The 57,233-nt window shown below is 62.6% G+C and carries 51 protein-coding genes, 1 tRNA gene, 1 pseudogene and 1 riboswitch; of the genes and pseudogenes, 32 read left to right on the plus strand and 21 right to left on the minus strand.

Annotated elements, in window-relative coordinates; translation table 11 throughout:
* Positions 1–554 precede the first annotated feature (554 nt).
* The 6 genes from RVAN_RS00005 (at position 555) to RVAN_RS00030 (ending at position 8,634) form a co-directional block, all read left to right on the plus strand.
* Positions 555–899, plus strand: coding sequence for a hypothetical protein (locus RVAN_RS00005; protein WP_041787113.1), 345 nt, complete (start codon positions 555–557; stop codon positions 897–899).
* A 74-nt stretch (positions 900–973) separates the two neighbouring features.
* Positions 974–2,467, plus strand: coding sequence for a chromosomal replication initiator protein DnaA (gene dnaA / locus RVAN_RS00010; protein WP_013417700.1), 1,494 nt, complete (start codon positions 974–976; stop codon positions 2,465–2,467).
* A 93-nt stretch (positions 2,468–2,560) separates the two neighbouring features.
* Positions 2,561–3,682 (plus strand): DNA polymerase III subunit beta, encoded by a 1,122-nt coding sequence (gene dnaN / locus RVAN_RS00015; RefSeq protein WP_013417701.1) that lies wholly within the window; start codon positions 2,561–2,563, stop codon positions 3,680–3,682.
* A gap of 480 nt (positions 3,683–4,162) precedes the next feature.
* Complete coding sequence (gene recF, locus RVAN_RS00020) at positions 4,163–5,365, plus strand: DNA replication/repair protein RecF (protein WP_013417702.1); 1,203 nt, start codon at positions 4,163–4,165, stop codon at positions 5,363–5,365.
* Between the two features lie 49 nt (positions 5,366–5,414).
* A complete protein-coding gene (gene gyrB, locus RVAN_RS00025; protein WP_013417703.1) occupies positions 5,415–7,850 on the plus strand; it encodes a DNA topoisomerase (ATP-hydrolyzing) subunit B in 2,436 nt (811 codons plus the stop codon).
* 130 nt (positions 7,851–7,980) lie between these two features.
* Complete coding sequence (locus RVAN_RS00030; RefSeq protein WP_013417704.1) at positions 7,981–8,634, plus strand: hypothetical protein; 654 nt, start codon at positions 7,981–7,983, stop codon at positions 8,632–8,634.
* A 286-nt stretch (positions 8,635–8,920) separates the two neighbouring features.
* Here the strand turns inward: RVAN_RS00030 and rpe are convergent, their stop codons facing one another.
* From rpe to RVAN_RS00065, 7 genes are all read right to left on the minus strand, one after another.
* Positions 8,921–9,586: a ribulose-phosphate 3-epimerase gene (gene rpe / locus RVAN_RS00035; protein ID WP_013417705.1), complete on the minus strand. Its 666-nt coding sequence runs from the start codon at positions 9,584–9,586 to the stop codon at positions 8,921–8,923.
* A gap of 20 nt (positions 9,587–9,606) precedes the next feature.
* The gene (gene cbbX / locus RVAN_RS00040; protein WP_049779147.1) at positions 9,607–10,545 is read right to left on the minus strand and encodes a CbbX protein; all 939 of its coding nucleotides are present in this window, start codon (positions 10,543–10,545) and stop codon (positions 9,607–9,609) included.
* 149 nt (positions 10,546–10,694) lie between these two features.
* Entirely contained in the window at positions 10,695–11,117 is a 423-nt protein-coding gene (locus RVAN_RS00045; RefSeq protein WP_013417707.1) for a ribulose bisphosphate carboxylase small subunit, read from the minus strand.
* Between the two features lie 92 nt (positions 11,118–11,209).
* Positions 11,210–12,667: a form I ribulose bisphosphate carboxylase large subunit gene (locus RVAN_RS00050; protein WP_013417708.1), complete on the minus strand. Its 1,458-nt coding sequence runs from the start codon at positions 12,665–12,667 to the stop codon at positions 11,210–11,212.
* A gap of 63 nt (positions 12,668–12,730) precedes the next feature.
* Positions 12,731–14,725 (minus strand): transketolase, encoded by a 1,995-nt coding sequence (gene tkt, locus RVAN_RS00055; RefSeq protein ID WP_013417709.1) that lies wholly within the window; start codon positions 14,723–14,725, stop codon positions 12,731–12,733.
* 35 nt (positions 14,726–14,760) lie between these two features.
* A complete protein-coding gene (locus RVAN_RS00060; protein WP_013417710.1) occupies positions 14,761–15,642 on the minus strand; it encodes a phosphoribulokinase in 882 nt (293 codons plus the stop codon).
* Between the two features lie 9 nt (positions 15,643–15,651).
* On the minus strand, positions 15,652–16,686 hold the full coding sequence (locus RVAN_RS00065; RefSeq protein WP_013417711.1) for a class 1 fructose-bisphosphatase: 1,035 nt from the start codon (positions 16,684–16,686) through the stop codon (positions 15,652–15,654).
* Between the two features lie 173 nt (positions 16,687–16,859).
* Here RVAN_RS00065 and RVAN_RS00070 point away from each other — a divergent pair, with 173 nt between their 5' ends.
* The 8 genes from RVAN_RS00070 to RVAN_RS00105 all read left to right on the plus strand — a co-directional run bounded on the left by RVAN_RS00070 (position 16,860) and on the right by RVAN_RS00105 (position 25,846).
* A complete protein-coding gene (locus tag RVAN_RS00070; RefSeq protein WP_013417712.1) occupies positions 16,860–17,789 on the plus strand; it encodes a LysR family transcriptional regulator in 930 nt (309 codons plus the stop codon).
* A gap of 71 nt (positions 17,790–17,860) precedes the next feature.
* The gene (gene ada, locus RVAN_RS00075) at positions 17,861–18,928 is read left to right on the plus strand and encodes a bifunctional DNA-binding transcriptional regulator/O6-methylguanine-DNA methyltransferase Ada (RefSeq protein ID WP_013417713.1); all 1,068 of its coding nucleotides are present in this window, start codon (positions 17,861–17,863) and stop codon (positions 18,926–18,928) included.
* Between the two features lie 93 nt (positions 18,929–19,021).
* Complete coding sequence (locus RVAN_RS00080) at positions 19,022–20,053, plus strand: aminotransferase class I/II-fold pyridoxal phosphate-dependent enzyme (protein ID WP_013417714.1); 1,032 nt, start codon at positions 19,022–19,024, stop codon at positions 20,051–20,053.
* A gap of 137 nt (positions 20,054–20,190) precedes the next feature.
* A complete protein-coding gene (locus RVAN_RS00085) occupies positions 20,191–21,174 on the plus strand; it encodes an ArsR/SmtB family transcription factor (RefSeq protein WP_013417715.1) in 984 nt (327 codons plus the stop codon).
* Positions 21,171–22,079, plus strand: coding sequence for a methylenetetrahydrofolate reductase [NAD(P)H] (gene metF / locus RVAN_RS00090; RefSeq protein WP_013417716.1), 909 nt, complete (start codon positions 21,171–21,173; stop codon positions 22,077–22,079). The genes RVAN_RS00085 and metF overlap by 4 nt, the downstream gene beginning before the upstream one ends.
* Positions 22,080–22,088: 9 nt before the next feature.
* Positions 22,089–23,150 (plus strand): homocysteine S-methyltransferase family protein, encoded by a 1,062-nt coding sequence (locus RVAN_RS00095; protein ID WP_013417717.1) that lies wholly within the window; start codon positions 22,089–22,091, stop codon positions 23,148–23,150.
* Positions 23,151–23,333: 183 nt separating this feature from the next.
* Positions 23,334–24,815 carry a circularly permuted type 2 ATP-grasp protein gene (locus tag RVAN_RS00100; protein ID WP_013417718.1) on the plus strand — a complete coding sequence of 494 codons (1,482 nt, stop codon included), beginning with the start codon at positions 23,334–23,336 and terminating at the stop codon, positions 24,813–24,815.
* Positions 24,812–25,846: an alpha-E domain-containing protein gene (locus RVAN_RS00105; protein ID WP_013417719.1), complete on the plus strand. Its 1,035-nt coding sequence runs from the start codon at positions 24,812–24,814 to the stop codon at positions 25,844–25,846. Before RVAN_RS00100 ends, RVAN_RS00105 begins: the two co-directional genes overlap by 4 nt.
* 213 nt (positions 25,847–26,059) lie before the next feature.
* Here RVAN_RS00105 and phbB read toward each other — a convergent pair whose 3' ends face one another.
* Together phbB and RVAN_RS00115 are read right to left on the minus strand one after the other, a co-directional pair.
* Positions 26,060–26,782, minus strand: a complete 723-nt coding sequence (phbB, locus tag RVAN_RS00110; protein WP_013417720.1) for an acetoacetyl-CoA reductase — start codon at positions 26,780–26,782, stop codon at positions 26,060–26,062.
* Between the two features lie 267 nt (positions 26,783–27,049).
* Entirely contained in the window at positions 27,050–28,240 is a 1,191-nt protein-coding gene (locus RVAN_RS00115; protein ID WP_013417721.1) for an acetyl-CoA C-acetyltransferase, read from the minus strand.
* Between the two features lie 215 nt (positions 28,241–28,455).
* Here RVAN_RS00115 and phaR point away from each other — a divergent pair, with 215 nt between their 5' ends.
* The 6 genes and pseudogenes from phaR to RVAN_RS00145 all read left to right on the plus strand — a co-directional run bounded on the left by phaR (position 28,456) and on the right by RVAN_RS00145 (position 34,291).
* Complete coding sequence (gene phaR / locus RVAN_RS00120; protein WP_013417722.1) at positions 28,456–29,169, plus strand: polyhydroxyalkanoate synthesis repressor PhaR; 714 nt, start codon at positions 28,456–28,458, stop codon at positions 29,167–29,169.
* A 412-nt stretch (positions 29,170–29,581) separates the two neighbouring features.
* Positions 29,582–29,842, plus strand: coding sequence for a hypothetical protein (locus tag RVAN_RS00125; protein ID WP_041787122.1), 261 nt, complete (start codon positions 29,582–29,584; stop codon positions 29,840–29,842).
* Positions 29,824–30,051 (plus strand): TonB-dependent receptor, encoded by a 228-nt coding sequence (locus RVAN_RS21080; RefSeq protein ID WP_425337411.1) that lies wholly within the window; start codon positions 29,824–29,826, stop codon positions 30,049–30,051. Before RVAN_RS00125 ends, RVAN_RS21080 begins: the two co-directional genes overlap by 19 nt.
* A 504-nt stretch (positions 30,052–30,555) precedes the next feature.
* Positions 30,556–31,566: an NAD-dependent epimerase/dehydratase family protein gene (locus tag RVAN_RS00135; RefSeq protein WP_013417724.1), complete on the plus strand. Its 1,011-nt coding sequence runs from the start codon at positions 30,556–30,558 to the stop codon at positions 31,564–31,566.
* Positions 31,567–31,622: 56 nt separating this feature from the next.
* Positions 31,623–32,695 (plus strand): annotated as a pseudogene (locus tag RVAN_RS00140) (IS630 family transposase).
* 159 nt (positions 32,696–32,854) lie between these two features.
* On the plus strand, positions 32,855–34,291 hold the full coding sequence (locus RVAN_RS00145; RefSeq protein WP_013417726.1) for a glycosyltransferase family 4 protein: 1,437 nt from the start codon (positions 32,855–32,857) through the stop codon (positions 34,289–34,291).
* Between the two features lie 254 nt (positions 34,292–34,545).
* On the opposite strand, the gene gcvPB is transcribed toward RVAN_RS00145, so the two are convergent.
* The 4 genes from gcvPB to gcvT are packed head-to-tail and all read right to left on the minus strand — an operon-like array spanning position 34,546 to position 38,982.
* Positions 34,546–36,099, minus strand: a complete 1,554-nt coding sequence (gene gcvPB, locus RVAN_RS00150; protein WP_013417727.1) for an aminomethyl-transferring glycine dehydrogenase subunit GcvPB — start codon at positions 36,097–36,099, stop codon at positions 34,546–34,548.
* A complete protein-coding gene (gene gcvPA, locus RVAN_RS00155) occupies positions 36,092–37,435 on the minus strand; it encodes an aminomethyl-transferring glycine dehydrogenase subunit GcvPA (RefSeq protein WP_013417728.1) in 1,344 nt (447 codons plus the stop codon). Before gcvPA ends, gcvPB begins: the two co-directional genes overlap by 8 nt.
* Positions 37,435–37,812 carry a glycine cleavage system protein GcvH gene (gene gcvH, locus RVAN_RS00160; RefSeq protein ID WP_013417729.1) on the minus strand — a complete coding sequence of 126 codons (378 nt, stop codon included), beginning with the start codon at positions 37,810–37,812 and terminating at the stop codon, positions 37,435–37,437. The genes gcvPA and gcvH overlap by 1 nt, the downstream gene beginning before the upstream one ends.
* Positions 37,813–37,830: 18 nt before the next feature.
* Positions 37,831–38,982, minus strand: a complete 1,152-nt coding sequence (gcvT, locus tag RVAN_RS00165; RefSeq protein WP_013417730.1) for a glycine cleavage system aminomethyltransferase GcvT — start codon at positions 38,980–38,982, stop codon at positions 37,831–37,833.
* 157 nt (positions 38,983–39,139) lie between these two features.
* A riboswitch (glycine riboswitch) is annotated at positions 39,140–39,228 on the minus strand.
* Positions 39,229–39,520: 292 nt separating this feature from the next.
* Between gcvT and had the strand changes: the two genes are divergently transcribed.
* Genes had through fabG form a run of 8 tightly spaced genes read left to right on the plus strand, consistent with a single transcriptional unit; the run spans position 39,521 to position 47,877 of the window.
* Positions 39,521–40,588: a 6-hydroxycyclohex-1-ene-1-carbonyl-CoA dehydrogenase gene (gene had, locus RVAN_RS00170; protein ID WP_013417731.1), complete on the plus strand. Its 1,068-nt coding sequence runs from the start codon at positions 39,521–39,523 to the stop codon at positions 40,586–40,588.
* A gap of 38 nt (positions 40,589–40,626) precedes the next feature.
* Positions 40,627–41,763 carry a 6-oxocyclohex-1-ene-1-carbonyl-CoA hydratase gene (gene oah / locus RVAN_RS00175; RefSeq protein WP_013417732.1) on the plus strand — a complete coding sequence of 379 codons (1,137 nt, stop codon included), beginning with the start codon at positions 40,627–40,629 and terminating at the stop codon, positions 41,761–41,763.
* Complete coding sequence (locus RVAN_RS00180) at positions 41,760–42,530, plus strand: cyclohexa-1,5-dienecarbonyl-CoA hydratase (protein ID WP_013417733.1); 771 nt, start codon at positions 41,760–41,762, stop codon at positions 42,528–42,530. The genes oah and RVAN_RS00180 overlap by 4 nt, the downstream gene beginning before the upstream one ends.
* A gap of 2 nt (positions 42,531–42,532) precedes the next feature.
* On the plus strand, positions 42,533–43,696 hold the full coding sequence (gene bcrC, locus RVAN_RS00185; protein WP_013417734.1) for a benzoyl-CoA reductase subunit C: 1,164 nt from the start codon (positions 42,533–42,535) through the stop codon (positions 43,694–43,696).
* 3 nt (positions 43,697–43,699) lie between these two features.
* The gene (gene bcrB / locus RVAN_RS00190; RefSeq protein WP_013417735.1) at positions 43,700–44,983 is read left to right on the plus strand and encodes a benzoyl-CoA reductase subunit B; all 1,284 of its coding nucleotides are present in this window, start codon (positions 43,700–43,702) and stop codon (positions 44,981–44,983) included.
* Between the two features lie 14 nt (positions 44,984–44,997).
* A complete protein-coding gene (gene bcrA, locus RVAN_RS00195; protein ID WP_013417736.1) occupies positions 44,998–46,290 on the plus strand; it encodes a benzoyl-CoA reductase subunit A in 1,293 nt (430 codons plus the stop codon).
* A gap of 21 nt (positions 46,291–46,311) precedes the next feature.
* A complete protein-coding gene (gene bcrD, locus RVAN_RS00200; protein WP_013417737.1) occupies positions 46,312–47,154 on the plus strand; it encodes a benzoyl-CoA reductase subunit D in 843 nt (280 codons plus the stop codon).
* Positions 47,155–47,160: 6 nt separating this feature from the next.
* The gene (gene fabG, locus RVAN_RS00205) at positions 47,161–47,877 is read left to right on the plus strand and encodes a 3-oxoacyl-ACP reductase FabG (protein ID WP_013417738.1); all 717 of its coding nucleotides are present in this window, start codon (positions 47,161–47,163) and stop codon (positions 47,875–47,877) included.
* A 69-nt stretch (positions 47,878–47,946) separates the two neighbouring features.
* On the opposite strand, the gene RVAN_RS00210 is transcribed toward fabG, so the two are convergent.
* Positions 47,947–48,396 (minus strand): Rrf2 family transcriptional regulator, encoded by a 450-nt coding sequence (locus tag RVAN_RS00210; protein WP_013417739.1) that lies wholly within the window; start codon positions 48,394–48,396, stop codon positions 47,947–47,949.
* A complete protein-coding gene (locus RVAN_RS00215; RefSeq protein WP_013417740.1) occupies positions 48,393–48,845 on the minus strand; it encodes a GNAT family N-acetyltransferase in 453 nt (150 codons plus the stop codon). Before RVAN_RS00215 ends, RVAN_RS00210 begins: the two co-directional genes overlap by 4 nt.
* A gap of 225 nt (positions 48,846–49,070) precedes the next feature.
* Here RVAN_RS00215 and RVAN_RS00220 point away from each other — a divergent pair, with 225 nt between their 5' ends.
* Positions 49,071–50,636, plus strand: coding sequence for a benzoate-CoA ligase family protein (locus tag RVAN_RS00220; protein ID WP_013417741.1), 1,566 nt, complete (start codon positions 49,071–49,073; stop codon positions 50,634–50,636).
* 3 nt (positions 50,637–50,639) lie between these two features.
* On the plus strand, positions 50,640–51,839 hold the full coding sequence (locus tag RVAN_RS00225) for an acetyl-CoA C-acyltransferase (RefSeq protein WP_013417742.1): 1,200 nt from the start codon (positions 50,640–50,642) through the stop codon (positions 51,837–51,839).
* A gap of 76 nt (positions 51,840–51,915) precedes the next feature.
* Here the strand turns inward: RVAN_RS00225 and RVAN_RS00230 are convergent, their stop codons facing one another.
* The 5 genes from RVAN_RS00230 to RVAN_RS00250 form a co-directional block, all read right to left on the minus strand.
* A complete protein-coding gene (locus RVAN_RS00230) occupies positions 51,916–52,581 on the minus strand; it encodes an energy-coupling factor ABC transporter ATP-binding protein (protein ID WP_013417743.1) in 666 nt (221 codons plus the stop codon).
* 164 nt (positions 52,582–52,745) lie between these two features.
* On the minus strand, positions 52,746–53,558 hold the full coding sequence (gene cbiQ / locus RVAN_RS00235; RefSeq protein ID WP_013417744.1) for a cobalt ECF transporter T component CbiQ: 813 nt from the start codon (positions 53,556–53,558) through the stop codon (positions 52,746–52,748).
* Positions 53,555–54,193 (minus strand): hypothetical protein, encoded by a 639-nt coding sequence (locus tag RVAN_RS00240; protein ID WP_013417745.1) that lies wholly within the window; start codon positions 54,191–54,193, stop codon positions 53,555–53,557. The genes cbiQ and RVAN_RS00240 overlap by 4 nt, the downstream gene beginning before the upstream one ends.
* Before the next feature lie 12 nt (positions 54,194–54,205).
* Positions 54,206–54,817, minus strand: a complete 612-nt coding sequence (gene cbiM / locus RVAN_RS00245) for a cobalt transporter CbiM (protein WP_013417746.1) — start codon at positions 54,815–54,817, stop codon at positions 54,206–54,208.
* Between the two features lie 54 nt (positions 54,818–54,871).
* Positions 54,872–55,639 carry a DUF4198 domain-containing protein gene (locus RVAN_RS00250; RefSeq protein ID WP_013417747.1) on the minus strand — a complete coding sequence of 256 codons (768 nt, stop codon included), beginning with the start codon at positions 55,637–55,639 and terminating at the stop codon, positions 54,872–54,874.
* 166 nt (positions 55,640–55,805) lie between these two features.
* Between RVAN_RS00250 and nikR the strand changes: the two genes are divergently transcribed.
* Positions 55,806–56,231: a nickel-responsive transcriptional regulator NikR gene (gene nikR / locus RVAN_RS00255; RefSeq protein ID WP_013417748.1), complete on the plus strand. Its 426-nt coding sequence runs from the start codon at positions 55,806–55,808 to the stop codon at positions 56,229–56,231.
* 42 nt (positions 56,232–56,273) lie between these two features.
* Here nikR and RVAN_RS00260 read toward each other — a convergent pair.
* Positions 56,274–56,347, minus strand: a tRNA-Cys gene (locus RVAN_RS00260).
* Between the two features lie 130 nt (positions 56,348–56,477).
* Between RVAN_RS00260 and RVAN_RS00265 the strand changes: the two genes are divergently transcribed.
* The gene (locus RVAN_RS00265) at positions 56,478–57,146 is read left to right on the plus strand and encodes a protein-L-isoaspartate O-methyltransferase family protein (protein WP_013417749.1); all 669 of its coding nucleotides are present in this window, start codon (positions 56,478–56,480) and stop codon (positions 57,144–57,146) included.
* Positions 57,147–57,233 lie beyond the last annotated feature (87 nt).

Genomic DNA, 57,233 nt, shown 5'->3' on the forward strand with positions numbered 1-57,233 from the left:
TAATGATTTCAAATGCTTAGCACTTAGCGTGCGAAAGCACCCGTCGCGCTGGGCTGAATGCGCTTATGCGATCGACGAAAATCAGCAACCAATGCGGGAGCCGCCAACAGGCAGCCCCGCATTTTTTGTGTCGACGCAGAAGTAAACGAATCGTTAACGATTCCAGTCGCTTGCGAGCCATTTTGCGCTTGGACGGGGCGCTCCAAATGCAACCTTGGCGTGTGCATTTGGAGCTTGGGCAGAGGGGGAGCCCACTTGCGCCGGAGCGCCAGCCTTTGTATTGTTGGATCTCCGAACGGGGGTTGTTCCCCTCCTGAAAGTGTAACCTTGTAATGCGTACCGAGCTTAGCCAGGTGGAGTGGCCTCCACGGGTGAAGCGCGATGTCCATGATCAGGCAATGGATAGTCGGTGCGCGCCGGATTCTGTCCGGATTCGTGTTCACCTTCTGTCCGCAAGGCATTGGGCGGGAGGAAGACGTATGCGAAGTGAATGCATCGCGGCACTGCCGCAATCGGTATGTGTATATGCGTGGAAATTGCCGGTGACGCGCCATATGCGACCGGTTCTCTCGGATCATGCGCACGGACTCGTGTCGCGGCCTCGCAGCCGCCACCGCGTCGAAGCCTTGAAGGCCGAGCACCCTTCCCTTCCCTGGAAGGCCTATGTTGCGTCGAGGGAGTTTCAAAACCTGGCTTCCGATCTTGCCGACGCGGTCTTTGCGCCCGCGATGGCCAGCCATCCTTCCCAGCATAAGCCGGATCGTCCTTCCAGCCTGATCTCACGACGGCGCCCCGGAAAAGCGGCGAGGCCGCATCGTTTTCTGACACCGGTCACTTCCGGCCGTCAGGACGCTTTGCTCGATATTGACGACGGCCGGGCGCTTGCCTTCGCGGCGTAGCGCGTATTTTCCAAGGCCGAACAAACATATCCGATGAAACGCTGAGGCCCCGAGCGGGCCGCGAGGATGTTGAAATGGAAGCCCTGAATCTCTCGACAACCTCTTCGATCGAACAGACGTCGATCGAACACAAATGGCGGCGTATACAAAGCCGCCTGCGCGCCGAACTCGGCGAAGACGTCTTTACGAGCTGGTTCGGCCGCGTCGAGTTGGACTCCTGCGATGGACGCGTGGTGCAGGTTTCTGTTCCGACTAAGTTTTTGCGCAACTGGCTGCAATCTCATTATTCCGACAAGCTGCTCGCCTGCTGCGGGACCGAACTGAACGGTGTGAATCGCCTCGAATTCCGCGTTCGCCAGCCCCATCTCGCGCCGGTCGAGAAGAAGGCGTCGCCGACTGCGTCCATTGCGGAGTCGACCACGCCCAAGGCGCAGACCACCCCTTCCTCCACCGTTCCGCTTCGCGTCATCAGCACGCCTGTCCGCGACGGCCGCACAGGGCTCGAAGGTTTCGAGGGGTCGCCGCTCGACCCGCGTTACACCTTCCAGTCCTTCGTCGTCGGCTCGCCGAACCGCCTCGCGCACGCCGCGGCGTTTCAGGTCGCCGAAAGCACTCCCGAACAGCCCCTGAAGTACAATCCGCTGTACATTCATGCGCGCGTCGGCATGGGCAAAACGCACCTTCTCCATGCCATCGCGTGGGAAATGAAAGCGCGCAATCCGAATGCCAAGGTGCTCTACCTCACCGCCGAGCGCTTCATGTACAGCTTCGCCGAAGCGCTTCAGACGCGCGATGCGCCCGCGTTCAAGGAAAAGCTGCGTACCATCGACCTCCTCATCATCGACGATATGGAATTCCTGCAAGGGCGCACCTTCCAGCAGGAATTCTGCCACACGCTGAATTCGCTCATCGACGGCGGCAAGCAGGTGGTTGTCGCGGCGGACTGTGCACCCTTGCTGCTGGAAAGCTTTGACGCGCGGATGCGCTCGCGCCTGTCCGGCGGCCTCGTCGCGGAGATGTCGGCGCTCGACTTCGACCTGCGGCTTAAGATCTTGCAGCGCCGCGCGGCGGAGAAGATTTCGCTCTCGCGCGGGTTTGAAGTGCCCGGCGATGTGCTCGAATATCTTGCAACGCAGCTCACCGAAAATGGCCGCGAACTCGAAGGCGCGATCACGCGCTTGCACGCGACTTGGCAGCTCACCGGTGAAAAAGTGACGGTGGATGCAGCCGAAAATACCATCGGCGATCTGATCCGCTCGAAGGAGCCGAAACGCGTCAAGATCGACGACATTCTCCGCATCGTCGCGAAGCATTACGGCGTTCAGCGCGGGGATCTGCTGTCCAGCCGCCGCAACCAGTCCATCGTGCGGCCGCGCCAGATCGGCATGTATCTCGCGAAGACGCTTACCTCTCGCTCGCTGCCGGAAATCGGCCGTCGTTTCGGTGGCCGCGACCACACGACCGTGCTGCACGCGATTCGCAAGATCGAGTCGCTGAAACAAGCGGATGGCGTCCTGAAGGACGAACTCGATTCGCTTTCTCGCATGCTGAAGGACGGCAACGTCTGACGAGCCGCTCGGGCTGCGCTTGACTCTTCGTTGCCGCAGCCTTCAAATGCTTGCCTAACAAGGAGAACACCGCTTCAGCGGGGGTAGTTTTTAATGCGCTTTGTTGTCGATCGGAACGCAATGCTCCGCGCGCTGGGGCATATCACGGGAATCGTCGAGCGGCGGAACACCATACCGATCCTGAGCAACATCCTGATCGGTGCGGATCGCGATGGAGGGCTCACGTTCAAGGCGACCGACCTCGACATGGAGGCAGTCGAAGCGGTGCCTGCTAAGGTCGAGGTGACGGGCGCGGTGACGGTGCCTGCGCATACGCTGCACGATATTGTTCGGAAACTCCCTGACGGCGCGGAAATCCGTATCGAGCGCAAGGGCGAGGAGGGGCGCCTCAAGGTGGCCACCGGGCGCGCGAGCTTCGAACTGGCGATCCTGCCCGCCGATGACTTCCCCGACATGGGGCAGACCGAACTGCCGACACGCTTCACCGTCGACAGCGGCGAGCTCAAGCGTCTGTTCGAGAAGGCGCGCTTCGCCATCTCTACCGAAGAGACGCGCTATTACCTGAATGGCATCTATCTCCACGCGGTCGATGGCCCGGAGGGCGGGAAGCTCCGCGCGGTGGCGACAGACGGTCATCGTCTTGCGCAGGTGGAAACGGCATGCCCTGCCGGCGCGGGCGGAATGCCCGGCGTGATCGTTCCCCGCAAGGCGGTCGGCGAAGTGATCAAGTTGCTCGAGTCGGGCGCCGCGCCGGTCGAGGTGACGCTGTCGCCAGCGAAAATTCGCTTCGCTGTGGGTGACGTTGTGCTCACATCGAAGCTCATCGATGGCTCATTCCCCGATTATGCCCGCGTCATACCAACAACGAACAAGAAGCTCCTGTTGCTCGAAAACGCAGATCTCGTGAAGGCGGTCGACCGCGTGTCGACCCTCTCCTCCGAGAAGGGCAGGGCGGTGAAGCTCAATGCGGCCGAGGGACGCCTCGTCGTCTCGGCGAACAATCCCGAATCAGGCTCGGCGACCGAGGAGATTTCGGCCGAGTATCAAGACGAACCGCTCGAAATCGGCTTCAACGCCCGCTATTTGCTCGATATCACCGGCCAGATCGACGGGACGAAAGCGCTGTTCAAGCTTGCGGATGGCTCCTCGCCAACGCTGATTTCGGACGAGACGGACGCGTCTGCTCTGTATGTGCTCATGCCGATGCGCGTTTGAGCGAAAGGAAGCCGATCGTCGCACCAGTACATGGATAAAACTCTTCAGCGATTGATGTCGCGTGGCTTAGGCGTCGTTATCGCATGTCACGCTCGTCGGCGCGGGATGGCCAGAGGATAGGCTTCGGGTTTTTGCTTTGACGCGTCCCCACTTCGCGCGAAAACTTGGTACAGCGTCGCCCAACACGACGCTGTAAGTTTTCGTTGTCGATCAGCCTCTCTTCGTCACTCGATTCAAGACTGGCTATCTAGTCGTTTATTCCAGCATGTGCATTCCGTTTTCAGCAGGATTGCAAGCATGTTCACTAGCAAGTTTGGTCGGGCGCGCGCTGAAAGGGACAATCGACGAGAGCATTAATCGAACGCTCCAAGTTCCTATCAGAGCATGACCCGCAAAGCCGGCGTCCGATTTTGCGGGTCACTGATCGAATTCAAGCCGACTGCCCGCGCCAAGCGCACTGGCGCCACCGCACGGACTCCGATGCCCGCAACCGACCGAATCGCCATCGCCAAGCTGACGCTCACCGACTTCCGCAATTACAGGGCGGTGACGCTCGTAACCGGACTCGGCCCCGTTGTGCTCGCCGGGGCGAATGGCGCGGGCAAGACGAACTGCCTCGAAGCTGTGTCGCTGCTGACGGCCGGGCGCGGGCTTCGCTCGTTGCCATTCCCCGAGCTTGCGCGAAGCGGAGGCTCGGGCGGCTGGGCCGTCGCTGCCGAGCTTGGCGTGGCGGGTGAGGACATGCATATCGGCACCGGCATCCAACTCCCGCCAGATGGGATGCTCACGCCACGTGCGGCGCGCACCGTCAAGATCGACCACGCGCTTGCGAAGGGCTCCGGCGCGCTGGTGCGCATCCGCATGCTGTGGCTCACGCCCTCGATGGACGGCCTGTTCACAGGCCCGGCAGCCGAGCGCCGCCGCTTCCTCGACCGGCTCGTGTTGAGCCTCGACCCCGGCTATGGCGCGGCCGCCTCCGCTTTCGAGCGCGCGATGCGGCAGCGCAACAAGGCGCTCGAAGAGTTCGATTCGCCGCCGATGCTGACCGCCATCGAAGCGCAGATGGCAGCGGCCGCCGTAGCTATGGCGGTCGCGCGGGCGCGTGCCATTGCGGCGCTTTCCGGCGAGATCGAAGCGGAGCGCAACCGCGATCCGGACTCGCTTTTCCCGTGGGCGGCGCTTACCCTCAACGGCACGCTGGAGGAACAGGCGGCCGCGCTTTCGGAAGACACCATGCGCGACGAACTGCGCGACGGATACGCCCGCGCTCTCGCACAAGGCCGCGACCGGGACCGCGCGGCAGGGCGCACGCTGTCCGGTCCGCATCGCTCTGACCTCGACGTGGCCCACGGGCCGAAGGCGATGCCCGCCAGAATGTGCTCGACGGGCGAGCAGAAGGCGCTGCTCGTCGGGCTCGTGCTGGCGCAGGCGCGGCTCATCAAGCGCGCGGCAGACGGGATTGCGCCTCTGATTTTGCTCGATGAAATCGCCGCGCATCTCGACATCGGCCGCCGCGAGGCGCTGTTTTCGTCTATTGTCGCGCTCAACGCACAGGTGTGGATGACGGGGACGGATCTCGCCACGTTCACTCCCTTGCGAAATGCCACAGAAACGCAGCTTTTCGTTGTTTCAAACGGCACTATAATGCCCGCGAATGATGCAGAACGCGCTGCGAAACACTAAATAAGAGAATGTCTTCGCCGCCCACCGGGCGGCCCAACCAGGTGCATTGATGGAAGCAGCAAGACGCAGGGACGCTGAGGTGGAAGCCTATGGCGCGGAGAGCATCAAGGTTCTCAAGGGCCTCGATGCGGTGCGCAAGCGCCCCGGCATGTATATCGGCGACACGGACGACGGCTCGGGCCTCCACCACATGGTCTACGAGGTGGTGGACAACGCCATCGACGAGGCGCTAGGCGGTTATGCGGATTATGTGTCGGTCACGCTGAACGCCGATGGCTCGGTCACAGTGGAAGACAACGGACGCGGCATTCCGACGGAAATCCATTCGCAGGAAGGCGTTTCCGCCGCCGAAGTCATCATGACGCAGCTCCATGCGGGCGGCAAGTTCGACCAGAATTCCTACAAGGTGTCGGGCGGTCTGCATGGCGTGGGCGTGTCGGTGGTGAATGCACTGTCGACGCGGCTTGAACTCACGATCTGGCGGAGCGGCCATGAGCATTTCATGGCGTTCGCGGACGGCGTTCCGGTCGAACCGCTGAAGATCGTCGGCCCGGCGCCGGATCTTCGCGGCACTCGCGTGACCTTCACGCCAAGTCCGGCGACGTTCACGATGGTGGACTTCGACTACGCGACGCTTGAATTCCGCCTGCGCGAACTCGCATTCCTGAATTCCGGCGTCTACATCAGGCTGAACGATCTGCGCGGCGTCGAGCCGGTCAAGAGTGAATTCAAGTATGAGGGCGGCCTCAAAGCCTTCGTGGAATATCTCGACCGCGCGAGAACGCCCCTTTTTCCGGTGCCGGTTTTCGTCAGGGCGGACCGCGAGGGTGTCGCCGTGGAGGCCGCGCTTTGGTGGAACGACGGCTACCACGAGAACGTGCTCTGCTTCACGAACAACATCCCGCAGCGCGATGGCGGTACACATTTGGCCGGCTTCCGCGCGGCGCTCACGCGAACCATCAACACCTACGCCGCAGCAACCGGCGTGGCGAAGAGGGAAAAAGTTCAGCTCACCGGCGACGACGCACGCGAAGGCCTGACCTGCGTGCTGTCGGTGAAGGTGGCGGACCCGAAGTTCTCCAGCCAGACGAAAGACAAGCTCGTTTCGTCCGAGGTGCGCCCCGCCGTTGAAAGCATCATGACGGACATCCTCGGCACATGGTTCGAGGAGCATCCGGTTGAAGGCAAGCTGATCCTGCTCAAGGTGGCGGAAGCGGCGGCGGCGCGCGAGGCGGCCCGGAAGGCGCGCGAGCTCACGCGCCGCAAGGGCGTTCTCGACGTGGCGAACCTGCCCGGCAAGCTCGCAGACTGCCAGGAGCGAGATCCCGCGAAATCGGAAGTGTTTCTCGTCGAGGGCGACAGCGCAGGTGGCTCGGCCAAGCAGGGTCGAGACCGTTCCAATCAGGCCGTGCTGCCTCTCCGCGGCAAGATCCTCAACGTGGAGCGCGCGCGCTTCGACAAGATGCTGTCGAGCCAGGAAATCGGCACGCTCATCACGGCGCTTGGCACCGGCATCGGCCGCGACGACTTCGACATCGCGAAGTTGCGCTATCACCGCATCATTATCATGACCGACGCCGACGTCGACGGCGCCCATATCCGCACGCTGTTGCTTACGTTCTTCTATCGGCAAATGCCGCAACTCATCGAGTCAGGGCATATCTACATCGCTCAGCCGCCGCTGTATAAGGTGAAGCGCGGCAGCTCCGAGAATTATCTCAAGGATCAGCGCGCCTTCGAGGACTTCCTGATCGACGGCGGACTGGAAGGCTCGGTGTTTGTGAACGACAATGGCGAGCGCCGCTCGGGCCGCGACCTGCGTCAGGCCGTGGAGCGTGCACGATCCTTCAGCCATGTGCTCGACGGGATGCATATGCGCTATTCGCGCGCCGTAGTGGAGCAGGCCGCCATCGCGGGCCTCCTCAATCCGAAGCTTCTCGATGACGACGAGGAGGAGGCCGGGCGGCTCGCCGACAAGGTGGTCGAGCGGATGAAGGCGTTGTCCGAGGAGGCTGAGCAAGGCTGGTCGTGGAGTCGCGGTGTCGATCGCGGCTTCGTGTTCGAGCGCGAGGTGAGAAGCGTCCGCGAGGCGCACGCCATCGATAGCGCGTTGTCGCATTCGGCCGACGCCCGCAAGCTGCACACCTACCACCCGGAATTGGCGGAGCTTTTCTCAGGCAAGACGGTGCTGGAGCGCAAGGGCACGGAAACGCCGTTGCATGGGCCGCGCGATCTATTGAACGCCGTGTTTGCCGCAGGGCGCGCGGGCGTGACCATGCAGCGCTACAAAGGCCTCGGGGAGATGAACCCGGAGCAGCTCCGCGAGACGACGCTCGATCCGAATGTGCGCACGCTCCTTCAGGTGAAGCTCGGCGAGCTGGCGGACGCGGACGAGATTTTCGCCAAGCTCATGGGCGATGTGGTGGAACCGCGCCGCGACTTCATCCAGCAGAACGCGTTGTCGGTGTCGAATCTGGATATCTGATAGGAAGGGATACAATCGGCGCCCGGGGTTTTTGTGCGACGCACCAAAACCCCGCCGATGATTGTTGCACCGCAACATGAATTGCGTTAATGTCACGGATAAGATATATTCGACGCAGAGGGCGACCGTCATGTTTCCGTTTCTTGCATTCGCGCCGGCAGGGCAGACGCAGTCTCGCCCGGCTTCATCTGGTGCGTCGATCAATTACTTCGCGGCGCCATGGGCAACTGCTCCGCTGCCAAAACCCGAGCCCGCCCGCCCGCGCGACTTCGGCGATTTTTACGTCGACTTCCTGCGTGAGGCGATTTCGTTCTGGGCGCGGCATTACGAAACGCTGGGCAATCGCTCGCATCTTCTGTTCACGCAGATAGCCGCCGCGCTTGCATTTGAACGTGCCGCGCGCGAAACCTCTGCCGCCGTCACACAGGCTTATGCCGCATTCGGACTTAAGCCGCCTCCGTCCGCCATCCCGCAATGGTCGCAGCCGCAGTTGCTAGCGCCGCTGACAAGCTTCGCACCGCTGAGTTCCTTCGCGCCGGGCACAGCTTTGGCCCCATGGGCGGCGTTCAATCCTTGGCTGAATCCCGCGCTCGCCCAAAACGCCTTCAATCCTTGGGGAGCCGTGGCGGAGAGCTTCAACGTCTGGACGAAGGTCTGGCAGCCCGCAACTCCGAAAAATGCGCCTGCACCGCAAACTAATGCCGCGCTCGTGCCCGCGAAGCCATTCACGGCAAACGTGACGGCGCCGGGCGGTTTCAACTGGGCTTTTTCTTTCGGGGTTTAGGGCGTTATCGCGCGCCCCACTAGATCGCAGATCGAACATCAGACGCGACAGGCACCTGATATGCGCTTTTACCGATCGATTCGACGCGTCTGATCGGGTCACGCTCCGAGAAGCACTCCGGCCACTTACCGCTGGATTTCGTCGCCGCAGGCGTGTTGGTCACCCTAGCGGCAGGCATCCGTGACCATTGATTGAAGCCACGCCAGCGCTACACAATGTTTTCCAGTTTCCGAGGCATCGCTTTCGAAGGGCCCGGCACGCGCGGGACACGACGCCTCTTCGCCGGTCAAGCCGTCAGCAGGCACGCGTCGCGGATCGCCGCGATGTTCTTCGCATATTCGCCCCCTTTGAACACCGCCGAGCCAGCCACGAGCGCGGTCGCGCCTGCCTGAACCAGCAGCGGCGCGGTTTCGGGCGTCACGCCGCCGTCCACTTCAAGCGCGATGGGTCGGCCCTGGATCATCGCCGCGATGCGCCGGACCTTCTCCACCTGCGACGGCAGGAACGCCTGTCCGCCGAAGCCGGGGTTGACGCTCATCACGAGCACGAGGTCGATCTTGTCGAGCACATATTCGATGACGCTTTCCGGCGTGGACGGATTGAGCGAGACGCCCGCCTTCTTGCCGAGGGAGCGGATCACCTGAAGCGAGCGGTCGAGATGCGGCCCCGCCTCCGCATGCACAGTGATGATGTCGGAGCCGGCTTTCGCGAACGCTTCGAGATACGGATCGGCTGGCGCGATCATCAGATGCACGTCGAGCAGCTTCTTCGTCCACGGGCGAATACATTCCACCAAGCGCGGGCCAAATGTGATGTTCGGCACAAAATGGCCGTCCATCACGTCCACATGAACCCAGTCGGCGCCCGCTTCGTCGATGGCGCGTACTTCTTCGCCGAAGCGGGCGAAGTCTGCGGAAAGGATGGACGGCGCGATGAGCGGGAGCGAGGACATGGGCGTATCCTGTTGTTTCGTTATTGGTTCTGGCTTTCGGCCGCGACCTTGAAGACGCGGCTTGCAAGGATGTCTTCGGCGGTTATTTCCGAAAGCTGGTTGGCGGTCAACGCCCCGCCCGTGTGCGCGAACAGCCGGTTCGCCTGACGGAGCCGAGCGCGGTCCAGCGCGTTGCGAATCGAACGCGCATTCGAAAAGTGCGGCTGCTGGCGGCGCTTCTCGATATAGTCGGCGAGCGCAACCTTTGCTTCCGGCGACAGATAATAATTCTGGTGATCCAGCATCTTGTCCGCGATTTCAAGCAACTCGCCGTCCGAATAGTCCGGGAAGTCGATGTGATGGGCTATGCGGCTGCGGAAGCCGGGATTCGCCGTGAAGAACTTGTCCATGCGGTCGGAGTAGCCTGCGAGGATCACGACGAGGTCTTCGCGCTGGTTTTCCATCACCTGAAGCAGGATTTCGATGGATTCCTGGCCGTAATCGCGCTCGTTCTCCGGGCGATAAAGGTAATACGCTTCATCGATGAACAGCACGCCGCCCATCGCCTTCTTCAGCACTTCCTTCGTTTTCGGCGCGGTGTGGCCGATATACTGGCCGACGAGGTCGTCGCGCGTCACGGAGACGAGCTGGCCGCGCCGCACATAGCCGAGGCGGTGCAGGATGTTCGCCATGCGCATGGCCACGGTCGTCTTGCCGGTGCCGGGATTGCCGGTGAAGCTCATATGCAGCGTCGGTGCTTCATTGACGAGACCGAGGCGCTTCCGCGCGCGCTCAACCAGAAGCAGCGCCGCGATTTCGCGCAGGCGCGTCTTGACCGGCTTAAGCCCGATCAGTTCGCGGTCGAGCTGGTCGAGCACCTCGCCGACGCCCGATTCTTCATAGTCGCGGCGCAGGTCGATCGTCTCGTTCGCCGCCGCATTTTCGTTCTGTTCCGCCGTCACGCTCACGTCTTCCTCCATGGGCCGACACGCCCGCACTAGCGATTGGTGCCATTCCGCCCATCCCTCAAGAATGGTGACGATGGCCGTATTTCAATCCGCAAAGGAAAGACATGGCCGGTTTTCCAGCCATGTCCACGTTTCCATGTCCGCTATGTTCCGCGCGATGCTTACGAATAGCGCTGGCCCGAGGGCTTCACCGTCGCGTAGGGGCGCGTGGTGTAGCGGATATTGCGGCCGTCGACTTCCTGCCGCTCAAGGTCGAAGCCGGGCTCTTCGGCGGGGCGATCCACGATGAACGACATGCGGAGCGATTCCCAGCCATGCGTCGCGTCGAATGCCGAGATGCGGATGTAGTAACGCCCGCTATAGACCTTGCGGCAGGCCTGAAGCTCGGAGACTACCGCCGCGGCGTCCTTGATGTCGAACATCGGCAGGCCCCACATTTCCCAATAGGAGTTGCGGGGATGCGGGTCGTCGGTGAACTCGATGTTCACGGCCCAGCCCTTTTCGATGGCGTACTGCACCTGTTTCGCGATCTGCTCGTCCGTCAGATCGGGCAGGAAGGAAAACTGTCCTTGGGTGATGCGCATTAGGTTTCCTCGGTATTCTGCTCTCCGCGTGCGGAGGCCTGAGTGAAATTCGAAGGATGGCCGGGGCGACCCCGGCCTTGGCACTCGCTGGCTTAGGAAGCGGTCGGCGTCGGCACGAAGTCCGGCGTGTCCGTGGACGTGTAGTCGAACGTCACGTCCCCCCATGTATCGAGCGCCTGCCTCAGCGGCGTGCAGGTCTTCGCGGCGTCCTTCAGGATCTGCGGGCCTTCGGCGAGATAGTCGCGGCCTTCGTTGCGCGCGAAGATCATCGCTTCGAGCGCTACGCGGTTCGCGGTCGCGCCAGCCTGGATGCCGTAGGGGTGGCCGATGGTGCCGCCGCCGAACTGAAGCACCACGTCCTCGCCCAGATAGTGGATGAGCTGATGCATCTGGCCTGCGTGGATACCGCCGGAAGCCACCGGCATCACCTTGCCGAGCGAAGCCCACGGCTGGTCGAAGAACACGCCGTGCTCAAGGTTCTGCGGCACGAAGTCTTCGCGCAGGATGTCGTAGTAACCGGCGGTGGTCAGCGGATCGCCTTCGAGCTTGCCGACGACGGTGCCCGCGTGGATATGGTCGACGCCCGCGAGACGCATCCACTTGGAGATGACGCGGAAGGAAACGCCGTGGCTCTTCTGGCGCGTGTAGGTCGAGTGGCCCGCGCGGTGCAGGTGAAGCAGCATGTTGTTGTCGCGCGCCCACTTCGAAATCGACTGGATCGCGACATAGCCGATCACGAGGTCGATCATCACGATGCAGGAGCCAAGTTCCTTCGCGTACTCGGCGCGCTTGTACATCTCTTCCATCGTGCCGGCGGTGATGTTGAGGTACGAGCCCTTGATCTCGCCCGTCTCCGCCTGCGCCTTGTTCACGGCTTCCATGCAGTACAGGAAGCGTTCGCGCCAATGCATGAAGGGCTGCGAGTTGATGTTCTCGTCGTCCTTCGTGAAGTCGAGGCCGCCCTTGAGCGCCTCATAGACCACGCGGCCGTAGTTGCGGCCTGAAAGGCCGAGCTTCGGCTTCACGGTCGCGCCGAGCAGCGGGCGGCCGAACTTGTCGAGGCGCTCACGTTCCACGATGATACCGGCCGGCGGGCCGTCGAACGTCTTCACATAGGCGACGGGCAACCGCATGTCTTCGAGGCGCAGCGCCTTCAACGGCTTGAAGCCGAACACGTTGCCGATAATCGACGCCGTGAGGTTCGAGATGGAGCCGCCCTCGAAAAGGTCGAGGTCGTAGGCGATGTAGGCGAAGTAGGAGCCGGGCGCGTTCGGCACCGGATCGACGCGGTAACATTTCGCGCGGTACTTCTCCGACGCGGTGAGGCGGTCGGTCCACACCACGGTCCATGTGGCGGTCGAGCTTTCGCCAGCCACAGCGGCGGACGCCTCGATCGGGTCCACGCCATCTTGCGGCGTAACCCGGAAGAGCGCGATGAGATCGGTCTCTTTCGGCTGATAGTCGGGCTCCCAATACCCCATCTTCTTGTAGGACATTACGCCCGCCTTGTAGCGGTCCTCACCCTTAACCGTTTCAGATTTGTCACTCATGGGTGTCACCTTCCTTGTATCTACACTTTGTTTAGTGGTGGTCGGGAACTTCCCGGCCACGCCTCAAGCGACGAGTTTTTTTGCGGCGGCGATAACGGCTTCCACCGTGATGCCGAATTCCTTGTAGACCTGCGGCGCCGGGCCTGACGCGCCGAATCCGTTCATGCCGACGAACGCACCCTTGTCGCCGATCCAGCGATCCCAGCCGAAGCGGCCCGCCGCCTCGATGGCGATGCGCGGCGCGGTGCCGAGCACTTCCGCGCGGTAGGCTTCCGGCTGTGCCTCGAACAGTTCGAAGCACGGCATCGACACGACGACGGTTTTCACGCCCTCGGCGTTCAACTGCTCGGCTGCGGAAACCGCGAGTTCGATTTCCGATCCCGTGGCGATGAGCGTCACGTCGCGCGGGGCTTTGGCGTCGCCGCGGAGAACATATGCGCCCTTTGCGGTAAGGTTTTCGCTCGAAGCTTCCGTGCGAACGGTCGGGAGGTTCTGCCGCGACAGCGCCAGCACCGAAGGCGTATGCTTCGATGCAAGCGCGATCTCGTAGGCTTCGGCCGTCTCGACGATGTCCGCAGGGCGGAACACGTTGACGTTCGGCAGCGCGCGAAGGCTCGCGAGGTGTTCGATCGGCTGATGCGTCGGTCCGTCCTCGCCGACGCCGATGGAGTCATGCGTCAGCACGTAGAGGACGCGAAGGCCCATCAGCGCGGAAAGCCGGATCGAGCCGCGCAGGTAGTCGGAGAACACGAGGAACGTTCCGCCATAGGGCACGAAGCCGCCATGCAGCGCGATGCCGTTCATGGCCGCGCCCATTATGTGCTCGCGGATGCCGTAATGGAGGTAGCGGCCCGTGAAGTCATCGGGCGTGATCGACTTCATGCCCCTGGTGATGGTGTAATTCGAGTGCGTGAGGTCGGCCGAGCCGCCGATGGTCATGTCGGTGGCGTCGTTGATGACCTGAAGCGCCATCTCCGACGATTTGCGCGTCGCGAGCTTCGGCTTCTCCGCCACGTTTTTCGCGATGAAAGCGTCGAGCGCTTCCTTCACGCTCGCGGGCAATTCGCCCTCGATCATCCGCTCGAAATGGGCGCGCTCGTCCGCGGTGAGCTGCGACAGGCGCTCATGCCAGGCGGCATGTTCGGCCTTGCCACGCGTGCCCGCCGCACGCCACGTCGAAAGGATCGGCTCCGGCACCTCGAACGGCGCGTAGGGCCAGCCGAGGAATTCGCGCGCGGCGGCGATTTCGTCCTTGCCGAGCGGCGCGCCGTGCGTCTTCTCCGAGCCCTGCTTGTTCGGCGCGCCGAAACCGATGATGGTCTTGCACGCGATGAGCGTCGGCTTGTCGCTCGTCTTCGCCTTGGCGATGGCGGCTTCGACTTCGGCGGCGTTGTGGCCATCGACGCGGACGGCGTTCCAGCCCGCCGCCTCGAAGCGCTTCACCTGATCCGTGGAGGTGGAGAGGCTTGTCGAGCCGTCGATGGAGATCGAGTTGTCGTCCCAGAGAACGATCAGCTTGTTGAGCTTCAGGTGGCCCGCGAGGTCGATGGCCTCATGGCTGATGCCTTCCATCAGACAGCCGTCGCCCACGATGGCATAGGTGTGGTGATCCACAACCTTGTCGCCGAACCGCGCCCCGAGCAGCCGCTCCGCGATGGCCATGCCGACGGCGGTGCTGATGCCTTGGCCGAGCGGCCCGGTCGTCGTCTCGACGCCCTGCGTGTGGCCATATTCGGGATGCCCCGGCGTCTTCGAGTGAAGCTGACGGAACTTCTTCACTTCCTCGATGGTCACATCCGGTGAGCCGGTGAGATAAAGGAGCGAATAAAGCAGCATCGAGCCGTGGCCGGCCGACAGCACGAAGCGGTCGCGGTCGGGCCATTTCGGCGCGCTCGCGTCGAATTTCAGGAACTTCGTGAACAGCACGGCGGCGACGTCCGCCATACCCATCGGCATGCCGGGATGGCCGGAATTGGCTGCTTCAACCGCGTCCATGGACAGCGCGCGGATGGCGTTTGCGAGGTCGCGTTGCGACGGATTGGAAACGGGAGTTGTCATTTTGGTCTTTCTTCTGTTCGCGGCGTTCGGAGCGCTCAGGACGAGCGCCGCTTGAGATCGACGAGCCGGTGGATCATCGGCGTAAGGATAAGCTGCATCGCGAGGTCGAGCTTCCCCCCTGGAATGACGATGGAATTCGCCCGGCTCATGAAACTGTCCTGGATCATGGTCTTGAGATACGCGAAGTCAATCCCGCGCGGATCCTTGAAGCGGATCACAACGAGCGATTCGTCGGGTGTCGGAATCCACCGGGCAACGAACGGGTTCGACGTGTCGACCGTAGGCACGCGCTGAAAGTTGATGTCCGTTTCGGAGAATTGCGGCGTGATGTAGTGCACATAATCGGGCATGCGGCGAAGGATCGTCTTCGTCACATCTTCAGGTGTATAGCCGCGCATCTTGTTATCCCGATGCATCTTCTGGATCCACTCCAGATTGATGACCGGTACGACGCCGATCTTCAGATCAGCGTGCTTCGCGATGTTGATACCCTGTTCCTTGAGCATAACCGCGCCGTGAAGACCCTCATAGAAGAGGATGTCGCTGCCCTCGGGCAGATCCTGCCACTCCGTGAAGGTGCCGGCGGGCACTCCGAATTTCTCGGCCTCGACGGCGTCGTGAACGTAATGGCGCGTCTTGCCCGTTCCCGTGGCGCCGTAAGAGCGAAAGGTTTCCTCAAGCTCCTTCAGGAGGTTCGCATCCGGGCCGAAATGGCTCAGATGACGGTTGCCGCGCGCTTCCTCCTCGGCCATCGCCTTCTTCATGGAGGCGCGGTCGTAGAGGTGGTACGCGTCGCCCTCGATGAAAGCCGGCTGGATGCCTTCGCGGCGGAAAATCTGCTCGAACGTGTGCTTGACCGTGGATGTGCCAGCGCCCGACGACCCGGTGACGGAAATGATGGGGAATTTGGAAGACATATTCGTGACCTACCGAACCGAGCTGAAGAGGCCGCGCTGAGAAAACAGGGGGGAGTGTTCGCCCGTCGCCGGGGGCTGATTGTAATAATAGGCGACTTCCTCGACCTCTTTCTTCGAGCCGAAGACCAGCGGCACGTGCTGGTGCAGCGAGATCGGTTCGAGATCGAGTATGCGCGTCTTGCCCTGCGTGCAGGCACCGCCTGCCTGTTCGATGAGCATGCCGATCGGGTTCGCTTCGTAGAGGAGACGCAGGCGGCCGTTGGTGTAGCCCTTGCGGATGTCGGCCGGGTAGAGATAGATGCCGCCGCGCGTCAGGATGCGGAAGCCGTCGGCCACGAGCGAGCCGAGCCAGCGCATGTTGAAATCCTTCTTGCGCGGGCCGTCCTTGCCGAGCTTGCAGTCGACGATGTAGGACTTCATCTTGTCGTCCCAATGCCGGAAATTGGACGAGTTGATCGCGTATTCCTTCGTCTCGACCGGGATCTGCACGTTCGCCTTGCCGAGCACGAATTCGCCGGTGCGCGGGTCGAGCCAGAAAATATGCGTTCCCTGTCCGACCGTCAGCACGATGGCTGTTTGCGGACCGTAGACGATGTAGCCCGCGCAAAGCTGGTTGCGACCGGGCTGGAGCAGCGCCGCCTGCTCCTTGTTGGGCAGGATCGAAAAGATCGTACCGATCGACATGTTGGTGTCGATGTTCGACGAGCCGTCGAGCGGATCGGTATTGACCGCGAGCGGAGCGCCCGCGTTGAGAGCGACCGCCTTCTCGTCTTCCTCGGACCCGAGCCAGGCAACCGGCGACGCCTTCAGCGCATCGGTGACGATCTTGTTGGAGAGGAAATCGAGTTCCTTCTGCGTATCGCCGCCGCCGCCTTCGCCGCGCGCGCTTGCCATATCGCCCGCCAGCGGCCCGAGCGCGATGATTTTCGCGATCTCGATACCGGCTTTCGCAAGATTTTCAACCGTCTCGGCGACAGCGCGCTTCTGCGCGTCCTCTGCAGCCCATTCGGCCAAATGCTCACGCAGACTTGCATGAACGCCCATCCGCAATTCCTCCCTGTCGGTCATTGACACGTTATTATTCTTATCTCATCACTGGTGAGTGACCGACTGTTTTTTGAGCACGATTTTTGCGACTATGTGCAGGACATCGCAGAAAGTAAATTTTAATTTATTTTCCCTTTGATTAACTTTTTCTAACGGTCTATCTTGTTTGAGTGAAAAACATAACGCTGAAGCATTTCCGGGTTTTGTCCGCCGTCACGAAAATGGGCTCGATGGCCGGTGCCGCGCGGAGCCTTCACGTTACCCCCCCTGCAATCACGGTGCAAATCCAGCAACTTGAACAGGCGGTCGGGTTGCCGCTGCTCGAACGCATCGGCGACAAGACTACCGCGACCAGCGCCGGGCAGATCATGCTGAGAACCGCGCAGCGGATCGAACTTCTTCTCGCCGAGTGCCGTCAGGAAGTGGAGCAGTTGAAAGGTGTGGCAGGCGGTCACGTGTCGGCTGGCGTCGTCAGTACCGCAAAATATTTCGCGCCGAAAGCGCTTGCGGCGTTTCGTCAGCGTCATCCGGGCGTCGAGGTCCGGCTCGCCGTCGGCAACCGGCAGGAAACGATTCGCGCACTTCGCGATCTGGAACTCGACATCGCCCTCATGGGCCGTCCGCCGGAAAATCTCGACCTGCAAAGCGCCAGCCTCGGTCCGCACCCGCATATCATCGTCGCTGCGGCGACGCACCCGCTCGCGGGCCAGAAAATCTCCATTACCGATCTCACCAACGAGACCTTCTTCATCCGCGAGCCCGGCTCCGGCACGCGCATCCTGATGGAGCGCCTGTTCGAAGAGGCGCGCTTCGATCCCATCGTTGGCATGGAAATCGGCTCGAACGAGACGATCAAGCAGGCGGTGATTGCGGGGCTCGGTATTGCGTTCATCTCGGCGCACACGGTGGCGGTCGAAATTGCCGATGGGCGGCTCGTGATGCTCGACGTCGCGGGGCTGCCCATGATGCGGCAATGGTACGTCGTGCGGCTGAAGGAGAAGGCGGTCATGCCCGCCGCGCAGGTGATGTGGGCCTTTCTCGCCTCCGAGGGGCACAGCTTCCTGCCGCAACCGATCGCGGAATGGAAATCCACACTCTGAAAGCAACGACCGGGATGCAAATGCGCGCCCGACGAGGCATCCTCTCACGATAACTTCGCGAGGACGCCATCATGACGCTTGCCGCTCGGCCCGCTTTCGACCGCGCCCTATGGGAGAGCGACTGCTGGGCCAGGCTTGAGCAGCGCCAGGCTGACGCGGACCGCGCGTTCGTTTATGGCGTCGTCTCCACCGGCATCTATTGCCGCCCCGGTTGCCCGTCGCGCCTGCCTCGCCGCGAGAACGTTCGCTTTTTCGCCGATGCGGCTGCAGCGCGGCGCGCCGGGTTCCGTGCCTGCCTGCGCTGCGATCCCGATGGCGCATCGCGGGCGGAACGCGAGGCGGCGCTTGTGGCGAAGGCGGTCGCCCTGATCGAGAGCGCGGAAGGGCGCCCCGCCTTCGACGCCATCGCGCGAAGCTGCGGCATGAGCCGCCACCATTTCCACCGCATGTTCAAGGCCGCTACCAGCATGACGCCGGGCAGCTATTTCGCCGCGATCAAGAAGCGCCGCGCGCTCGATTCGCTGGGGCAGGGGGAAAGCGTCACGACGGCCATTGCTGCGGCAGGCTACGGCTCGCCCAGCCGCTTTTACGAGGGCGTCGCGGATCTCGGCGCGCGGCCGCGCGCGCTGTCGAGAGGCGGCGCGGGCGAACACATCCGCTTCACGGTCGCGGCGTGCTCGCTCGGCTTCGTGCTCGTCGCGGCGACGCAAAAAGGCATCTGCGCCATCGAACTGGGCGACGGCGCGGACGCGCTGGCTGCGGATTTCCGGCGGCGTTTCGCAAGAGCCTGCCTCGCCGAGGACGCAGCGTTCTCGCAGGCGGTGGCGGATGTCGTGACGCTCGTCGAGGAACCTTCGCGCGCCTTCGCGCTGCCGCTCGATGTTCGCGGCACTGTTTTTCAGGAAAAGATCTGGCGCCTGTTGCGAGAAATTCCGCCGGGCGAAACGATGACGTACGGGGAACTTGCCGCCAAGGCTGGCTGTCCGTCTGCCGTCCGGGCCGTGGCGCGGGCCTGCGCGTCGAACGCCATCGCCGTTGCGATCCCGTGTCATCGCGTCGTCGGCAAGGGGGGCACCCTGACCGGGTATCGCTGGGGCGTGGAGCGCAAGGCCGCGCTCCTGAAGCGCGAGGGCCGTTAACGCGCGCGGCCGCGATTGCCTTTTCTGCGCACGCAGACTTTATAAGGACGCATGCGCTCGTGATCGGCGCAGCGGTGAACCGAGTGAGCAATCATGGCTTTCCTTTTCCGCCCCGCCGAAAAGATCGACCCCCGCTTCGTTGAAGGAGACGGCCGTCTCGACGCTGCCCGCGCGCTTTATCCCGATGCGCCGACGCCGTGGCTCGATCTGTCGCGCGCCGCAGCGCCGTGGCCATATCCCGCACCCAACCTCGCCGCCGACGATTTCGCGCGGGGCATCGACATGCACGCCATCGCCGCGCTTGCCGCACTCGCCGCCAAAGCGTACCGCGCGCCGCAATCGGTGGAGGTCGTGCCGCTGCCGGGCGCGGATGCGGGGCTTCGCCTTCTGCCGTGGCTTTACCGTTCGCCGAAGCGCGTGGCGTTTCTCGCGCCCGCCGATGCCGGCCTTCGCGCTGCATGGGAAGCGGCGGGGCATTCGACCTCGGAAATTGCCTCGCTCGACGCGGTCGGCAAGGCGGACATTCTCATCGTGGACAATCCGGGCCACGCGGACGGCCGTCTTGCCCCGCACGCTGACCTCGCCGCCGTGCTGCCTGCGCTGAAGCGCCGCGATGGGTTGCTCGTCATCGATGAAACGCTCGCCGACGCGGACGAAAGCGCTTCGATCCTGGCGTCAGTCGCGCGGCTCGATTCAACGATCGTGCTGCGCTCCGCGAACGCGCTCCACGGCGCGGGCGGCATTCCGCTCGGCTTCGCGATCACCTCGCATCCCATTGCGGCTCGGTTTCGCGCGGCGTTCGGGGCGAATGCGGTTTCGGCGCAGGCTGCGGCGTTCGGCCGGGCGGCGCTGGCGGATGCCGGTTTCGCGGCCGAGCAACGCGCGCGGCTCGCGGACATGGGCGGCAAACTCGAAGCCGCGCTCACGCAGGCGGGCCTTCGCATCACCGGCGGAACCGCGCTGTTCCGGCTGGCGGGCACCGATTTGCCGCATTCGCTGTTCGACAGTCTCGCCCGCGCGGGCATCCTCGCGCGCCCGTTCCCGAAGCTCAACGCGCTGCGTTTCTCGCTGCCGAAAGATGACGCGGACCTCGCGCGCCTTCAGGCGGCGCTTGCGTCTGCGTAAACGGCGACGCCTCCCGCGCAGCGATGATCGCACCGCCGTATAACGCCGCGCCTTGTATCGATGCGCCTTGAAAACATATAAACATATCTTTATAAGCGCGTGATCGGCGAAAAACAGGCTCGCGGGCAAATCGGCATATGGGCAGTTTCGATGACATCGTGGGGATGCTGCGCGCGGCGGGCGAGCCGACGCGTCTGCGCATCCTGCGGCTGCTCCAGCATGGCGAGTTCAACGTCACCGACCTGACGCAGCTTCTCGGTCAGAGCCAGCCGCGCGTGAGCCGCCATATCAAGCTCCTCGACGATGCCGCGCTGATCGAGCGTTATCAGGAAGGTAGCTTCGTATTCGTGCGCGCCAGCGGCGACGCGCATGTGCAGGGATTCCTCGCCTCGGCGCTGTCGATGGTTGCGCCCGACGATCCGCAATTCGCGCGCGATGCCGAACGCGCCGACCAGATCCGCGCGCGCCGCGCCGAACTCGCGCAGGGCTATTTCGACGCCAACGCCGTGCAATGGGATCGCATCCGCTCGCTGCATGTGCCAGAGCCGGATGTCGAAGCTGCGATCCTCGACGCGCTCGGCCCCGGCCCCTACGAACTGTTGCTCGATCTCGGGACGGGCACGGGCCGCATTCTCGAACTCGCATCGGATCGCGCAGAGCGCCTTGTCGGCATCGACACCAACCGCGAAATGCTGAAATGCGCGCGCGTGCGCCTCGAAAGCGCGGGCGCCACGAAATGCAGCGTGAGGCAAGGCGATATCTATAATCTGCCCTTCGCCGAAGGCAGCGCGGGCGCGGTTGTCGTGCATCAGGTGTTGCACTTCCTCGCCTGGCCGAAGACGGCGCTCGCAGAAGCCGTGCGCGTGCTGGAGCCGGACGGCCGCCTCGTCGTGGTGGACTTCGCGCCGCATAATCTCGAATTTCTGCGCGAGGAGCACGCCCATGTGCGGCTCGGCTTCGGCGCGGATGAAATAAAGGGCTGGCTCGCGGAATGCGGGCTTGGTCAAACCGCCTATCGCGAACTCAAGGCCAACGATGCCAGAGAGAATGCGCTGACGGTGGCAATATGGTCTGGCAAAAAGAAAGGCGCAGCAGCGCAAAAGTGGAGGGCGGCTTCGTGACGGAAGCAGGAACGCAAAGACGGGCGCACGCGCCGATTTCGGTGAGCTTCGAGTTTTTCCCACCGAAGACCGACGCGATGGAGGCGTCTCTCTGGCAGGCGATCCGCAAGCTTGAGCCGCTCGCGCCCGAATTCGTATCGGTAACGTACGGTGCCGGGGGGTCCACGCGAGAGCGCACGCATTCGACCGTATCGCGCATCCTCGCCGAGACGTCGCTGAAGCCCGCCGCGCATCTCACCTGCGTCGCGGCGACGAAGGACGAAGTTGATGCTGTCGTGCGCGACTACTGGGACGTAGGCGTGCGGCATATCGTGGCGTTGCGCGGCGATCCGCCGGCGGGGGCGGGCACGGCCTATGCGGCCCATCCGGGCGGCTACCAGTCGAGCGCGGATCTCGTTGCGGGGCTGAAGACCATCGGCGATTTCGAGGTGTCGGTTTCGGCCTACCCGGAGAAGCACCCGGAGTCCGGGTCGTTCGATGTCGATCTCGACGTGCTTCAGGCCAAGGTGGACGCGGGCGCCACGCGCGCAATCACGCAGTTCTTCTTCGACAACGATCATTACTGGCGCTATCTCGACCGCGTCCGCGCGCGCGGCATCAACATTCCCATCGTGCCCGGACAGATCCCGATCCACAATTTCAAGCAGATCGCGGGCTTCGCGGCGCGTTGCGGGGCCACCATGCCTGCTTCCACTGGCGCCCGCTTCGAGGGGCTTGCGGATGACCCCGAAACCACGCAGCTTGTCGCGGCTGCTGTCGCGGCCGAGCAGGTGCGGGATCTCGTCAAGGGCGGCGTGACGGAGTTCCACTTCTACACGCTGAACCGCGCGCCGCTCGTCAACGCCATCTGCCACACGCTCGGCATCAAGCCGCATGCTCCCGCCGCTTCCGCCGTCAACGCATAAGGCCGTCCCATGAATCGCACCGACCGCATCGCCGCCCTGAAAGCCGCAGCGAAAGAGCGCATCCTGATCCTCGACGGCGGCATGGGCACGATGATCCAGCGCCACAAGCCGACCGAGGCCGACTATCGCGGCGAGCGCTTCAAGGATTGGCCGAGCGACCTCAAGGGCAACAACGACCTTCTGGTTCTGACGCAGCCCGCCATCATCAAGGGTGTGCACGAGGCCTATTTCGAGGCGGGCGCGGATATCATCGAGACGAACTCGTTCAACGCGCAGCGCATCTCGATGGCCGATTACGGCATGGAGGCGCTTTCGGCGGAGATCAACCTTGCGGCGGCGAAACTCGCGCGCGAGGCGGCGGACGCGTACACCGCGAAGACGCCGGAGAAGCCGCGCTTCGTGGCAGGCTCCATCGGCCCGACCAACCGCACGGCTTCGCTCTCGCCGGACGTGAACAACCCCGGCTTTCGCAACATCAGCTTCGACGAGCTCGTGGACGCCTATGGCGAGCAGACGCGCGCGCTCATCGAGGGCGGCGTGGATGCCATCCTGATCGAGACGATTTTCGACACGCTGAACGCCAAGGCGGCGGGCTTCGCCGTGAAGAAGGCGTTCGACGAGACGGGCGTCGAATTGCCGCTCATGCTGTCCGGCACCGTCACCGACCTGTCGGGCCGCAACCTGTCGGGCCAGACGCCCGAGGCGTTCTGGTATTCGTTGCGCCATCTGAAACCGTTCTCGGTGGGCATGAATTGCGCGTTCGGCGCGGAGCAGCTTCGCCCGCCCGTCGCGCTCCTGTCGAAGGTGGCCGACACATATATGAGCGTGTACGCAAATGCGGGGCTGCCGAACGAGATGGGCGAGTATGACGAAACGCCCGAAGACATGGCGCGCGCTATGGCATCCTGGGCGGCGGACGGGCTTTTGAATATCGTCGGCGGCTGCTGCGGTACGACGCCGGATCACATTGCCGCGATTGCCAAGGCCGTTGCGCCCTATCCGCCCCGCCGCATTCCCGAGCTAGAGCCGCGCCTTAGGCTTTCTGGCCTCGAAGCATTCGTGCAAGGCTGAGACTATACTGTCGATCCGAGAAGAGAAATGCGCAGAAACTATGCATTCTGCTCAGCTTTTCATCGGAAAATTATATACCGGCAGAGTAGCGTGCTGTGATAGTCTCGTTACTGACATTGGCTCGAGTCTTCCCTCCTCACGCATCGGCGGTGACGGCTGACGTTCCCCCGGGGGCCTTCCTGCATGGCGACGATCACAGCGCTAAAAAATCCATCCACCGTAGCCCCGCTCGACAACTACAATGCGGGGCACTTTTATTGCGAACTTCTGGGCTCGCCGGATAATCGCAATCGACATCTCACCGCGCTGTGGCATCGTCTTCAGCAACTCGAGCTTCTTCACCTTCGCGAGCGCGCGGCGGATGCGGAGCGCGAGCTTTTCAATCTCGGCATTACATTCACCGTCTATAGCGACCGCACGGCCATCGACCGCATCCTGCCGTTCGACGTTATCCCGCGCGTGATTACCGCCGAGGATTGGAAGACGCTCGACAGGGGCGTGAAGCAGCGCATCAAGGCGCTGAACCTCTTCCTGTGGGACGTCTATCACGACCGCAAGATCCTGAAGGATGGCCTCGTTCCCGAAGACCTTGTGCTCGGCAATGCGAACTACCGGCCCGAGATGATCGGCTACGATCCGCCCTGCGGCACCTACATCCACATCGGCGGCATCGACGTCATCCGCGACCCGCGCGGCGAGTTCTTCGTGCTTGAGGATAATGGCCGCACGCCGTCCGGCGTTTCCTATGTGGTCGAGAACCGGCACCTGATGCAGCGCGCCTTCCCCGACCTGATGCACGGCTTCGCCATCGAAAGCGTTTCGGAATACGGCACGCAGCTCGGCGACAAGCTCATCGAATGCGCCCCGGCTGGTGTGAGCGAGCCGCAGATTGCGCTGCTTTCGCCCGGCGTCTTCAACTCGGCCTATTTCGAGCATGTGTTCCTCGCACGCGAGATCGGTATTCCGCTGGTCGAGGGCCGCGACCTGTTCGTGGACGACGACAAGGTGTTCATGAAGACCGTGTCCGGGCCGAAGCCGGTGCACGTTATCTATCGCCGCATCAACGACGAGTTCCTCGACCCCGAGGCGTTCCGCCCAGACAGCGCGCTCGGCGTGAAGGGCCTCATGCGCGCCGTTCGCAAGGGCAACGTCACGCTCGCGAATGCGGTCGGCACCGGCGTCGCCGATGACAAGGCCGTTTACGCCTACCTGCCCCGCATCATCAAATACTATCTCGACGAACACCCCGTCCTTCCGAACGTGCAGACCAACATTTGTCGCGAGAAGGACGGCCTCGGCTATACGCTCGACAACCTCGACAAGCTGGTGGTGAAGCCCGTTGGCGAGTCCGGCGGCTATGGCATCTGCGTGGGCCCCAAGGCGACGAAGGCCGAGATCGATCTCTGCCGCAACCAGCTCAAGGCCGACCCGTCGAACTATATCAGCCAGCCGATGATCGAGCTTTCCGTGTGTCCAACGCTCACCGATCAGGGCGTCGAACCGCGCCATGTCGACCTGCGCCCCTTCGCCGTCACGGGCCAGGAAACCTGGGTTCTGCCGGGAGGGCTGACGCGCGTCGCGCTCAAACGCGGGTCCATCATCGTGAATTCGAGCCAGGGCGGCGGCACCAAGGACACATGGGTTCTGAAGGAGGACAACGCGTGAGCAGCCTCCTTTCCCGGCACGCCGAGAGCGTTTTCTGGATGGCGCGATATTTCGAGCGCACGGAAAGCCTCGGCCGTGTCATCGAGACGCAAACCTCTTTCCAGCGCGGCCGCGACGACGACAACGGCTGGTTGTGGATCGTCGCGCTCTATTCAGATGAAGAGGCCTTCGCGAAAGCCTTCCCGGAGGCGAACGCGGAGAACGTGATCCGCTTCTACATGGCGCATACGGAGAATCCGGGATCGATCCAGTCGTCGATCAAGTCGGCGCGGGAAAATGCGCGCGCGCTTCGGCCGATGCTGTCCATCGACATGTGGTATCAGCTCAACGACTTCTGCAATCGCGTGTTCGCCTTCAGCAACACCGAGCTTTCGGAGGTGCGCCTGTCGCGGACCTGCGACGCGATCAAGCGCGGCTGTTACGCGCAGATCGGCGTGGCGGAGAATACGCTTTACCATGACGAGACGTGGCCGTTCTTCCGGCTCGGCCTCTTCCTCGAACGCGCGGATCAGACAAGCCGCCTTCTCGACGTGCGCTTCGCCCAGCAACAGACGGGCCTGGCGACCGACGAGGGGCATTACGACCACACCTTCTGGTCGATCCTCTTGCGCGCCGCGTCCGCCTATCACGCTTACCGGCGCGTGCATCCCCGCCATATCGACCCGCACGAAGTTGCTCGCTTCCTGATCTTCGATCCGCGTCTACCGCGATCTATCGCCTATTGCCTCAGCGAGATGCAGGCGATGATAGAATTGCTGCGTCGCAATTTTGGGCTTCGGAATGCCGGTCCCGCTGCCGAACGCGTCGAAGCGATGATCGATGGGCTTCAGACCGCGAGCCTCGACGACAACCTTTTGCAGAACTTGCATGCATTCAACGACTGGGTGCAATCGAGCCTCATTCTGCTGAATGACGAACTCGGCAAGGCGTTCTTCGGTTATGCGAAAGCGTTGGAGGCGGCGGTACCGCTGCCCGCCCCCGTCGCGATTGGCCAGACACAATCGCAGTCACAAACGCAGGTGGTGCGTTAAGCTGGCGGTCGGCCACGTCACAGCATCGAGTTTTCGTCGCGACGGGATGCCTAGCCTAGGGTTTGATTTGTTCGATTTCGCCGTTGATTTATAAAAAAAGCCGGGCGATGCCGACTTTTTTCGCTTTTTGGTTCTGGCTCGCGCGTACCGAAATTCAATCGCAGTAGATGCCGTTCCGATCAGAATGCGTCGCAACCTGATCGGATTCGGCCTTTAGGCGATGTACTGGCCGCCGTTCGCGGTGATCGTCGAGCCGGTGATGAATCCTGCGTCTCTACTGGCGAGGAAAGAGACGCACTTCGCGATCTCCTGTGCCTTGCCGAGGCGCCCGACCGGGATCTGCGCGATGATGCTATCGAGCACATTTCCCGGCACCGCCTGGACCATCTCCGTATCGATATAACCGGGCGCGACCACGTTCGCGGTGATGCCCTTTTTCGCGTTCTCCAGTGCCAGAGCCTTGGTGAAGCCGATCATGCCAGCCTTGGCGGCGGAGTAGTTCGTCTGGCCCATCTGGCCCTTCTGGCCGTTGATGGACGAAATGCTGATGATCCGGCCGAAATTCCGCTCGCGCATGCCGTTGATGACCGGGTGCACCATGTTGAACAAGCTGTCCAGGTCCACGCGCATCACTTCGCGCCACTGCTGAGGCGTCATGCGATGCAGCATGGCGTCGCGCGTGATGCCAGCATTGTTGACGATAATGTCGATGGGGCCAACTTCCTTCTCGACCTCGGCAAGGCCCGCCACGCAGGCGTCATAGTCGCCGACGTCCCACTTGAAGACCGGGATGCCAAATTCCGCGTTGAATTTTTGCGCCGCCTCGTCGTTGCCGGCGTAGTTCGCGGCGACGCGAAAACCGTGGTGTTTCAATTCCACGGAGATTGCCTGACCGATACCGCGCGTGCCGCCCGTAACGATTGCTACCTTGCTCACATTCCCTCCGTAACAATAAAGTGTGTTGCTTTCAGCCTAGCTTCTTCGCGGGCAGATTGTAACCGAGACGAAAGTTACCCACTCGGCCAGCCCATGGCGTCCGTCATGAAAAAAGGCCGAAGAAAATCGTCGATGCTTTTCTGCGACCTTAGATTTGCATATCCGCCTTGCGTCGGCTTTGCGTCGCTGGTCGCGCTTCACGCACTTTCCGCGTCGGCGTGGGCGCGCTAGTCGCGCTCCACGCACCTTTCGCTTCGGCGTGCCGCGCTAGTCGCGCTCCACGCACATGGCAATCCCCATGCCGCCGCCGATGCACAGCGTTGCGAGCCCCTTCTTCGCGTCGCGGCGCTTCAGTTCGTAAAGAAGCGTCGTGAGAATGCGCGCGCCCGATGCGCCGATGGGGTGACCGATGGCGATTGCGCCGCCATTGACGTTCACCTTCTCGATGTCCCAGCCGAGGGCCTTGTTCACGGCGGCGGCCTGCGCGGCGAATGCCTCGTTCGCTTCGATAAGGTCGAGGTCGTCCTTCGACCAGCCTGCCTTCTCCAGCGCGCGCTTCGACGCGGGGATCGGGCCGGTGCCCATGATCGACGGGTCGACGCCCGCCGTCGCGAACGACACGATGCGCGCCAGCGGCTCAAGGCCGCGCTTCTCCGCGTCGGAGCGCTTCATCACAACGAGCGCGGCCGCGCCGTCGTTGATGCCGCTCGCGTTGCCCGCGGTCACGGTGCCTTCCTTCGGATTGAAGGCGGGGCGAAGCTTCGCGAGGTCTTCGACGGTGGCGTTCTCGCGGATGAATTCATCTGCGGCGAACACGACCTCACCCTTGCGCGTCTTGATCGTTACGGGGACGATCTCGTCATTGAAGCGGCCGTCCTTCTTGGCTACGGCGGCCTTGTGCTGCGAACCAAGCGCAAGCGCGTCCTGATCCTCGCGCGTGATCTGCCATTGCCGCGCTACATTCTCGGCGGTGATGCCCATGTGATAGCCGTTGAAGGCGTCCCATAGCCCGTCCTTGATCATGGTGTCGATCATTTCGAGGTTGCCCATGCGCTGGCCGTTGCGCAGATAGGCGACGTGGGGCGAAAGGCTCATGTTTTCCTGACCGCCCGCGACCACGATATCGCTGTCGCCGTTGCGGATTGCCTGCGCGGCCATCGCGACCGTGCGAAGGCCCGAGCCGCAGACGAAGTTGACTGACATGGCGGTGGTTTCGATCGGCAGGGACGCCGCAATCGACGCCTGGCGCGCCGGGTTCTGACCCTGGCCAGCCGTCAGCACCTGCCCGAGGATCACCTCGGAGACTTCGCCAGCATCGACATTCGCGCGCTTCAGCGCCTCGGTGATGACGATGCGCCCGAGTTCGTGGGCGGGAAGCGTCGCAAGGCTTCCATTGAATGAGCCGACCGGAGTGCGCGCTGCGCTTGCGATGACGATGTCGTCGTCGTGCCTTGCCATTGTTGTCTTCCTTTCGAGCCTCATGTTTTGGCGCGAAGCTTAACAACATTAACCCTGCGCCGGTATGACCAAATAGGCGGAATTGCGCAACGGGCCGCGACGCGAAATGCTGTCTGGCGGCAATGCAAGAGAAATCTCGCGGGTGCGAAAAAAAATCGCGCAAAGCTGAAACTTGCACTATGATGTTATCACTATTATCCAACGGGCAAAAATTAATGACCGAACCTGCGGAAAAGCTGTCTCGGGGAAGCGGATATGGAGACGGTGCAAAAACCGTTCCCTTGAGCGCCGTGGGCAAGAAAGTGTCCGAATTGGACAAGTCCAAGCCCGTCATCATCAAGAAATATGCGAACCGGCGTCTCTATAACACCGAGACGAGTAGCTACGTCACGCTCGAAGATCTCGGCGAGATGGTCCGGTCCGAGCGCGATTTCCTGGTTTACGACGCGAAGACCGGCGAAGACCTGACTCACACCGTGCTCACGCAGATCATCGTGGAAGAGGAGGGCAAAACTGGATCGAACCTCCTGCCCATCGGCTTCCTGCGGCAGTTGATTCGCTTTTATGGACACTCCATCGAGCAGATCGTCCCAAAGTATCTGGAATTCAGCCTGACTGCGCTCACCCGCGAACAGGAAAAATACCACAAACAGTTCACCGATACTTTCGGCAACGTCGCTTTTGGAGCCATGCAGGAGCAGGCTCGCCAGAATATGGTGATCTTCGAGCGCGCTTTTTCGATGTTTGCGCCTTTCGCGAAGATCGAAGCCCCGGCCGAGGGGGACAAGCCGCAGGCCGCGAAGAAGCCCGACGCGACGGAGGCGGCCTCAACCACGCCGGAGCTTGCGGAGTTGAAGGCGCAACTCGCGGCCATGCAGGCGCAGATCGACCGCTTGACCAAAGCGAAGGCCGACGAGGAAAAGCGCTAGCGGTGTAGGCGCATATTGCTTGCCGCGCGATGTTTGCTCCATTGCTTTAACGCTCATCGCGTTGAAGCAACTTTAGGCGCCTGAACGCATGCCAGTTTTTTGGGAAACCGCTGGTCCCTGCCGTGCGAATTCGGTGTGGCAAAAGACACAGTCTTTGTGATCGCTAGCGCCGCCACTTAATTGTGCGCTCAACCTCGAGCGCTGCCGATGCGATCCACGCCGTCCTCAACTTCGCGTCGGATGCGTTTTCCGCGGGTTCATCCGCAGAAAATCGTTTTGGCGGTACATCCAGGCGAGGCGGCATCCAGAAACGGTCAATTCCTCTGACAGCGAAGCGTGTCAATCGAAAACCCACCTCGCAAGCCCGGCGACGGGTGTCTCGCTGCCGGTCCAACATCATTAGGTGTTTAGCATGACGAACATGGTGTTCCTCGGCGACACCTGGAAGGCCACGGAACGCTTGACGTTCATCTATGGTGCCAAGCAGGTTTGGGTCGACCGTACGGTGGACAACTACAATCCAGGTGGGACCGAACACAAGCTTAACGAGAGCGAAATTCTTCCCACCCCCAGCTTGCGCTACAAGCTGGACAAAGAAACGCGAGATCCTTCCGCTCAGCTCCGAATTACACGCTGGCTCCCGCTGGCGACGTCATTCAGGCGCTCGACGTAGCGCCGGAGAGGGGCAAATCCTTCGAGATCGGCCATCATTATCAGGGCTCGCTCTTCGCGACGTCCGTGACCGGCTTTTTCAGCCATTTCGACAATTTCCAAGTTTCGACGAACGCGCTTGATACAAATCTTGCATCCCAGAGCGTAACGGTGAACGCCGGTGAAGTGAAAATTTATGGCGTGAACGCCGAGTTCGGCACAAAATGCTAGAAGACAAGATCGAAGTCGCCGGTTACTCTTCGTTGGTACTGGCTAATACAAAGAATGCAATACCAGATAAGCAGGACTGGCTTCGCACGAGCGGCAACCAGCTTCCGGGCACGCCGAACTACTCGTTCGGCATCGGCGTGCTCCTGGGCGACGGAGAGCCCGGCTATGCGAGGGTCGGGATGTCTCTCCGGTAGGTCTTTCGACCTTTGGACATGCGCTCGGGCGCCGCGTGCCGGTGTTTGTCGGCCGACGTCGGCTGTTGCGTGTAGAGCGCTCTACCAGTTTCATTAGATCTAGATCAGCCTGCGTTGAAACCACGTCGTTTCGACACCTGAAACCTGCGCCGTCGTACCGGGGCTGATTTATCGCGCGACACTGCCGCTGGTAAGCTCGAAATCCACAACCCAGGGCAGCTTTTTTGTGTATGAGGCATATCATTTAATTGAAAATGGATAAAATTGGCGTCAAAGCATGTGTATCGGAAATGCTGGACGAGAAAACGCCATGCCTCCTAAGGACGCCAAGATTCTTGTAGCAGGTGCGGGCGGATTCATTGGCGGACATCTCGTCGCCAAGCTTCGCTCGCTCGGCTATTCCGACATCCGCGCCGTCGATATCAAGCCGCTAACATACTGGTATCAAAGGTCTGATGAGGTCGATAATTGCGTCCTCGACCTCAATCGCCGCGATGCCTGTTTCGACGCGGTTGATGGCGCTCACACGGTTTACAATCTCGCGGCGAACATGGGCGGGATGGGCTTCATCGAGAACAACAAGGCGCTCTGCATGTTGAGCGTGCTCATCAACACGCATCTTCTCGAAGCCGCAAAGCATCGCAAGTTGCCCGGCCGCTTCTTCTACTCGTCCAGCGCCTGTGTCTATAATGGTGCAAAGCAAACGCGCACCGACGTGACCGCGCTCAAGGAAGAGGACGCCTATCCCGCCGACGCTGAAGACGGCTATGGCTGGGAAAAACTCTTCAGCGAACGCATGTGCCGCCATTTCCGGGAAGATTTCGGCGTCGTTACGCGCGTGGCACGCTTTCATAACGTCTATGGCCCGCATGGCACTTACGCCGGAGGTCGGGAGAAAGCTCCGGCCGCAATCTGTCGCAAGGTCATCGACGCCCAGATGACGGGTAAGCCGTTTATCGAAATCTGGGGCGATGGCGAGCAGACGCGCTCGTTCATGTACATCACCGACTGCATCGACGGCATATTCGACATCACGAACAGCGGTATCGAGTATCCGATCAATCTCGGAAGCTCTGAGCTGGTATCGATCAACCAACTCGTCGACATCGTCGAAAGCATCGCCAGCGTTCGGCTCGACCGCCGCTACAATCTTGATGCGCCGAAGGGCGTGCGCGGGCGCAACAGCGACAATACTCTGATCCGCAAGGAACTGAACTGGGAGCCAAGCGTGAAGCTGCGCGATGGCATGGAGAAGACCTATCGCTGGATCTGGGACGAGATGCACAAGGCCGGAAACGAGAGCGTCGTCAATCTGACCTAGTGCACTGACGCAAACATAGGATTCACAAAGCAGACGAAGCAAGGCATGCTTCAGGCATGGCTCAAACCGTCTGCATCCTTCTCTCGTCCGAAGACCGCTCACGTTTGGCGGCGGTCATCGGGGACCGCAACAGCCCGCAGAAGCACGCGCAGCGGGCAAAGATCGTGCTTCATTCTGCTGAGCGCCGTTCCGTTTTCGACGTCGCCCGCTTAAGCGGCGTCAGCCGGCCAGCCGTATGGCGTTGGCAGCGGCGCTACGCCGAAAAAGGGGTGGACGGGCTGTTGCGCGACCAGACCCGCAAGCCAGGCAAGCCGCCTTTGTCAGCGAAGAGCGTCGCGAAAGTGCTGGCGCTGCCGTGTTCCGAGCCCCCCGGAAACGCCACGCATTGGACCGGACGCGCTGTCGCCAAGGCGGCGGGCGTCAGCTTGCGCACGGTGCAGCGCATCTGGGGAGCCCACCGCCTTCAGCCGCACCGCTTGCGCACGTTCAAGAAGTCGAACGATCCCGCCTTCGCCGAAAAGGTCGAGGATGTGGTGGGCCTCTACATGAGCCCGCCCTGCCATGCCGTGGTCCTGTCCATCGACGAGAAGAGCCAGATCCAGGCGCTCGACCGCACTCAACCGGGCCTGCCGTTGAAGCCCGGCAAATGCGCGACCATGACCCACGATTACAAGCGCAACGGAACCACCACGCTGTTCGCCGCACTCAACGTGCTGGATGGAACCGTGCTCGGCCGCTGCATGAAGCGCCACCGCCATCAGGAGTTCATCAAATTCCTCAACGCCGTGGAGCGCAAGGTCCCAGCCGGCAAGATCATCCACGTCATTCTGGACAACTACGGAACCCACAAGCATCCCAAGGTGGACGCCTGGCTGGCGGATCATCCGAGGTGGGTTTTTCACTTCACGCCGACCTCGGCGTCCTGGCTGAACGCGGTCGAAAACTTCTTCTCCGCCATTACCCGGCGGCGCATCCGTCGTGGCGTCTTCAAATCCGTCGCCGACCTCGAAGACGCCATCAAGCGCTACATCGCCGATCACAACCGGAACGCAAAACCCTTCGTCTGGACCAAAACCGCCGATGAAATCTTCGACAAGCTCAACCGCCTCAATCTGCACCTTCTGAATGAGTCAGTGCACTAGACAATCCGCACGGATTTTGAGCGCGGATAGGTAATCGCAAAAAAAAAGCATTATCAAGCGGTTGCGAGATTGCGCGGTGCTCTCGGGGCGATGTTTTCCTCGGCGAGCGAATGTCCGGCGCCGACCGCTGAACAGAGAAAAAGACGATGGCAGAGAATCTTGTTTCGGTCGGCCGGATTGCATTCGAAAGCGACGCCTCTCCCTCGAACAGAAAGGAGGAGGTGTCAGCCGCTGTCGGCAGAGGCGGCGTGCCCGGCAGGCTGATGATCCTGACGCAGGTCTACGTCCCGGACCCGGCTGCTGTCGGCCAGCACATGCATGACTTCGCCGCCGCCATGGCCGCGCGCGGGCACGAGGTGATCGTTTACTGTTCGTCGCGCGGCTACGACGATCCGCGCCAGTCGTTCCCACGCTTCGAAATACGCGACGGGGTCAAGATCATCCGCTACAGCCTGCCCATCTTCACCAAGTCGAACATGCTTCTTCGCATAGTCGGATCGGTCTGGGCGCAGCTGGCGCTATTCTTCCATGCCCTGTTTACGCTACGGACAGAGATGATCTTCTTCTCCACGAGTCCGCCCATGATCGGCGTCACAGCGACTCTGGTCGCGAAACTCAAGAGCTTGTTTTCCTTCGGGAAGCAGGCGCAACTGGTTTACTGGGCAATGGATTTGAACCCGGACCAACTCGTCGCGATGCGGAAGTTGCGCGCGGGTTCTCTCGCCCATCGCCTTCTCGAAGCCGCAAACCGGTTCGTTTTGCGAAACGCGGATCTCACCATCGCGCTCGACCGTTTCATGGAAGCGCGCCTGAAACAGCATGGTCGAGCGCCGCAAAAGGTTCTCGTTCTGCCGCCCTGGTCGCACGAAAAGCCGGATGCCCCGCTGCCGCATCCTGCTAACTGGTTCCGCGACAAGCACGGCCTTCAGGGGCGGTTCGTCGTCATGTATTCGGGCAACCACTCACCCGCCAATCCGATCGACACTTTGCTTGCCGCGGCCCTCGCCTTCAAGGACGACGACACGATCCGCTTTGCATTCATTGGGGGCGGTGCCGCGAAAAAGCAGGTCAACGAACACATCGAGAGGCATGGCCTTCGCAACTGTCTGTCGCTTCCTTATCAGCCCTTGAGCGACCTGCGCTATTCGCTCGGCGCGGCGGACGTTCACGCCGTCAGCCTGGGGGAACATATGGTGGGCATCGTCCATCCCTGCAAAGTCTACGGCGCGATGGCGGTCGGCCGGCCGATCCTGTACCTCGGTCCGCGCCCCTCTCACGTGTCCGACCTGATCGAAGGCGAAGGTATCGGTTGGCGTATCGCGCATGGCGATGTGGCGGGCTGTGTCACGGCGATCCAGGAGATGAAAGATCTCGCCTCCCCGGATCTCGCCGCGAAGGGAGCGCGCGCTCAAGCTGCTCTTCGTTCGTCGCTGGCGCCGACACATCTGCTGAATGTCATGTGCAAAGCGATCGAGGGCTTGCTCGCCGGGCGGATAGCAGAAAAGTCCGCTTACGTTGAACAGCACACCGCCGAACAAGCATCAACAGCCCGATCCGATAAGGTTCACAACATGATCGAGTGAAGCCGCCTCTGAATGGACGCGCCAGTTTCGTCCGATGAGGCCGCGAGCGCAACGCGGCCGGAAACTATTGTCTGCCATCGACGGCGCGATCAGAGCTGTGGCTGCACAGCTTATAATTCCAGCGGGACGGCTTGCGCGCCACCGGTAAGGCGCTTGATGCGCGAGTGAGCCTTGCAAACGCGCCCCCGTCACAGCTTCTATCCGAACGCATGCCATGAGGCTGTTCTGCGACCGCTTAGCAAAAAGTGCCCCGATCACTCCGGCATCTTCTCGCGATAGCTCAACACCGGATCACGCGCGGCGCGCGTCTCGTCGAGTCGCGAGCGCGGGGCGAAACGTGGCGCTTCCGTAAACCGCGCAGCATCGCCCGCTTTCGCCGCGAGGGCCAGCGCGCGCACCGCGTCGATGAATTGGTCGAGGCTCTGCTTCGATTCAGACTCGGTCGGCTCGACCAGCATTGCGCCTGAAACGACGAGCGGGAAATATACCGTCATCGGGTGGAAGCCCTCGTCGATCAGCGCTTTCGCGAAGTCGAGCGTCGAGACGCCGGTGCCCTTCAGGAAGCGGTCATCGAACAGCACCTCGTGCATCGCGCCCTCAGGGAAAGGCTGCGTCAGCACGTCGGCGAGCCGCGCGCGCACGTAATTCGCGTTCAGCACCGCGTCTTCGGATGCCTGGCGAATGCCGTCCGCGCCATGGCTCATCATATAGGCGAGCGCGCGCACGAACATGCCCATCTGGCCATGGAAGGCAGCGAGACGGCCGAACGGCGCGGCTCCTTCCGGCGCATCGGCGGCATGCTCCACAAGCCGGAACGCATCGCCCTCGCGGCGCACGAACGGCACCGGCGCGTAAGCCGCGAGCGCTTCCGACAGCACCACCGGCCCGGCACCCGGGCCTCCGCCGCCATGTGGCGTCGAGAACGTCTTGTGCAGGTTGATGTGCATCGCATCAGCGCCGAGGTCGCCCGGGCGAACCTTGCCCGCGATTGCGTTGAAATTCGCACCGTCGCAATAGAGATACGCGCCCGCCTCGTGCAGCGCGTCGGCGATCTCGCGGATATGCGGCTCGAACAGCCCGCAGGTGTTCGGGTTGGTCAGCATCATCGCGGCGACATCCGGGCCGAGCGCCGCGCGCACCGCGTCAACGCTCACCGTGCCGTCAGGCCCCGCCTCGACCGCGCGCACCGTGAAGCCGAGATGCGCCGCCGTCGCCGGGTTCGTGCCATGCGCCGAAACGGGCACCAGCACCACGCGCCGCGTATCCGCTTCGCCGCGCGCTTCGAGCGCCGCCTTGATCGCCGCCATGCCGCAGAATTCGCCGTGCGCGCCCGCCTTCGGCGACAGGGCGATGGCGTGCATGCCGGTCAATTCGAGCAGCCAGCGTGACAGCTCCGTCATCAGCGCGAGCGCGCCTTGCACCGTCTTCTCCGGCTGAAGCGGGTGAATGTCCGCGAAGCCCGGCAACCGCGCCATCTTCTCGTTGAGGCGCGGATTGTGCTTCATCGTGCATGAGCCGAGCGGGAAAATGCCGGTGTCGATGGAGTAGTTTTTCTGACTGAGGCGCACGTAATGACGCATCGTCTCCGGCTCGGAGAGGCCCGCCAGGCCGATGACCTCGGTGCGCTCAAGGCCGCCGAGCCGCGTCTCCGTCTCCGCCGGTTCCTCGAAATCGACGCCGCTTGTCTCCGCCGAGCCGATCTCGAAGATCAGCGGCTCCTCGATCTGGAGCGCGCGATTGCCGGTGAAGGTCGGCGCGGGAGCGGCCGCCTCTGCGGCGGGAAGGATCACTTTCGGCATCTCAACCATGGAGCACCTCTTCGAGCGCGGCCCGGAAGGCGGCGATGTCGTCAGGAGTTGTCGTTTCCGTCGAGGCGACGACGATGGCGTTTGCAAGCGTCGGCTCGTCCGGCCACAGGCGCGATGCGGGCACGCCGCCGATGATGCCGCGATCCGCGAGCGCGTCGATTACCGCCGCACCGAGCTTCGGCGTGCGAATGGTGAACTCGTTGAAGAATGCAGGCGTGACCACGTCCACGCCGGGCACGCTTTCGAGCGCCTTCGCCAGTGCCACCGCGTTCGCGTGGTTTATGCGCGCGAGCGTCTTCAGCCCCGCCTCGCCGAGCAGCGTCAGATGCGCGGTGAACGCCAGCGCGCAAAGCCCGGAATTCGTGCAGATATTGCTCGTCGCCTTCTCGCGGCGGATATGCTGTTCGCGCGTCGAGAGCGTCAGCACGAAGCCGCGCCGCCCGTCATGGTCGACCGTTTCGCCGCAAAGCCGCCCCGGCATCTGGCGTACGAATTTCTTGCGCGTCGCGAAGAGGCCGAGATAGGGGCCGCCGAAGTTCAGGCCGTTGCCGATGCTCTGGCCTTCCGCGACGACGATATCCGCGCCCATTGCGCCAGGCGATTTCAGCGCGCCGAACGACACGGCTTCCGTCACCACGACGACGAGCAGCGCGCCCGCCTCATGCGCCTTTTCCGCGAGCGCTGACAGGTCGGCCACGCGGCCGAAGGCGTCGGGCATCTGCACGACGATGCAGGAGGTGTCCTTGTCGGCGTCGGCCTCGAAGGTCGCTTCGGGATCGACCGCGCGCGCATCGACCTCGAAGCCGCCGAGGCGCGAAACCGTCTCGATCACAGCGCGGTAATGCGGATGCACGCCGCCCGCGACGACCGCCTTGCCGCGCCGCGTCACACGATGCGCCATCAGCACTGCCTCGCCCGCAGCCGTCGAGCCGTCATACATGGAGGCGTTCGCCACTTCCATGCCGGTCAGCGCGGCGACCTGACTCTGAAACTCGAACAGATATTGCAGCGTGCCCTGCGCGATTTCCGGCTGGTACGGCGTGTAGGCGGTCATGAATTCCGAGCGCTGGATGATGTGGTCCACCGTCGCCGGGATGTGGTGCTTGTACGCGCCCGCGCCCGCGAAAAACGGCACCGACGACGCGGGGACGTTGCGGGCGGCGAGCCGCGACAGCGCGCGTTCCACGGCGATCTCGCTCTGCGCGCGCGGCAGGTCCGGCAACTCGCGGCGCAGCGCGCCTTCGGGCACGGCAGCGAACAGCGCGTCGATGTCGGCGACGCCGATGGCGTCCAGCATGGCGCGGCGGTCCGCATCCGTATGGGGAAGATAGCGCATCAGCCCTCCGCGCTCGCATAGGCGAGGTAAGCGTCCTGATCCATGAGCTTGTCGAGTTCGGCCACGTCGGAAAGCGTGAGCTTGTAGATCCACGCGCCCGCCTCGGGCTCCTGATTGATGAGCTCCGGCTTGTCGTTCAGAATTTCATTTATCTCGACCACCTCGCCGCTGACGGGCGAGTAGATGTCGCTCGCCGCCTTCACCGACTCCACCACCGCGATAGGCTGGCCCTGCTTCACTTTCTCGCCGATTTTCGGCAGTTCGACGAAAGTCACGTCGCCGAGCTTGCCTTGCGCGTAGTCCGTAATGCCGATCGTGCCGACGCCGTCCTCGACGCTGATATATTCGTGGTCTTCCGTGTACTTGATGAGCGCCATGGCTTCTGACCTTTGGTTTTATACTTTGCGGACGTAACGGTGTGGCACGAAGGGCAGGTCCACGACGAGCGCGGGCTGGAACGCTCCCCGGATTTCAACAGCAACCCGCGTGCCAGCGGTGCTTGAGCGCGGCGGCACATAGCCGAAAGCGATGGATGCGGCGGCGGTCGGGGTGTAAGCGCCGCTCGTGATCTCGCCCATGGTTTCGCCCGTTTCGCTGGCGATTTTCATGTGCGTGCGCGCGGCGGAGCGGCCTTCGAGGCGCAGCCCGACACGGACGCGCGCCGGACCTTCGGCCAACTCACGCTGAACGCGTTCCGCGCCGATGAAGCCGCCATCGCGCCGACGCCGCTTGCCGATGGAGAACTCAAGCGCGGCCTCAATGGGCGAAGTCGTCTCATCCATGTCCTGCCCGTAAAGCGGGAGGCCCGCTTCGAGGCGCAGTGTATCGCGCGCGCCGAGGCCGATGGGCGCGACTTCGGGGTGAGCGAGCAGGCTTCGCGCGAAGGCTTCGGCGGCATCGGCGGGCACGGAGATTTCAAAGCCGTCCTCGCCCGTATAGCCGGAGCGCGAGACGAAAACAGCCGTGCCGCGCCAATCGAGCGGAGCAGCCGTCATGAAAGCAAGGCCCCCCGCTTCCGGCATTTGTCGCTTGAGCACGCGCGCTGCTTCCGGCCCTTGCAGCGCGACGAGCGAGCGATCCGCCAGCGGCGCGAGCGTCACAGACGGCGGCAAATGCGCGGCGATGTGCGCAAAATCGACCTCCTTGCGCGACGCATTCACCACGAGGAACAGGCCGGTGCCGTCCGCCTCGCGCGTCGCCATCAGATCGTCGATGATGCCGCCTTCGTCGTTGAGAAGTTGTGTGTAGCGGATCTGGCCCGGCTTCAGCCCCGCGATGTCGCCGGGGACGAGCCGCTCGAACGCGGCCGCGACGGTTGCGAAGTCCGGCCCCGCGATCCGCGCCTGCCCCATATGCGAAACGTCGAAGAAACCCGCGCGCTCGCGCACATGCGCGTGCTCCTTCACGATGCCGGTTGCATAGGAAACGGGCATCTCGTATCCAGCGAACGGCACGAGCTTCGCGCCAAGCTCGTGGTGCAGCGCGGCAAGCGGCGTCTGCCGCAGCGGCGGCGTGGTTTCACGATGGGTGGCGGGGGCAGCGCTCATGGCTGGCGTCTCCGTGTATTCGAGGGCTCCGCTTGCGCGGTCATCGCCCCCTCTGTCACGGAACCTGAGAGATTTCACCGGCTCGGCCGCCGAGGCGGAAGGCCGGTCTTTACCCCATCGGTGAGCCGCCTTGTGGGGCGACTGCTTTCCAGAGTGCTGTCTGCGCGCGGTCCTTTTTGCCTGAGAGTTTCCGGGGCGGTTGCTCCTTCGGCGCCAGCCTGGGCTGGTCTCTCCCGCATGCATCGGTCAGCACGTCTTAAGTCGCCCGCGCTTGGTCGCCTGTCAACCACCTGGCAGATAGAAAGTTCTTGATAGCGGCCACCGCGCCGCGCCTGCGCCTTTCGGGCCGCGCGCCGCAAGCTTCGCGCAGGTTGCGCGTCGTCGTCGCCAACAGGCTTGTCGCGGTAAGAGGGAAAGGGGGCTGACCGGGGCCGGCGCGGCGCTAACGCCCCTCTTTGTGGAATGGTTCAAATTTGCTTGACCAAAAACGGTATTGAGGTACTCTAATGCGTAAATAACGAAACGCGATGAGGGGCAAATGCCGATAGCAGCTTACCGATGGGTGATGACGAGTGTCGGGGAACCGTTGATCCGGCAGTCGTTCGAACTTGGCGCACCTGCTGCGGGCGAGGTCACGGTTGAGATCGCCGGCTGCGGCGTCTGTCATACGGATCTCGGGTATTATTACGATGGTGTCCGCACGAACCAGCCCCTGCCTTTGACGCTTGGCCATGAGATCAGCGGACGCGTCGTCGCGGCTGGAACGGGTGCCGAACATTGGCTCGGCCGCGCCGTCATCATCCCCGCCGTCATTCCCTGCGGCACCTGCGATGCATGCAAGCGCGGCAAGGGCACGATCTGCGCGAAACAGGTCATGCCCGGCAACGATATCGAGGGCGGCTTCGCTTCCCACATCACCGTGCCGTCGTTCGGGCTATGCGCTGTCAATGAGAACCGCCTCGAAGCGGCGGGGCTAAAACTCTCCGATGTTTCCGTTGTCGCGGACGCGGTCACGACGCCCTATCAGGCCGTCATTCAGGCGGGTGTCGGTCCCGGCACCCTCTGCATCGTGATCGGGGTTGGCGGCGTCGGCGGGCATTGCGCGCAGGTTGCCTCGGCCTTCGGCGGCACGGTCGTCGCCATCGACGTCGATGACGTAAAGCTGGCCGCGATCGCTGCCCATGGCGTCGCCAAGACATTCAATGCGCGCCGCGTCGACCCGAAGGCGCTCAAGAAAGAGATAGCCGGGTTCGCAAAGGAAAACGGCCTTTCAACGCGGGAATGGGTGATCTTTGAATGCTCGGGGACGGCCGCTGGCCAGTCGACCGCATGGAGCCTCCTCGTTCATGGCGCAACGCTCGCCGTCGTCGGCTTCACCATGGATAAGGTCGAGGTCCGCCTCTCGAACCTGATGGCGTTTCATGCGCGCGCGCTCGGCAACTGGGGCTGCGCGACCGAGCTTTATCCGGGGGCGCTGGACCTCGTCCTCGACCGCAAGATCGAACTAGCCGCCTTCATCGAGCGCCATCCGCTCGACAGCATCAACGAGATCTTCGCCATGGCGCATGAGCACAAGCTTACGCGGCGCGCCATTCTCGTCCCCTGAGCAGCAATGACACCGAACGAAAAGAAGAGACTGAGGAAATGACCCTGACTACAGCGTCGATAGCGAGAGCTACGGCTCCCGAAGCCCTGCACGATCACAATCTCGCGGAAATCGTGGTACCCGGCGTTCGCTATGAAAAGCGGCCCGCACGCACGCCGGACGGCGAGATTGTTCCCGGCCTCTACAATGCGTGGATCACGCTCGACAATCCCGCGCAGTACAATTCCTACACCACGGAGATGGTCAAGGCGGTGATCCTTGCCTTCCGCGCGGCATCGAACGCGCGCGACGTGGTGGCGACTGTGTTTACCGGCGCGGGCGACAAGGCCTTCTGCACGGGCGGCAACACCAAGGAATACGCCGAGTATTACGCCGGAAATCCGCAGGAATACCGGCAATATATGCGCCTTTTCAACGACATGGTGTCCGCGATCCTCGGGTGCGACAAGCCTGTCGTCTGCCGCGTCAACGGCATGCGCATCGGCGGCGGCCAGGAAATCGGCATGGCCTGCGACTTCACCATCGCTCAGGATCTGGCGCGCTTCGGTCAGGCCGGACCGAAGCATGGATCGGCTCCGATTGGCGGCGCTACGGATTTCCTACCCGTCATGGTCGGTGCGGAAATGGCGATGGTATCCGGCTCGCTTTGCGAACCGTGGACGGCGCACAAGGCCTATCGGCTCGGCATGATCACGGACATCGTGCCCGCGCTCAAGGTCGATGGACGCTTCGTCGCGAACCCGCTCGTCATCACGGATCGCTATGTCGATGAATACGGCCGCATCGTCCACGGCGAACCAAAGACGGGCGCTGAACTGGCGGCCGGCAAGGACGTGCTGAAGAAGGGCACGGTCGATCTCTCGTTGCTCGACGCCAAGATCGAGGAGCTTTGCGGCAAGATCCTGCTGACGTTCCCGGATTGCTTCACGAAGACCATCGAGGAACTGCGCAAGCCCAAGATCAATGCCTGGAACGCGAACAAGGAGAACAGCCGCGCCTGGCTCGCGCTCAACATGATGACGGAGGCGCGCGCCGGGTTCCGCGCCTTCAACGAAGGCACCAAGGATGACCGCGAAATCGATTTCATCGCGCTGCGGCAGGCGCTTGCGGCCGGTGCGCCGTGGACGCCGGAATTAACCGAGGCGCTTCTTCCGGCCGCGCGGGGGGCGAAATGACCATCGAACCGCTGAAAGTATGGCACGACCGTGGGGGCGCGCTCCTCAGGTTGCGGCTCGCGCGTCCCAAGGCGAACATCGTCGATGCGCAGATGATCGCCGCGCTGACGGCAGCGCTCGACGCACATATGAACGATCCGGCTATCCTCGCCGTTCTTATCGATCACGAGGGGCCGCATTTCAGCTTTGGCGCGAGCGTGCAGGAGCATCTGCCGGACCAGTGCGACGCAATGCTGAAGTCCTTCAACGCGCTCGTCATGCGGCTTGTCGCGGCTCCGGTGCCGGTCCTGGTGGCGGTGCGCGGCCAGTGCCTCGGCGGCGGCATGGAAGTCGCCATCGCGGGCAGCCGGATCTTCGCCACTCCGGATGCAAAATTCGGTCAGCCCGAAATCATCCTCGGCGTGTTTGCGCCGCCGGCATCGTGCATCCTGCCGGAAAAGATCGCGCGCTCGGCGGCGGAGGACATTCTTCTGTCGGGGCGCTCGATTTCCGGCGAGCAGGCATTCGGGCTCGGCCTTGTTTCCGAGATCACGCCTGAACCGGAGGCGGCAGCGCTCTCCTATTTCGATCACGCGCTTGCGGCGCTTAGCCCGTCGTCGCTGCGCATCGCCGTGAAGGCGGCCCGCCTCGACATGGTCGAGCGCATCCGCACGAAGCTCTGCAACCTCGAACATCTCTATCTGGAAAAACTGATGTCCACGAAGGACGCAGTGGAAGGCCTGACCGCGTTCATCGAGAAACGCCCGGCCCAATGGGAGGCCCGCTGATCATGACGACCACAGCTGAAATTGTTTCTCGCTGCGAAGCCATCTTCGAGGATCTGGACTTTACCGCCGCGCGCGCCTGGAAGGACGCGGTCCCCGGTCGCAAAGTGGTCGGCTTCCTGCCGCTGTACGCGCCGCTCGAACTGATCCACGCGGCGGGTTGCCTGCCGCTCGGCCTGTTCGGCGGCGGCGACAAGCTGGAAGTCATCCACGGCGATGCCTTCTACCAGAGCTATATCTGCCGCATCCCGCGCTCGACCGTCGAACTCGGCATGACGAAGCGCCTCGACTTCGTGGACGGCATGATCTTCCCGTTCGTCTGCGACGTGATCCGCAATCTGTCGGGCATGTGGAAGATCATGTTCCCGAACGTCTGGACCAAGTTCTTCGATACGCCGCAGAACTTCGATCCTGAAATCGGCGGCAGCTACTACGTGACCGAATTGCAGGAGATGCGCGACGGGCTGGAGACGCTCACGGGCCGGAAAATCAGCGACGACGATCTCAGGCGCTCCATTGCGCTCTACAACGAGAACCGCCGTCTCGTGCGCCAGCTCTACGCGTTCCGTGCGCGCCAGCCCTGGAAGGCGCCGACGTCGGAAGTCTATCTGCTGATGCGGGCCGGGCTGATGATCGACGTAGCGGAGCATAACGCGCTTCTGCTCGACTACATGGCGGCGGCCGAGAAGGAAGATCGGCCGAAGCGCGACAACGTCCGCGTGGCGATCTACGGCTCCTTCTGCGAGCAGCCGCCGCTGAACCTCATCAAGTCCATCGAGATGGCAGGCTGCTACGTGGTCGAGGACGACTATATCCTCGTCAATCGGTTCCTTACCGAAGACGTAGCGCTCGACATCGATCCACTCGAAGCGCTCGCCACCGCTTACATCGCTCATTCGGTCGAAACGTCGTGCAAATACGTCCCGCGCGAAGGCGAGAAGGGCAAGTTTCACGTCGATCAGATCCGCAAAGCGGGCGCGGAAGGCGTGATCTACGCGACGCCGAGCTTCTGCGACCCCGCCCTGCTCGACCGCCCGATGATCTGCAAGAAGCTCACCGAGGAGGGCATCCCGCACATCTCGTTCAAATACGCCGAGAATTCCGGGCAGATGCAGCCGGTTCGCGAGCAAGCCGGCACGTTCGCCGATTCCATCAAGCTTTGGAGCTGACACATGAGCGATATCGTCAAGGAACCGTCGATGCTCCTCCAGAAGGAGATGATCGCGCGCAACTATGAGGCCATTACCTCGAAGCATGAGACGGGCCGCAAGGTCTCGTCCACCTTCGTGCCGGGCAATCTTAATGAACTGCTGCTCTGCTTCGACATCGTGAACAATCTGCCCGAGATCAACGCGATCCAGAACGGCATGAGGAAGCTGTCGGGCAACTACATCATGGATGCCGAGAAGTCGGGCCATTCCGAAGACGTCTGCACCTATGTAAAGGCGGATATCGGCATGATGGGCGCGGGCAACATCGCACCGAACGGCAAGCCCTTCCCGAAGCCGGACGTGCTGCTGCTCTCCTATACGGGCTGCTACACCTTCATGAAGTGGTTTGAGCTTCTGCGCGAGGAATACAAGTGCCCCACGCTGATGCTGCATGTGCCGTATGAGGGCGACGGGCATTCAACGAAGAACATGCGCGACTACATCGTCAAGCAACTGAAGGAAGTCATCATTCCGGGGCTTGAGCAGGTGTCGGGCATCAAGTTCGACATCGACCGCCTGCGCGAAGCACTGCGTAACTCGGCGAAGGCCGAAGACAACCTCGTCTGGGTGCTGGAATCCGGCAAGAACAAGCCGTCGCCCATCGACGCCTATTTCGGCGGCGTCTACTATATCGGGCCGATCTTCACCGCCTTTCGCGGCACGCCCGACGCCATCGCCTATTACGACGCGTTGCGCACGGAAGTGCAGGCCCGCATCGATACGCGTCAGGGGCCGATCACTCCCGACGGATCGAACTTCAACGATCAGCGCTATCGGCTCGTGGTCGAAGGACCGCCGAACTGGACCCACTTCCGCGAGTTCTGGAAGATGTTTTCGGACGAAGGCGCGGTCGTCGTTGCATCGAGCTACACCAAGGTCGGCGGGATGTACGACCTGGGCTTTCGCCACAACGCGGATAACCCACTCGAAACACTCGCGGATTACTGCCTCGGCTGTTACACGAACCGCAATCTCCCGACGCGCGTCGACATCCTCGCGAAGTATATCGAGGAATACGAGGCGGATGGACTGCTCATCAACTCGATCAAGAGCTGCAACAGTTTCTCCGCCGGTCAGCTCATGATGATGAACGAGGTCGAGCGGCGTACCGGCAAACCCGGCGCGTTCATCGAAACTGATCTGGTCGATCCCCGCTATTTCTCGGCGGCGAACGTGAAGAACCGTCTGGAAAGCTATTTCCAGATGATCGAACAGAAGCGTCTCGGCTCGGCCAAGGCAGCGTAAGGAAGGACACCATCATGCGTTGCTTCATCGGCATCGACCTCGGTTCCACCACCACGAAAGCCGTGGTCATGGACGAAAACCAGAATGTGCTTGGGCGCGGCATCACCAACTCGCGCTCCAATTACGACACCGCCGCTGCGGTCTCGAAGCAGGAGGCGCTCGTCGATACACGGCTGACACTGTTCCGCCGCGCTCTCGAAGCCGTGCCCGGAACGGCGGACACCGCAGAAGCAGTCCTCGCCGGTCTTGAGCGGAATTTCCGTCACATCCAGTTCGTCGAACAGCTCGAAGATCTGGAGCGCACCTGCATCGGCAACGTGAAGGGTCCGCGCTTCGCCGGGCGCGAAAAGCCCGTCATTGAAGCGCTGGCGGAGACGTTCCGGCGGCTTCGCGAGCACTCCGCGACGCAGTTCGCGCCGGGCTTCCGCCGCAAGTCCGACTTTTTCCGCGACCTCGCGGGCGGCGATTTCATGCACAACGGCGAGGCGGTTTGCCGCGAGGCGGGACTCGCCTTCGACCTCATTCTCAACATCTACGACAAGTCGATCATTGAGGTGGAGAACCGCCCACCCGCGGGCGACATCGAAGGCAAGTTCGTCCGCGCGCTGGAAATGGGATCGCTCGATCAGTCGCTGATCGCCGCGCCGGTGAAGGCCGCCCTCTCCATCCCGCTTGAGGAAACCTACGTCGTCGGCACGGGTTACGGCCGCGTGCGCCTTCCTTTCCCGAAGGAGCACATCCGCTCGGAAATCCTCTGCCACGGGCTCGGCGCGCACATTATGTATCCGCGAACCCGCACCGTGCTCGACATCGGCGGACAGGATACGAAGGGCATCCAGGTGGATCCTGCGGGTATCGTCGAGAACTTCCAGATGAACGACCGCTGTGCGGCGGGCTGCGGGCGCTACCTCGGCTATATCGCGGACGAGATGAACATGGGGCTGCAGGAACTCGGGCCGCTCGCCATGCAGTCGACGAAGCAGGTGCGCATCAACTCCACCTGCACCGTGTTCGCAGGCGCCGAGCTTCGCGACCGCCTCGCGCTTGGCGAGAAGCGCGAGGACATCCTCGCGGGGCTGCACCGGGCGATCATCCTGCGCGCCATGTCGATCCTGTCGCGAGCCGGTGGCGTGAAGGACCAGTTCACCTTCACCGGTGGCGTCGCGAAGAATGAGGCTGCGGTGCGCGAACTGCGGAAGCTCATCAAGGAAAACTACGGCGACGTGCAGATCAACATCAATCCGGACTCCATCTACACCGGGGCGCTTGGCGGCGCGGCCTTTGCCGTGCGCGCGGTCCTGAACTGAGCCAGCCGAAAGGACGAGATCATGAGTGCTATCATTACAGCGGGCGTGGACATTGGTTCGGGCTGCGTCAAGACGGTGCTGTTCGAGGTCGATGGTGAAAAGACGCGTTGGCTCGGCAAGGAGTACGCGCGGATAAGGAGCCGCGATCCCTTCGCGCTGGCGGCCGAGACTTACGACGCAATGCTTGCGAAGGCGGGCGTTTCCGCGGGCGACGTGGCCTATGTCGCCTCGACCGGCGACGCGGAAAACTTGCGCTTCGCGACGGGGCATTTCTATTCGATGACGACGCATGGGCGAGGCGCCGTGTACCTCAACCCGGAAGCCCGCTCGGTGCTCGACATCGGGGCTCTCAACGGCCGCGCTATCCGCATCGACGGCGGCGGAAAGGTGTTGAACTACAAGATGACGAGTCAGTGCGCGTCGGGCTCGGGTCAGTTTCTGGAGAACATCGCGCGCTATCTCGGCATCGCGCACGACGAGATTGGCATGCTGTCTCAGCAGGCCGACAACCCCGAACGCGTATCCTCGATCTGCGCAGTGCTCGCGGAAACCGACGTCATCAACATGGTGTCGCGCGGAATTTCAGCGGCGAATATCCTCAAGGGCATTCATGTGTCCATGGCGGTGAGGCTCGCCAAGCTGTTGAAATCCATCGGCTCGACGGATGGCGTGGTGCAGATGACGGGCGGTCTCGCGCTCGACACGGGGCTCGTTGCGGCGCTGAACGAGGCGCTCGTCAAGGAGAAGGTCGCGCTCGTGGCGGAAAGCCACCCGGACTCGATCTATGCCGGGGCCGTCGGCGGCGCGCTGTGGGGTGCATTCCGGCATCAGAAGCTGTCACGCCTCGAAGCGGTCGCGGCCTGATCGATCATGGCACAAAAGAAAAACGAGGCGTTCGTGGGGCGCACCGCCATCGTGACGGGCGGGTCGCGCGGCATCGGACGTGCCATTGCCGAAGGGTTGAAGGCGGGCGGCGCACGTGTCGTCGTCTTCGACCGCACCGAAGGCGAACTGACGGGCATGGATTTCCGCGCCGTCGACATCGCGAACAGTGCGGCGGTTGCGGCGGCGGTCGGCTCGCTCGATCGCCCGGCGGACCTCCTCGTCAACAATGCGGGTATCACGCGCGACCGCTCGCTGATGAAGATGAGCGACGAGGAGTGGCAAGGCGTGCTGGACGTGAACCTGACGGGCGCATTCATGATGCTCCGCGCGGTTGCTCCGGCGATGTGCGCGCAAGGGTTCGGGCGCATCGTGAACGTCGTTTCGATCAATGGCCTGCGCGGAAAGTTCGGGCAGGCCAATTATGCTGCCTCCAAGGCGGGCCTCGTCGGCCTGACGAAAACCGCAGCCCGCGAGCTTGGACCGAAGGGCGTGACCGTGAACGCCGTCGCGCCCGGCATGGTGCTGACCGAAATGACGCTCGCGCTCGCCGAAGACGTGCGTCGCAAGGCGCTCGACGAAAGCGCGCTGAAAAAGCTGCCCGGCGTCGACGACATCGCGGACGCTGTGCTGTTTCTCCTGTCGGACCGCGCCAGCTTCATCACGGGGCAGGTGCTGAAGGTCGATGCAGGTCAGTATATCTGAGCGCTATAGCGTCGTGCCGCGCCCGATTTGCGACGCGACGCTGTAAATTTCATCTTCACGCAGGCTGATCTATTGCCCCGCCGCCTGGCGAATGACGGTTTCGATGGACGCCCCCTTGCTGCGACGGGCGATCTTCAACATCGTGTCGATGGTGATCGAGGATAGCGTCGCGCGCGCGGTGTCCTCGATCTCGTTCATCACGAGGCGCAGGGCCTGACCCTCGCTCGTGTCGTCGCCCGCCTCGAAGCCGCCGGTCGTCGGTCCGATGGGCTCGAAAATGGCGATGATATCGAACAAGGTCAGCCGCTTAGGATTACCGACAAAGCGATAGCCGCCGCCGACGCCGCGCGAAGCATCGACGATCCCCTCACGGCCGAGCGTGCGCAAAACCTTCGCCAAGTGGTTGGGCGAGATGGCGTATTTCTCCGCGATGTCGACCGCCGACATTTGGCGATGAGGCTGCGCAGCGAGTTCCAGAACCGAAAAAATGGCGTGCCGTGTCGCGACCTGAAGCCTCATTCGTCGAGATCCTTCTCAAGTTCCACAAACGGCCCGGCCATCATTCCCTGTGCGCGGAAGAACGACATGACAAGCTGCGCATCGCGAGCGACCATGGTGCGAACCTTTGTTATGCCCGCGCGGCGAAAGGCGTCGCAGATTGCCTGGAAAAGGTCGGCGCCCATGCCCGACAGCCGCGTGTTCGGATCGACCGCGATTGCGAAGACCCAGCCGCACGGCGGCGAGCCGAATTCCCAGGCGCGGATTTCTCCGGCGATGAAACCGAGCAGGATATCGTCCTTGACGGCGACGAGAAGGAAATGCTGCTTCCGCCGCGACTGACAATCCTTGAAGAGCGCTTCCCAATAGGCCGGTTTCGGCGTCGACGTAACGGCAGCATCGAGGCGAATGATAGGCTCGATATCGGCGGCACAGGCCGGGCGAATAATGAAATGCTGTTCTTCCGCCATCGCTCCGTCTCCCTTCCGTCTCCCTCGGCAACCTTTGCCGTTTCGGACAACGTGTCATTATCGTACCGATTTGCGCTTGAATCGCGGACTTGACAAGAAGTTGATAATAGCTTTACCTAAAACGGTAAAACAGTACCGGTTTACCTTATACGCCCAAGCGGGACGAACCGGTCAGAAAAAAATGCCGGGATGAAAGCGCAAACGCGCCAGAGGAAGAGGTGGGAGATGGGACTGTTGGTCGTGGCTGGGGAGGAGATCGCGTTTCCGCCGGTTTTCAATGTCGCTTCGGAGTTCATCGACCGGCACCTTCGCGAGGGTAAGGCGACGAAGGTCGCCGTGCGGACGCGGAAGGGAGACACCACCTATCGCGAGCTTTTCGAGGGTGTGAACCAGACCGCGAACTTCCTCGATGCGGCTCAAGTCGGCCGTGGCGAACGCGTCCTCATGATCGTGAAGGACAGCGTCGAGTTCTTCTTCATCTTCTGGGGGGCGATCAAGGCCGGTATTGTGCCTGTGCCCGTCAATACGCTTCTGCGCGCGAAGGATTACGCCTTCATCATCGAAAATTCGGCATGTGCCGGGCTCATCTATTCGCCGGAATATGCGGGCGAAGTCGAGGCGGCGCTCGCAAGTATTCCGCACCGGCCGGGCCTTGTCCTGAAAATCGCGGACGAAGGCGACACGCTTGCCAACCGGATCGCCCCGTATTCCACCGAGTTCGCCGCCGTCGAGGCTTCGCCCACCGATGAATGCTTCTGGCTTTACTCGTCTGGCTCGACGGGCAATCCGAAGGGCGCGGTTCATCTTCAACGCGACATGGTCGTTTCGAGTGAATTCTACGGCGTGCGAACGCTCGGCGCAGGAGAGGACGATGTGTTCTTTTCGGCTGCGAAGCTGTTTTTCGCGTACGGGCTCGGCAACGGGATGACATTTCCGCTCTGGGTCGGCGGCACCGCCGTTCTGCTCGACGAGAAGCCGACGCCGTCGAACACCTTCGCTCTCATCGAGACGTTCCGCCCGACCCTGTTTTTTGGAGTGCCCACGCTTTACGCAGCCCAGCTTCAGGCGCTGGAAAATGTGACGCCTGACTTGTCGTCCCTGCGCATGTGCGTATCGGCGGGCGAGGCGCTACCAGCCGATATATTCCGCCGGTGGCGTGAGCACACGGGGACGCTCATCCTCGACGGCGTCGGCTCCACGGAAGCGCTTCACATCTTCATCTCGAACCGGGTCGGCCAGTTCAAACCCGGTTCTAGTGGCCTTGTCGTGGAGGGCTACGACGCCAAGGTCGTCGACGAGGCGGGCCGCACCGTGCCGACCGGCGAAACGGGGCGTCTCTTCATCAAGGGGCTGTCGATGGCGAAATACTATTGGCGAAACCCCGAGAAGACCGCCGAGACGATGCTCGGCGAATGGATCAACACCGGCGACACGTACTATCGCGACGAACACGGCTATTTCTTCTACTGCGGCCGCTCGGACGACATGCTGAAGGTCGGCGGCATCTGGTGTTCGCCCTTCGAGATCGAATCGACGCTTATCGAACACCCGACCGTTTTCGAGGTGGCGGTGGTCGGCCGCTCGGATGGGGAAGGGCTCGTCAAGCCCGAGGCCTGGATCGTGCTGAACGACGAGGCAAGACCGACCGAAGCGCTGGAAGACGAACTGCGCACCTTCTGCAAGACGAAACTCGCGCCCTATAAATTTCCCCGCCGTTTCCATTTCGTGGACAGTCTGCCCAAGACCGCGACCGGCAAGATCCAGCGCTACCGTTTGCGCGCGGAGGAATAGCGGATGCGCGACGCATACATCTATGGCGGCTTGCGCACGCCTATTGGCCGTCACGCGGGCGCGCTCGCAGCCGTCCGGCCCGACGACATGGCGGCGCACGTCATTCGCGCCGCGCTCGCTGCGTCGCCCTTTGACGCCGCGGACGTGGAAGACGTCATCCTCGGCTGCGCCTGCCAGGCGGGCGAAGACGCGCGCAACGTCGGCCGACACGCGGCGCTTCTCGCGGGGCTGCCGCAAGAGGTTGGCGGCGCGACGGTGAACCGGCTCTGCGGCAGCGGCATGAACGCGGTGATTGACGCCGGGCGCGCCGTCACGCTCGGCCACGCGGAGCTGATTGTGGCGGGCGGTGTCGAGTCGATGACGCGCGCGCCTTTCGTTATCGCGAAGCCGCAGGCCGCTTACGGGCGCGATACCGCGATTTACGACACGACCATCGGCGCGCGGTTCGTGAATGCCCGGCTGGTCGCGACTTACGGCAATGACTCCATGCCCGAGACGGCGGACAATATCGCGCACGACCTCGGCATCTCGCGCGCCGAGGCGGACGCTTTCGCGCTCGCCTCGCAGGAGAAGACCGCACGCGCCGTGAAGGAAGGCTTCTACGAAGGCGAGATCGTAGCCGTGGAGATCCCCGGCAGGCGCGGCGAAGCGATCAGGGTCTCATCCGACGAACATCCGCGCCCCGAGACCACGCGCGAAACGCTCGCCCGGCTGAAGCCGCTGGCTGAAGGCGGCATCGTGACGGCGGGAAACTCGTCCGGTATCAATGACGGCGCGGCGGCGCTTCTCATCGGAAGTCGCAGCGCGGGCGAGAAGGCGGGTGCCGAACCTCTCGCGATAGTGCGCGCGGCGGCGGTTGCAGGCGTGCCGCCCCGCATCATGGGGGTCGGTCCGGTGCCCGCTTCCGCGAAGGCCCTCGAACGCGCGGGCCTTACACTGGCCGATATGGACGTGATCGAAATCAACGAGGCCTTCGCCACGCAGGTCATCGGGTGCTGCCGCCTCATGACGCTCGACCCATCCGACAGCCGCCTCAATCCGAACGGCGGCGCAATCGCGCTCGGCCATCCTCTCGGCGCATCCGGTGCCCGGCTCATGCTGACCGCAGCGCGGCAGTTGCAGCGCTCCGGCGGCCGCTATGCGCTCGTCACGATGTGCATCGGAGTTGGGCAGGGCATCGCCGCCGTCCTTGAACGGGCCTGACGCGCGGCGGCGTGGCAAGGCGCGCAACACCCTGCCTGCGCATGCTCATCAGTCGAAGGCCCGTACGGCGCTCACCCTATGCCGAAGCGGCCTCACGAAGCGCGCCGTTCTCAAGCCTCACCCATCGGTTCGCGACTTTCGCAAGAAAATCGCGGTCGTGGGAGACGATAACCATGGCCTGCGGCAGGCTGTTCAGAATGTCGACCATCCGTTCCTCGGTCTCGGTATCGAGGGCAGTTGTCGGCTCGTCGAGAAGCAGAACCTCCGGCTCCATCGCGAGCACCGCCGCAAGCGCGACAAGCCGCTTCTGGCCGCCCGAAAGCTTGTAGGTGATCCGCTCATCGAACCCCTGAAGTCCAAGGCGATCGAGCGTGCGGCGCGTGATCTCGCGGGCTTCGGCGCGGGATTTACCGAGGTTGAGCGGGCCGAAAGCGACATCCTCCGCAACGGTCGGACAGAAAAGCTGGTCGTCGGCGTCCTGAAACAACAGGCCCGCGCGGCGGCGGACTTCCGGGAAATCACCCTCGCTGGTCCTGATCTTGCCGAACGCCTCTATCGTTCCCGCCGATGGCTTGGCGAGGCCGACCATCACATGCAGCAATGTCGTCTTGCCCGCGCCGTTCGGCCCCGTCACCGCGACGCGTTCGCCCGCATGCAACACGAAATCGGCGCCGCGAAGCACGGGGCGTTCCCTGTCGTAGGCGAAGCTCACGCCGGAGAGACGCAGCAGTTCCGGGCTCATAGGCGACCTACTAGCGCTCTGGCGCATACGTTTGATCCCTTTTGCCGCACGCTCTCATCCAAACGTATGCGCCTCAAGAGCACCAGCAACCAATTGATTCTAGTGCAGTTTCTATTTTACATTTGATTATGGTGCCACCAGCTGGTGTGGATCAAATGTAAAATTCACTGCACGAGTGCGAGGCCGAGGCACACGCCGAGAGACAGTCCGGCAAAGGCTCCATCGCGCAACGAAAGCGGGGCGTTTTCTGAAAGGGCGGGAAACGTCCCGTTGAAGCCACGGCACCGCATCGCGGCGACTATCCGCTCCGAGCGTTCGATGCTCCGCACAAGCAGCATGCCAACGAGATAGCCGATGCTTCGCCACGTATGCAGGTCGCACCGCATGCGAAACCCGCGCGCTTTCATGGCGACGCGCAACCGCCGGTACTCACGTCCGAGAACGTCGATGTAACGCAGGGTGAAGAGAAACAGGAGAACGAACTTGCTCGGCAGGCGCAGGCGGTTCATTGCGCGGCCGAGGAGCGCGGGCTCCATGGACGAAAGCAACGCGAGGATCATCAGCACGACGGCGTTCGCTTTCAGGAGGATCATTGCTCCGAGAAGCGCGCCTTCGCGGCTGGCTGGCAGTCCGGCGACCGAGAACAAAGGCTCTCCCGGCGTGGAGAATGGCAGCATCGCCAGCACCATCAGCATGAAACCGTCGAGCGCGGCCATGCGTCGGAGCGCGGTTCCGGGGCTCTGCCGGGCAGCCGCAACCGCGAGCGTCGCTATCCCGAGCGCGAGCGAAAGCGCGGTGAGGCTCTTCAGGCTCACGACGACGAGGCAGAAGACCGCGCATACGAGGAGGCGAAGGCCCGGATCGACGGATTGGACGAAGTTCCGCTGATCGCCGCCCGACCGCGAACCGGCCAGAGCGACAGCACCGTCGCAGCAGCCCTCGTTCACCGCGCCCGTCTGCTCTCCCGCGAGGCTCATTGCGCGTCCCTCGTCACATCGGAAGCGCCGCCGCGCACCCACTTTCGCCGCTGAGCAAGACCGAAGGCAAGGCCGCCGAGGCCCAGGATGTAACCGAGACCGCCGAGGATGTCGTGCAACCGGATCTTTTCCTGATACGCGTCGATCTGTTCGCGCAACGGGCGGATCTGGCGGGCGATGCTTTGGTCGATGAAAGCCTTGAGATCCGTATCTTCGCCAGTTCGGGAAACGGCGGAGGCAGCCGCGACTGGTACGCCTGTCCGCTCGGCCGAAGGTTTCGCTGCGGCTGCGTCGCCGCCGCTGGCCAAGGTTTGCGGCAACTCGTCGGCCGCGACGGTGTAGCTCGCGACATGGCCATCTCCCCCATCAACGGTGATGACATGATCGACCCGGCGCGTGGCCTCGTAGCGGAAATTCCCCTCGTCGTCGGTCGTCGTCTTGCCGAGAACCGTTCCGTCCGGGCTTGCTACCGTGACGGACGACTGCCGCGCCCGGCCGCCCGTACCAAAATACGCGTAACCCTCGATCGCCGCGCCTGTTGCTGTGGCGAACACCTTGAGCTTGTGCGCCTCCGCTACGCCCCCGAACATCAGAAGCATGACGGCGACAAGGGCGGGAATCGAAACTCTCGTCATTCGTGTGATCCCCTATGCCTGAAAGCCGAGCAGCGACGGCTTGACCCTGGATAGAAGCCCGATCACCGCGACGCTGAAAGCCGCCTCGATCAGGGCGACCGGCACATGCGCCACCACCACGAGATTGGCAGCGGCCAGAAACTCCCTGCCGGACAGGGCGAGAACCGCAGCCACAAGGATAGCAGTGATGAGAACGCCGAGACCGCCCGCCAGTCCGGCGCCCCAGAGCACGCGCTGGCGGTTCGCGCCATTTCCGGCGACCGCTTGAAAGAGGTAGCCGCACAGAACCGCTGGCACGGCCATGTTCATGATGTTGACGCCGAGCACCACGAGGCCGCCGAACCCGAAGAGAACGGCCTGCAACAGCAAGGCGACCGCTATGGCCGGGAACGCCGCCCATCCGAGCAAAATGCCCGTCAGCCCGTTCAGGATGAGATGGACGGAAGTCGGGCCGACCGGGAAATGCACGAGCGAGGCGACGAAGAACACCGCCGCAAGGATGGCGACCTCGGGAATGCGTTCCTCATCGAGGTGGCGAAGCGCGTAGCCGCAGCCCGCGAGGCTGACGGCCGCGCCCGCGATCAGAACCGGGGCGGACAGGACGCCATCGGGAATATGAGCCATGGTCACGCTCCGGGTAAGAACGGGACGCAGTCGGTGTGCGTCCCGTCGCCAAACTCACTTCATATCGACCGCTTTGACCCAGATCGTGCCGCCGAGTTCGGCCTCGGCGGGCTTGCCGTCCGGCCCCTTTGTCTCGCCGTCGATAAGGGCGTTGAAGCCCCACCAGCCGGCTTTCGGAATGGCGTAGGCGAACACGCCGTTGTCGTCGGCCTTGACGACCTGGGTTACGAATGGATCGGAGGGGGCCTTCACCGAGCCGTCATTCGCCCATTCGATCTCGACGACAGCGCCGGGCACCGGCTTGCCGTCCTTGCGGACCACGCCGCGGAAAAGGTTGCCCGTCCACACACCGTAGGGGCGGCTCAAGGGCTCGATTTCCACCGGGAAGCCGACGAGCTTGTCCCAGCCCTCGCCCGATCCGAAGTCGACGACAACCTTCGTGTAATGGATCAGGAAGTGCTTCTCGCCCTCGTCCCAATAGGGGGCGGGCTCAAGGAAAAACACATAGTCGCCGGGCTTCTTGATCTGATAGGTGGCTTCGAACGCTTTCTTGCCAGAAACCTCGACGGGCTTCAGCGAAGATTTCAGGTCCACTTTCTCGCCGTCCGCGAGAACGCCGAATTGCTGCGGCTGTCCCATATCCATGTTGGGGCCGCCTTCCATGGGATGGGTGAACACGGCCTGCAGCTTGACCTTGCGATCGCCCTCATCGGGAACGATGTCGGCGGACGGCAGAAGCTCCTGAAAATGCGCATGCGCAGCGGCCGAAAAGAGCAGAAGCGCGGCAACCGAAGTTGCGGCGAGACCCGCAGGAAAACGCATGAAGTCCCCCTCGTATGAGTTATGAAGCATTTATCATTGTTCACACCCATTATCGGTAGTCAACGCGACGTTGGGGGAATCCGAGCCGTTCATCCGCTGGATATGGTGACGCGCTGGAAGCGCATATGGTTTATGCTCAGCTTGAAAGACCACAGGAGGACGACGGATGGAACGAGTGACGATCTCTCTTGATGAGGATCTGCTCGGGCATTTCGACAGATATCTCGACAAGAAGGGCTATGCCAGCCGGTCGGAGGCGATCCGGGATCTTCTGCGCGACAAGCTTGAGCAGGAGAAGCTCTCCGAAGACAAAGCGGAAAACGCCATCGCCTGTCTTTCCTACGTGTACAATCACGAACAGCGTGAATTATCGCGCCGGCTGGCCCGGACGCAGCACGCCCATCATCATCTCGTGCTTTCGACGCTCCACGTTCATCTCGATTATGAGAATTGCCTTGAGGTCGCCTTGCTCAAGGGAAACACGCACGATGTCCGCAAGCTTGCGGAGGCCACCATCGCGGAGACCGGGGTGCGGCACGGCAATCTGCACATCGTCCCGGACGACATGCCCAAACGCCATCACCACGACTAATCATGTCGACCGGCGGGGGCATATCCAAATGGCTAAAGGAGGTGGAGGCCACGCCCGGAATCGAACCGGGGTGCGCGGATTTGCAGTCCGATGCGTCACCACTCCGCCACGTGGCCTCAGACAGCTTTGGTAGCATGATCGACGCCGCATGAAAAGCGCTCATGCAATCGGCTTTCGTTCCTCTGTTCACGCGCGCCATTTTTTGTTACCCATTGCGGCGCAGGAACTTTCGGGGCACGGCAGACGATGAACTTTGCAACGGCGCGGCTTCACATGGTCGAATCGCAAATCAGGCCGAACGGGGTGCGCGACCCGCTCATACTGGACGCGTTTGCGTCGCTGCCGCGCGAGCTGTTCGTCCCGGAGCAGCGACAGCACCTCGCCTATATCGACGAGGGCGTGCTCGCCGTGGAAGCCGCGGCCGATGAGCCCGCGCGTTATCTTCTTCAGCCGATGGTTCTCGCCAGGCTCCTTGAGGCGGCGGAGCCTCGCCGGGAGGATCACGTGCTCGACGTCGGCGGCGCAACGGGCTACGGCGCGGCGATCCTGTCGCGACTCGCCGCCAAGGTCGACGCACTCGAGACGTCGGCCGCGCTCGCCGAGGCTATGAGGAAGCGTCTTTCCTTTGTGGGGGCGAGCAACGTGGACGTTCACGCGGGGCCGCTTGAAAAAGGCGTGCCCTCGAAAAAGCCGTTCGATCTCATCGTGGTAAATGGCGCGGTTGCCGACGAACCGAAGACCTTGCTCGAACAGCTTGCCGATGGCGGAAGACTCGTTGCCGTCGTACGCAAGGGCTGGCTTGGCCGCGCATGGCTTTATGAAAAGAGCGGCGACAGCGTTTCGGGACGCCCGCTATTCGACGCGCCCGCAGATTATCTTCCCGGCTTCGAACCGCAGCCGCAGTTCACATTCTAGTGCATGGCGCGTACGGCCTCACCGTTGCACGCTCATAAGCAAAATCTATGCGCGGCTCACGAGCGCGCCGCAAACCGATGCAAATGT

This window comes from Rhodomicrobium vannielii ATCC 17100, from assembly GCF_000166055.1.
In the GTDB taxonomy this organism is placed as follows: domain Bacteria; phylum Pseudomonadota; class Alphaproteobacteria; order Rhizobiales; family Rhodomicrobiaceae; genus Rhodomicrobium; species Rhodomicrobium vannielii.

Coding starts and splice junctions, on each gene's coding strand:
- RVAN_RS00005 (WP_041787113.1), top strand. CDS start 555: ATGCGACCGGTTCTCTCGGATCATGCGCACGGACTCGTGTCGCGGCCT.
- dnaA (WP_013417700.1), top strand. CDS start 974: ATGGAAGCCCTGAATCTCTCGACAACCTCTTCGATCGAACAGACGTCG.
- dnaN (WP_013417701.1), top strand. CDS start 2,561: ATGCGCTTTGTTGTCGATCGGAACGCAATGCTCCGCGCGCTGGGGCAT.
- recF (WP_013417702.1), top strand. CDS start 4,163: ATGCCCGCAACCGACCGAATCGCCATCGCCAAGCTGACGCTCACCGAC.
- gyrB (WP_013417703.1), top strand. CDS start 5,415: ATGGAAGCAGCAAGACGCAGGGACGCTGAGGTGGAAGCCTATGGCGCG.
- RVAN_RS00030 (WP_013417704.1), top strand. CDS start 7,981: ATGTTTCCGTTTCTTGCATTCGCGCCGGCAGGGCAGACGCAGTCTCGC.
- rpe (WP_013417705.1), bottom strand. CDS start 9,586: ATGTCCTCGCTCCCGCTCATCGCGCCGTCCATCCTTTCCGCAGACTTC.
- cbbX (WP_049779147.1), bottom strand. CDS start 10,545: ATGGAGGAAGACGTGAGCGTGACGGCGGAACAGAACGAAAATGCGGCG.
- RVAN_RS00045 (WP_013417707.1), bottom strand. CDS start 11,117: ATGCGCATCACCCAAGGACAGTTTTCCTTCCTGCCCGATCTGACGGAC.
- RVAN_RS00050 (WP_013417708.1), bottom strand. CDS start 12,667: ATGAGTGACAAATCTGAAACGGTTAAGGGTGAGGACCGCTACAAGGCG.
- tkt (WP_013417709.1), bottom strand. CDS start 14,725: ATGACAACTCCCGTTTCCAATCCGTCGCAACGCGACCTCGCAAACGCC.
- RVAN_RS00060 (WP_013417710.1), bottom strand. CDS start 15,642: ATGTCTTCCAAATTCCCCATCATTTCCGTCACCGGGTCGTCGGGCGCT.
- RVAN_RS00065 (WP_013417711.1), bottom strand. CDS start 16,686: ATGGGCGTTCATGCAAGTCTGCGTGAGCATTTGGCCGAATGGGCTGCA.
- ada (WP_013417713.1), top strand. CDS start 17,861: ATGACGCTTGCCGCTCGGCCCGCTTTCGACCGCGCCCTATGGGAGAGC.
- RVAN_RS00080 (WP_013417714.1), top strand. CDS start 19,022: ATGGCTTTCCTTTTCCGCCCCGCCGAAAAGATCGACCCCCGCTTCGTT.
- RVAN_RS00085 (WP_013417715.1), top strand. CDS start 20,191: ATGGGCAGTTTCGATGACATCGTGGGGATGCTGCGCGCGGCGGGCGAG.
- RVAN_RS00095 (WP_013417717.1), top strand. CDS start 22,089: ATGAATCGCACCGACCGCATCGCCGCCCTGAAAGCCGCAGCGAAAGAG.
- RVAN_RS00100 (WP_013417718.1), top strand. CDS start 23,334: ATGGCGACGATCACAGCGCTAAAAAATCCATCCACCGTAGCCCCGCTC.
- RVAN_RS00115 (WP_013417721.1), bottom strand. CDS start 28,240: ATGGCAAGGCACGACGACGACATCGTCATCGCAAGCGCAGCGCGCACT.
- phaR (WP_013417722.1), top strand. CDS start 28,456: ATGACCGAACCTGCGGAAAAGCTGTCTCGGGGAAGCGGATATGGAGAC.
- RVAN_RS00125 (WP_041787122.1), top strand. CDS start 29,582: ATGACGAACATGGTGTTCCTCGGCGACACCTGGAAGGCCACGGAACGC.
- RVAN_RS00135 (WP_013417724.1), top strand. CDS start 30,556: ATGCCTCCTAAGGACGCCAAGATTCTTGTAGCAGGTGCGGGCGGATTC.
- RVAN_RS00145 (WP_013417726.1), top strand. CDS start 32,855: ATGGCAGAGAATCTTGTTTCGGTCGGCCGGATTGCATTCGAAAGCGAC.
- gcvPB (WP_013417727.1), bottom strand. CDS start 36,099: ATGGTTGAGATGCCGAAAGTGATCCTTCCCGCCGCAGAGGCGGCCGCT.
- gcvPA (WP_013417728.1), bottom strand. CDS start 37,435: ATGCGCTATCTTCCCCATACGGATGCGGACCGCCGCGCCATGCTGGAC.
- gcvH (WP_013417729.1), bottom strand. CDS start 37,812: ATGGCGCTCATCAAGTACACGGAAGACCACGAATATATCAGCGTCGAG.
- gcvT (WP_013417730.1), bottom strand. CDS start 38,982: ATGAGCGCTGCCCCCGCCACCCATCGTGAAACCACGCCGCCGCTGCGG.
- had (WP_013417731.1), top strand. CDS start 39,521: ATGCCGATAGCAGCTTACCGATGGGTGATGACGAGTGTCGGGGAACCG.
- oah (WP_013417732.1), top strand. CDS start 40,627: ATGACCCTGACTACAGCGTCGATAGCGAGAGCTACGGCTCCCGAAGCC.
- RVAN_RS00180 (WP_013417733.1), top strand. CDS start 41,760: ATGACCATCGAACCGCTGAAAGTATGGCACGACCGTGGGGGCGCGCTC.
- bcrC (WP_013417734.1), top strand. CDS start 42,533: ATGACGACCACAGCTGAAATTGTTTCTCGCTGCGAAGCCATCTTCGAG.
- bcrB (WP_013417735.1), top strand. CDS start 43,700: ATGAGCGATATCGTCAAGGAACCGTCGATGCTCCTCCAGAAGGAGATG.
- bcrA (WP_013417736.1), top strand. CDS start 44,998: ATGCGTTGCTTCATCGGCATCGACCTCGGTTCCACCACCACGAAAGCC.
- bcrD (WP_013417737.1), top strand. CDS start 46,312: ATGAGTGCTATCATTACAGCGGGCGTGGACATTGGTTCGGGCTGCGTC.
- fabG (WP_013417738.1), top strand. CDS start 47,161: ATGGCACAAAAGAAAAACGAGGCGTTCGTGGGGCGCACCGCCATCGTG.
- RVAN_RS00210 (WP_013417739.1), bottom strand. CDS start 48,396: ATGAGGCTTCAGGTCGCGACACGGCACGCCATTTTTTCGGTTCTGGAA.
- RVAN_RS00215 (WP_013417740.1), bottom strand. CDS start 48,845: ATGGCGGAAGAACAGCATTTCATTATTCGCCCGGCCTGTGCCGCCGAT.
- RVAN_RS00220 (WP_013417741.1), top strand. CDS start 49,071: ATGGGACTGTTGGTCGTGGCTGGGGAGGAGATCGCGTTTCCGCCGGTT.
- RVAN_RS00225 (WP_013417742.1), top strand. CDS start 50,640: ATGCGCGACGCATACATCTATGGCGGCTTGCGCACGCCTATTGGCCGT.
- RVAN_RS00230 (WP_013417743.1), bottom strand. CDS start 52,581: ATGAGCCCGGAACTGCTGCGTCTCTCCGGCGTGAGCTTCGCCTACGAC.
- cbiQ (WP_013417744.1), bottom strand. CDS start 53,558: ATGAGCCTCGCGGGAGAGCAGACGGGCGCGGTGAACGAGGGCTGCTGC.
- RVAN_RS00240 (WP_013417745.1), bottom strand. CDS start 54,193: ATGACGAGAGTTTCGATTCCCGCCCTTGTCGCCGTCATGCTTCTGATG.
- cbiM (WP_013417746.1), bottom strand. CDS start 54,817: ATGGCTCATATTCCCGATGGCGTCCTGTCCGCCCCGGTTCTGATCGCG.
- RVAN_RS00250 (WP_013417747.1), bottom strand. CDS start 55,639: ATGCGTTTTCCTGCGGGTCTCGCCGCAACTTCGGTTGCCGCGCTTCTG.
- nikR (WP_013417748.1), top strand. CDS start 55,806: ATGGAACGAGTGACGATCTCTCTTGATGAGGATCTGCTCGGGCATTTC.
- RVAN_RS00265 (WP_013417749.1), top strand. CDS start 56,478: ATGAACTTTGCAACGGCGCGGCTTCACATGGTCGAATCGCAAATCAGG.